Here is a 54,359-nt window from a genome sequence, read left to right on the forward strand (position 1 = left end):
GTCCTTTCTGTTGAATGTTGTCTCTACATTTCATTCTACAAAAAAGGACGATTTTTTTGTACCATTAAATAGCAAAAGGGCTAGACCGAAGGTCAATTAAAAATTGACTTTTCGGACAGCCCCATTGAATTTTAGACTGATAACCTATCCCCAACACAAAACTTTTAAGCATTTTTGTAGAATGTACAAAATAAACTTATTATTGACTCTTTAAGGAAATCAAACTATAATCAATTACATAATATTTCTAATAATTTTTGAATAAGTATGCAATGATAGGACTTTAGTAGTGTTTATCTCCCTGTTTCAGAAAGCTGATGGTTGATGCAAATCAGTACATAGATGAACACGAATTACATTCCTTGAGCTTCTTTTTCTATTATTCAATAGGAAAAGACGGTGATAAACCGTTATATATAAGAGTGGTGAAATTTTTTCACAATTAGGGTGGTACCGCGGATGATTCGTCCCTACTGATTTCAGTAGGGATTTTTTGCATATTCATTTGCATATATATTAAAAGAATTAATTTAGAAATGAGGGAGAGGGCCATGAAAGAAAGAATCTTACAATTACAACCATACAAACCGGGGAAATTACCAGAACAGATTAAAAGGGAATACAATGTTGACAATGTAATAAAACTTGCTTCAAACGAAAACTCCTTCGGTTGTTCTCCGACAATTGCTCAAGCTGTTAATAAAGCACTCAAAGAAGTATCTACTTACCCAGATGGTCATGCAGAACTCCTCCGTAAAAAAGTAGCTGAACATGTAAATGTGAAAGAAACAGAATTGTTATTTGGTGCTGGACTGGATGAAGTCATTCAAATTTTAAGTCGCGTTTTATTATGCGAAGGAAGTAATATTGTAACGGCTGATCAAACTTTTGTGCAATATAAACATCATGCCGTTATTGAAGGCGCTGAAATACGCGAAGTTCCCCTCATCAATGGTCACTTTAATTTAGACGAGATGGCCTCTACTATTGATAATGAAACTAAAATTGTATGGATTTGTAACCCAAATAATCCAACAGGAACTTATGTATCAGAAAAAGAGTTGATGAACTTTTTACAAAAAATACCCCGTCATGTGACGGTCGTATTAGACGAAGCTTATTACGAATATGTAATGGCAGAAGATTATCCGCAAACAATTCCATTCATTAAGGATTACAAAAATTTAATTGTATTAAGGACATTCTCAAAAGCCTATGGACTAGCTTCCCTACGTATCGGCTATGCAGTCGGTAATGAGAACTTAATTGAAAAACTCAATATCGGCCGCTTACCTTTCAACACATCGACGCTTGCACAAGTAGCAGCCGCTGCCGCCTTAGAAGACCAAGACTTCATCAAATACACAGTAGAAGAAACTAGAAAAGGGATTCTATTTTTTGAACAAGAATTAAATACATTAGGAATTTCCTATTATCCATCACAAACGAACTTTATTTTTATCCACGCAAAAAATCCAGAAGCTGTTTTCACAAAATTCATTGAAAAAGGGTATATAGTTCGTCCAATGGCCAATGGCATCCGCATTTCAATCGGCACAATGGAACAAAATCAAGGTGTCATTAATATTTTAAAAGACAATATAGATAAAAGTTTACTATTATAAGCATATAAGGCTAATTCCATTGAATGGAGTTAGCCCTTTTAATTGTTATATACATTATAATTTAAAGTTTTTGATGACATTATTTAATTCTTCCGATAGTGTCGCTAGTTCTTTTGCTCTTCCAGCAACTTCTTCAACAGAACTGTTAATTTGTTGTGTACTTGCAGACGATTGTTCCACAGCACTGGCTGATTGTTCTGAAATCGCAGCTATTTCTTCAATGGATTGATTCATATCTTTACTACCTGCTGTTACATTTGCTAGTCTTTCAGCAGCTTCTTTGATATTTAAAACCATCCGCTCAATAGATTCATCAATATCTTTAAAAGCTTCTGAAGTTGTTTTTATCATTTGTGAACCTTGTTCCACTTCAATATACCCATTTTGTAATGATACACGAACAGCTTGTGACTGCTCTTGAATATTTTCTACAATATTGGTTATATCCGCTATAGAGGAAGCAACTTGTTCTGATAACTTCCTCACCTCTTCAGCTACGACTGCAAAACCTTTCCCGTGTTCACCAGCTCGGGCAGCTTCAATAGCAGCGTTAAGCGCTAATAGATTCGTTTGTTCAGAGACCTTATGAATAATCGCAATTAATTTAGAGATTTCCTGAGTTTGATTTGCTAGCTCTTCAACTTTTCCTACCGCATCCTTTACAATCCCGTTTATAGATTCCATTTGTCTTTCGGAAGAATCCATTATTTTCTTTCCAGCATCTGTAAGTTTGGATACTTCAAAAGAAGATAACTTTATAGATTCACCTTTTTCATTTGTTTGCAGAATTTCATGTACAAAGTTGTCCATTCCTAATGCCAATTCTTGTGCATGGCCAGCAAGAGTCTCAGATCCAGATGTTAGCTCTTGCATTGCGGTTGCTACTTGATTTGAACTTTCACTTACTTCGTTTGAAACTTGTTTTAATTCGACACTATGTTGATGAACCGTTTTTGATACAATTGATATTTTATTTAATATGTCATGAAGAATAGCTTTCATTTCATTTGTAACGTTGATAAGGAGACCAATTTCATCCTTCCGATTCACATCTAAAGTTTTTCCAGTCAAGTCTCCTTTCGCTATTTTTTGTAGTTGTTTCGTTACCTTTTTTAGAGGAATTCCTATTGATCTGCCCATGAAAACTCCAATCGTAATTGCGCAAATGACTGCAAAAACATTTAGAATAACGATTATCAATAGTAGTCTTTCAAAAATATCTCCGTTCGTTTTATTCAATGCTTCTGCATATTCTCGATTTAATTGTTGTAACGATTGTAAACTTATACTAAGACGATTATATGACGGATGACTTCTTTGTAATAGATATTCAGCTTCAGTAAATTCCCTGTTTTCAATTGAATGCATTGCGTCTGTAATGTGGCCTTTATATACTTCCCAATCTAATTTAATAGCTTCTATAATTTCCATTTCGTCCTTTTTTAGTGAATATTGGTCCAAATGAACGATAATATCATCGATAGTTAACATGCTATTTTTTGCCGTTTCGGCAAAAGATTCCGCTTCATAAAGAACAGAAGTTAACATTTGTACATTGGTATTTTCCACAAGCTGGGTCATATTTGAAATTTCCCCTTGAGGAATAACTCGCTTATAATACATTTCGTCCCCATTTTTAGCTAAATGCCATAATCCGTAAAAAGCACTTCCTCCGAGAATTATAATAAAGAATACAATTAGTAAGTATGAAAATATTAATTTCTTTGTAACTCCCATTGAAAATCCCCCAAATCATAACCCAGATATTCCTTGTTAAATCAATTTTACCACTACATTTTTACTATATTTTACAACCTTATTTTAACAAAAATATAGTAACTAAAGTAGAAAAATTCTGTTTTATGTAACTTTAAATTTTAAATGAAGGATTATTCCCAAATATTGTTATATTGAAATAAAATATTATTATGAAGAATAGAGGTGAAAATTATGGATCCTGTTGATGTGATACTGAATCAGGATAAGATCATTCCATATTATAAGCCGATTATCTCAGCTGATACGCAGCTAGTAACTGGATATGAAGTGGTTGCATTTTTTCAAAAAGAAGATGGAAGTATGCAAAACCTAGACTGGTTTTTTAAGGATCCGTCAATTCCCGATGAATTCCTCCTTGAAGTTATGAATCACATTATAAAACAAGCACTTCATTATTATTTAAATAATGAAACAGAACATGCCTTACATTTACTATTTAGATATGATGGAAATATATTATATAAAGACCGTGGAGAAAACTTGATCAATCTACTAAATAGTTATCATGATAAAAATATAAATTTAAATAAAATTGCCATTCAATTAAAGGATGAGTTTTCTTATGATCAGTTACAATCTGTTGATAAAGTCTTTCAATATATGAAATCATACGGTTTAAAAATCGCATTTGAAGATACAGGTGAACGAAATGGCAATTTCGAACGTTTAGCATTTCTAAAGCCGAATATCATAAAAGTAGATGTCGGATTTTTAAATGATGAGGATCTCCCTCATTTATACCAAGATGTACACCATTCTCTTTCCTTACTGGCTCGAAAAATCGGTGCCACTTTAATGTTTAAAGGAATTACTTCCTATAATCAGTTGAATTACGCTTGGCGAAACGGCGGTCGTTTTTATCAAGGAGATTTTTTACATCGTTCAGAACCTGGATACGTTTCAAGAGATTGTTGCAAAGACTTGTTAGAACAACATTTTCAGCAGTTTATAAATTATGAAAGAAAAAAGGTGCATGCCCAACTGGCATTAACGAATCGAATTCATCAATTATTTAAAACAGTATTAAGTTCTATTGATTCAAAGCAAAATTTAGATGAATTAACGTTAGCCGTTGGTAAAAAATGTTCACCATTTGCTTTTCGTGTATATGTATGTAATGATCAAGGGCTTCAAGTGTCAGCCGATGCTGTCAAAAGGATGGACGGTACTTGGGAACTTAGACAGGAAGAACGCATGAGAAATTGGAGTTGGCGCCCTTTCTTTTTTGAAAACATCGCTAGAATGAATATAGAGAAAAAAGGATTATTATCTGATTTGTATACCGATATTGAAAAAAATGAACTTATCCGAACCTATTCTTTTCCTTTATCAGAAAGTTTATTTATTTTTATCGATATACCATATGACTTTTTATTTGAACAAGATGGATTACTGTAAAACGGCAAGCCTATTGTTTGCCGTTTATTTATTAAGGAGTCTACAATTGAAAATCTGGTGGAAGCGTCCATCTGTTATCTCATTTGTATAGGTCATGAATGGTGTAACGAGTCCCTTTTTTATTAAATCCACTTCAAAATCTTTTCAGCCGCAACTTTACTATTTGGACTTCAAGAGGTTTCATATATAAATATTTTCTTTTTGAGTTGGAATAAAAATAAAAGTAACTTTGATAATCTGAATTGCAAATTTGGACATGCTAAAAAATAAATGTTTATATGTGAAGTTCCTTTTTTACAAGCCAAATGTTATTGGCTATTTACAATCTAGATTTATTTCTTTAAACTCTAAGTTGGTGGAAAAATACTGATTGCACTATTAATTTGCAACAAATGGAGGTCTTCATAAATGCATAACGTTCAAGAAATTTATCAAGCAGCAGATTATATATCACGTAAAATAAACGTAAAGCCAGAAGTCGGCTTAATTCTTGGGTCTGGATTAGGTTCTTTAGCAGACGAAATCAAGAATCCAGTTAAAATACCATACAACGATATTCCCTTTTTCGCAGAATCTGGTGCAGTTGGCCATGCTAATGAATTAGTTATCGGTGAGCTAATGGGTGTAACCGTTGCAGCAATGAAAGGAAGATTTCATTATTACGAAGGATTTACTCTCGATGAAGTTACTTTTCCAGTTCGAGTGATGAAAGCCCTTGGCATCGAAAAACTAATTATCACAAATGCATGTGGTGCTGTAAATACTGACTTTCAACCTGGTGAGTTAATGCTGATTACCGACCACTTGAACTTAGCTGGAGCAAATCCGCTAATCGGACCGAATAATGATGAACTTGGCACACGCTTCCCAGATCTTTCTCAAGTATTTGATAAAAATTTACAAGATCTTGCTAAACAAGTAGCACAAGAAGGCAATATTACTTTACATGAAGGAGTATATGCTTGGTGGACAGGTCCAACATATGAAACACCAGCAGAAATTCGTATGATTCGCACCCTTGGAGCTGATGCAGTTGGCATGTCAACAGTTCCAGAAGTAATTGTCGCAGCCCATGGAAATATGAAAGTTTTAGGAATATCTTGTTTAACCAATATGGCAAGTGGCATATTAGAAACACCATTAAGTCATCAAGAGGTAATTGATGTGGCTGCACAGGCTCGTGAAAAATTTGTACAGCTCATTAAAGGTGTATTAACAAAAATGAATCAGGCATAAATCAAAAGGCTGCAATTTCCTTTGCAGCCTTTATTTTTATATTTTTCTTCTTTTACGATGTTTTATTATAAAGAAAGACTCGTCAGAAAGTCTGATTTTAGAGATCATGGAGAAGTACATTGGCGGACGCACTTCCAGTAGCACGGTCACAGCCCATTTTAAACACAAGTGCGTTTACGGGGTCTTCGCGCCTCGTGTGCCCGGCCTACCTATCGGAACAATTGCTGCTTTTTCACTGGAGTCTCTGCCAATGGTTCCCAAGGATCCGCTTATGATGACTCATTGAAAAGCCCTGTTTAAAATTTACACTCCTACCACTTTATCTAAACTATTTTTATCATTATATACATCTTCATTTAATTCACCTGTAATCTTACTTGTTAACACACCGGACATCATACTTCCGCTTACATTTAAAGCTGTACGTCCCATATCAATCAGTGGTTCGACAGAAATTAAGAGCCCAACAATCGCGATCGGTAAATTCATAACTGATAAAACAATTAAAGATGCAAAAGTTGCTCCGCCACCTACACCAGCTACACCGAAGGAACTAATCATAATAACTAAAATAAGTGAAATGATAAATCCTGGATCAAGAGGATGAATGCCCACAGTTGGAGCAACCATTACCGCTAACATAGCTGGATAAATACCTGCACACCCATTTTGACCTATGGATAATCCAAATGGTCCAACAAAGTTGGCTACTCCTTCAGAAACACCATAACCATCGGTTTGTGTTTTAATATTTAGTGGTAAAGCCCCCGCACTGGAACGAGCAGTAAAAGCAAATGTTAATACAGGTATCCCTTTTTTCACAAATATAACTGGATTTAATTTTGCAAATGCTATCAGCAGTAAATGCACAATAAACATTGCAATTAGAGCAACATAAGAAGCGATAACAAATTTTCCTAAGTTTACAATGGCAGCATAATTACTTGTTGCTGCTACTTTAACCATTAATGCTAAAACACCAATTGGTGTAAGTCTCAAAACTAATGTAACGATACGCATAACGATGGCATAAAGTGCATCAATGATTTTTTTAAAAAGTTCTCCTTGTTCAGGCTGTTTCCGTCTTACACCTAAATATGCCATTCCAACGAAACTTGCAAATATCACGACTGCAATGGTAGACGTTGGACGAGCTCCAGTTAAATCTGCAAATGGATTTGACGGAAAGAAGGATAAAATTTGTTCAGGAATTGTCATATCCTCAACCATCGCTGCACGTTCTGTCAATTCTTGATTTCGAGCATGTTCCGCTTCACCAGCTTGCAGTTCCATACCATCTAAACCAAATCCAATAGATGTTGCAATTGCAATTGCAGCGGCGATACCTGTTGTTATAATTAATATCCCTATACCATAAAAACTAATTTTACCGAGGTTTTTAGAAAGGGTTACCTTTGTAAATGCCCCGACAATTGATATAAAGACTAAAGGCATAACAACCATTTGTAACAGTTTTACATAACCAGACCCAACGATATTAAACCATTCGATCGTATGTACAGTCACGAAAGAATCTGTACCATATATTAAATTAATGATTATACCAAATAATAGCCCTAAACCAAGTCCTGTAAAAACACGCTTCGAAAATGAAACATGTTTCTTTTGCATGAAAAATAAGCCCATTATGAGTGCAATCAGGACAACAATATTAATGATGATAAATAATGTATCCAAAGAAGTACCTCCTCTTTTCATTTTTATACAATATATATTGTATAACATTTATTAATATAATATAATAATTCCAATTGGTAAAGTATGAATTGAAAGTTTAATAGCGACGAAGAAAAAACCCGTCCCTTGTAACAAAAGAGACGGGTGAATTTATATTTCTTATGCAATTTTTGTTTGCATCTTTTTGTTTGATGCTTTTTTTTGACGGATGCGTAGGAATATATTGTTCGATAATAATGAAGCAATAATTAAAATTGTTCCGATAACGTCGAAAAGCGTTACTTGTGTTCCTTGGAAAATGGAAAGTATTAATGTAGTTACTGGCACGAAATTAATAAACAGCAGTCCGTTTAAGGATGATAGAATACTAACACCGAAATTCCAACCAAGTAAAGCAATAAGACCTGGAAATATAATCATAAACAATAAGTGTGGTGATACAGTCGTAATTACTTCAAAGGACGGTACAGGTGTATATCCTGTCAAAGTTGTACCTATTGTAACGATAATTGCCGTAACGGTTCCAAGCAAACAAGTTAGTGTTGAATATCTTAAAGTTGACCAACCTTTAAATTGACTTCCTCCCATTGTGTATATAACCCATCCAATAACCGCAATAAATATGAGGAATGTCGGCATAATGTCTTCTGTCGCACTAAAAAACGTTCTAAGATCTCCTTTGGTAATGACAAGCAGCGCCCCAATAAAAGCGACACATACACATAATAACGTGAAACGATATGGACTCTGTCTAAAGATTAACCATGCAATGACAACGGAAATCATTGGCATAAGCGACTCCATAATTGAAGCAGCCATCACCCCTGGTTCTCCTAACAAATCTTCTCCCCAAAAGATGAATAAATTGTAAACCGTGAAAGCCATCGTTCCAAAGAACCACAGCTTAAAACCTTTACCTTCAAAACGAAAGGCTTGTGTTCCTTCTTTCCAAAATAACAAGATAACTAGAATTATTGTGACCGCGCCGTATCGGAAAATTGTAAAATAAAAGGGAGCAATATATTCAAAAGCAGCATGTGCCACTGGAAACATTGCCCCCCATGATACTGCAGCAATAAAGCATAAAAATGCACCTAATAAAACACTGTTTTTCAATTCCCTTCCCCCTTTACACGATGTCAACTACTTTTAATTCTAACTATTTTATACATCTTGTAAAATGAATAAAAATGATGAAATCCATCATTTTTTTTGATAATATAAATCTAACTACGATCCATTATAAGGGGTGGAAACTATGGAACTAAAAGACTTGAAGATTTTTCAAACTGTCGCTGAAAAAGGGAGCGTTACAAAAGCAGCCAAAGAATTAAACTATGTCCAATCAAACATAACTGCACGTATTAACAAACTTGAAACTGAACTAAATACTGTACTGTTCAATCGTCACCGCCGGGGGATGACTCTAACGCCTGAGGGTAAGAAACTATTAGAATATTGTAAAGAAATTTTGTTACTAACAGTGGAAATGAAAAAAGCGGTTCAAAGCAAAAACGAACCTTCTGGAAAACTAGATATTGGCACGGTTGAAACGGTCTACCATTTGCCTAAAATATTATCTTATTTTATAAAACAATATAAAAAAGTCGATTTATCTTTATATACAGGTGTAACAGAATCTTTGGAGCAAGATGTGTTAAATCATAAATTAGACGGAGCCTTTGTTTCTGAATCTGAGTTTCATCCTGATATTGTAAGCCACGAAGTATTTCAAGAAGAACTTGTTTTAATCGCGAATAAACAACTTCACTCATTAGAGGAATTAGCAGAGGAACCAATTCTTTGTTTTAGTAAAGGATGCGGCTATCGTGCAAGGCTAGAACGTTGGTACCGCGACCAACATATTACTCCACATAAGGTGATGGAATTTGGCACGTTGGAAACTATATTACGTAGTGTAGCAATGGGACTTGGCATTACCTTTGTTCCAAAATCTGCAGTAACAAACTGGGAATTAAACGGGTTCATTAAATGTCATGAAGTCCCTGACCAATACAGTAAAATAAAAACCGTTTTTATTCGAAGAGCCGATGCGTATTTAACTTCATCAATGGAGAAATTTATTGAAACCATTGAAGAAAATAAAAAAATTCTCAATCAACAAACGTTCAAATAGGTGGGAATCATAGAGAAATCTAAACAGGTCGGATTAACAAAGATATCTATGATATACATATTTCGAATAAAACAATTCCCCTGTTCAATTCATGTTTTGTTTATTCTTCTAACGAATCATTCATAAATGAAAGTATTATTTAATCTGAAATAGAAAATAAAGGAAGGTTAGCCATGAAAAAAGCTTTACTTTCTTGGAGCGGTGGTAAAGATGCTGCTATTGCACTTACAGAAATTTACAAAAATAAAGACTACGAAATTGTTGCCCTGTTAACAACTTTAACTGAAGACGACAAACGAGTCAGTATGCACGGAGTTCGAAAAGCGTTACTAGATGAACAAGCCAAAATGTTGGAACTCCCTATTGAATATGTATACATTCCACCCCATGCAAATAATCAATTATATGAACAGAGAATGAAAAAGTTGTTATCTAAATACTTAAATTATAACGTTGATACGGTTATTTTCGGGGATTTATTCATTGAAGAAATTCGTCACTACCGGGAAAATCAGCTTTCGAACATCGGAATGAAAGCTGTTTTTCCCCTTTGGCAAAAGAAACCGGAAGATTTAATAAACAAGTTTTTGTATGAGAAATACCAAGCTGTAACCGTTTGTATCGATCAAAACGTTTTACCCGTCTCGTTTTTAGGTAAACCGCTAAACGAAAAATTTTTTTCTAAGCTACCAGAAACGGTAAATATTTGTGGTGAACACGGTGAATATCATACTTTTGTATATGACTGCCCTTTATTTAAACAAGCCATTCCATTAAAAAAAGGTAACATCACGACAAAATGGAATCGATTTGCACTTTGTGATTTCCAAATCGATAAAAAATCATCATAAAAAGCTTGTTGCTTCGAAAAATCGTTTTGGATAAAGGATATGTGCTAAATGTTCAATTCCTGTAATAAGTCTCGGTGACGGCCGGCAGAACCAGGCTTCTTCTAAAATATGTACACGATCACGTTCGACAAACCGTTTCCCTTGCCATGCCGGTCGACTTATGATTCGATCAATATTTACTTGTTTTATCGGAATTCCCGTCCAAACAGCTAATACATAATCTGGTGATTCTTGAGCCACCCTTTCCCAGTCTGTTTGGATGTTCGGATGAGGATATGCGGCAAAAATATTTTTTGCTCCAACAATTTCGGACACATCGGTTAACCAATTTTTCTCACCTGGAGAAATGACAGGTTTCGGCCACCACTCCCAATATAGCTTGATCGCCCTCTCAAGTTTTGGTACCCTTTCACTAATCCACTCTATTTTAGCTTTCATTTCATCCACCACTTGTTTTGCCTTCCGTAATCGCTCTGTAGCAATCCCTACTTCAATGATATTGTCAAATATATCTTCCAAGTGGTAAGGTTCTAATACAAGGTATGGAATATTTAATTCGCGTACTTGTTCAACAACTTTTTCCATTCCAGGAACACTTTTTGAAGCAACAATTAAATCGGGCTGAAGTTGGACTACCTTCTCCATATTAATGTGAAGATCAGGACCTAAATCGGGTAAATTTTTTACCGTTTTCGGCCAATCTGAATAATGATCCACGCCAACAATTTGATTCATCAGCCCTAAACAAACGAGTATTTCTGTGTTACTCGGGCAAAGGGAAACAATTCTCATAAAATCACCGTCCATTTTTCATTCATTACATACAGTCTCTCGCATCAATCATTTCCTTATTTATCACTTATCCCCCCAATTAGCACTGATGCTTACCTGCGAATCCTTGTCCACTTCCCCAATGATCTTTCTATGTTCGAATCAACTCTTTTCTAAAATTTATTTTTGAAAGGAGCGTTTTCTATATATGTCCTAAACCTAAACGTATTCTTAATAAAGCTCCTTCTACACCTGCTAATAGATTGTTTTAAGTTCAAAAGTAGTTCAATCCAAAGCCATAATCAAAGAATTTTTTTAATAGATCAATAGAAATAGAATGACTTGAACAAATTATTCTTCAAGCTGTTAACCCGACACAGATTTCTGATTATTTAGAATGTAACATATTAAACTATGTTTTGTATAGATATGCACATTCTTTAGTTTTACATTTTTTTAACGAATGATGTGGTTTCGTTTAACTATACTAATAATAAAGCAATATACTATAGTAACCTGACAAAAAAGGAAGGGAATATATGAAAAAATTAACCGTTTACGATTATACTTTTCAAAATTTAAGCCAAAAAAAGATGACGTTTGAACAAGTATTTCAACATATTGTTAATTTTATGAAAAAAGATCCAACCGGAAGGTTTAAGCTTATGTTTGGTACAGACTCACAAGTTCACCACAGCTACACGAAGTTTATTACAGGGATAGTGATTCAGTGTGAAACAAAAGGAGCCTGGGCGTGTATTCGTAAGGTCGTGGTCCCACGCAAAATGAACAATTTACATGAACGGATATCTTATGAAACGACATTGACTGAAGAAATCGTTTCAATGTTTACTGAAAAAAGAAAAGAACAACTAATTAACATTGTACTACCTCATATATATAAAGGCGCCAGTTTTACAATTGAGGGGCATATTGATATTGGAGCAGGCCGTAGAAATAAAACTAGAATATTTGTAAATGAAATGGTTGCTAGAATGGAATCCATTGGTGTTGAACCGAAAATCAAGCCTGAGGCCTTTGTGGCTAGTTGCTATGCGAACCGTTATACAAAATAAACATTGTATCACCTGTGAAAAAGTTAAGGCCTCTTTACAAAACTAAAAAAGGCAAAATCTTAAATCCACTCCTATTTCTTCCATGCTGAGTATTTCTTTTTATTTTTTTGCTGCTAACCTTTGTGAAATATTTCCCAATATCTAGGATATGAATCTAACTGTAGAAACATAAAAAGTGTTAAATCCATTCTTCATTTTAGAAAAACGATTCAACACTTTTACAAAACATCTTTAACACAGGCTCTCCTTAGTTAAATATACTTACCTACCAATGTTTCAATTAAACTGGGTCCCCAATTTTCTTATTTATTTGGACACAGTTTTAAATTCACTAAGTATATAAGCCAATGGCATTGGTTATTTTTTTTCATATTTTCTAACATTCCCAAGATGATCGCATGACTTGGGTTTGATTTCTTTAATTCATTTTGTAAAATTTCAACGGATTCCAACTCTAAAGTATCGGTCAATGAATTAAGTAAATGCTTAATTTCTATTTCTATAAACTCCTCAACGTTTTGAGGATGAAATTTCATTTTTTCCATCATATTGGTAAACATTATTTCATTTATTAATACCTTTTGGGAATAGTTGGCCAATATATTTGTCTTTTCAACTAATACGTCCGACAAAAGTCTAACATCAATAGGCATTTGATAAGTAAAAATAATATGAGAATAATTGTCCATTAATCCTTTAATATTAAATAGTAATTCATATTTTGTATGTTGAATTTTAGAACCATAACATTCTTCTAACAATTGAAGGATGGATTGATTCATTAATTGATCATAACGGTAAATTTTTATTAATAATTCTTCATTCAATGAATGGAGTTGATCTCGGACAAACATTTTCGCCAAATCAGAATGACGTTGGAACTCGCCAAATAAATAATAGAATAAATTAAATAGTTTTTGCTTAGGATCTATCTTTTCTCTGACTACCCGGTCAACTCCTGTTGTGAATCGTTTCATAAAATAATCAATAATTTCAAGAATCAATTCATCCTTGGATTTAAAGGATAAATAAAAAGCACCTTTGGATATTCCACAATGCTCTGTTATCTGTTGAACAGAAGTCGATTCAAAACCTCTAGCAGCAAATAATTCAATTGCTTTTTCCATAATTAATTGTTTTCTATCCAATGCTTTGCTCCTCACTTCACGAAAAGTTGACATTTGACCATTTAGTCATTTATTATAGGGATTGTTATTATTTTTGTCAAGAAAGGGTAGGTGTAGCGTGAAATCACTTGTTAATTTTGTCATAAGAAATAAGTTAGCCGTATGGTTACTTACATTTATAGTCATATTTATGGGAATATACTCCGGTTCAAAAATGAAAATGGAATCGATTCCCGATGTATCTGTTCCATACTTAATCGTAAATACCGTTTATCCTGGTGCAACGCCGGAACAAGTCATGGAAGAGGTATCGATGCCGATTGAAAAAGCAGTAGAAAGCTTGGAAGGTGTAAGTGCCGTTTATTCGAACTCCTATTCAAGTATGTCTACAATTCAAATTGAGTATGACTATGAACAAGATCTGGATATAGCCAAACGAGAAATTGAAAATGCCCTCGAAACGATAACATTGCCTGAAGACACAGAAGAACCAATGATCACAAAAATTAGTATGAATATGATGCCGGTTCTCGTTTTAAGCATTAGTAGTACTGAAGAAGACATTGTTGAACTGACATCAACAGTAGAAGATATTTTAGTACCAAAAATCGAGCAAATTGAAGGTGTTGCCTCAGCTACTACAACTGGTCAACATATTGAAGAAGTCGAACTTACCTTTGATGAGGAGAAACTAGCACAATATGATTTAACTAAAGATGATGTAAAAGATATCATAAAAGCAACAGATTTAGATGTATCTCTTGGTTTATTTGAATTTGAAGATGGAGAACAAGCCGTTCGCATAGACGGAAAATTCACTACAGCGGAAGATTTAAAAGAAATGTTAATTCCTGTAACACCGACAGAAACACAACCATTACCATTTGTTAAATTAGGTGATATCGCAACAATTGAAGTAGTTGGTAAAGTAGAATCGATCTCTCGTACGAACGGTGAAGACTCTATCACTGTACAAATTGTTAAAGGCCAAGAAGCAAATACGGTTGAAGTTGTCAATGCTGTAAAGGATTTAATGAAAGATTATGAAAAAAAACTAGATGGATTAGAGGTTGATTATACATTTGACCAAGGCGAACCGATTGAAAATTCCGTCTCACAAATGGTAAGTAAAGCGTTATTCGGTGGTGGAATTGCGGTATTAATTATATTGCTGTTCTTAAGGGATGTCCGTTCAACTATTATTTCGATCATATCGATTCCAGTATCCATCCTAACAGCTTTACTCATATTAGACTATTTAGATATGACCTTAAATATTATGACACTTGGCGCAATTACGATTTCAATTGGGCGAGTTATTGACGATTCAATTGTCGTTGTAGAAAATATTTACCGCAGATTACATTTAAAAGGTGAACAATTACGCGGTCGTGCATTAATTCGAGAAGCAACTATTGAAATGTTTAAACCTATTCTTTCTTCTACATTAGTTACGGTTGCTGTATTTGCACCATTACTATTTGTTGGTGGCATGATTGGTGAATTGTTTGTACCGTTTGCATTAACAATGGCACTTGCGCTCGGTGCATCCTTACTTGTTGCGATTTCTATTGTGCCGTCTCTTTCACACTCTTTGTTTAAAAAGCAATTGTACAATGAAAATGTAAGAGAGAAAAAGGTGAAAAAACCAAGTCGCTTAGCTGAAATTTATAAAAAAGCTTTACACTGGACTTTAAAACATAAAGTGATTACATCTATCGTAGCGATCGCTGCCTTAGTTGGAAGTTTAATGTTAACACCTCTTGTTGGTTTCAGTTTCTTAGGAAATGATGAACAGAAAGTAATGTATATTACATACACACCAAAACCAGGGGATACGGAAGAACAAACGTTGAAAAACGTAACTGAAGTTGAAGAAAAAATGCTCTCCCTTGACGATGTTACAGCTGTTCAATTTTCAGTGACCGACAATACGAGTGTAGAAGCTGCTATGATGGGCGGTAGCGGATCACTGATGTTCGTTGTTTTTGATGAGGAAATGAACAACTTCCCAGAAGTGAAAAAAGAAGTAGAAGATTATCTTGAAAACTTAAATCATTCCGGCGAATGGAAAAGTCAAAACTTCATGACCGGTATTGCAAGTAATGAATTAAGTTATTACGTTTATAGTGAAGATTTAGATGACTTAGAAGCTGCTACAAAAGAAATTGAAGCTGTAATGGCAGAAAGCAAGTATCTAGAAGATGTTTCATCAAGTTTTGATGAAGCCTATGAAGAATACTCTATTCGTGTCGAACAGGAAACATTGTTGCAATATGGTTTAACGGCCGGTCAAATATTAATGATGTTAAATCCAGTTCGCTCTGAAGAAGTATTAACCACCGTAGAAAAAGATGGTGACGACTTAAATGTTATAATTAAACACGATAAACAAATGCCGCAAACATTTGATGAAATGCTCGACCAAATGATACCTACTCCAACAGGTGATACAGTCCGCCTCGGTGATATTGTTACAATTGAAAAAGGATCTGTACCAAGTCACTTAGATAGAAGTAAAGGAAGATACTACGCTACAGTATCAGGTACCATCCTCGATGAAGATGTATCAAAAGCAGCATTAGATGTGGATGATAAATTATCTGACATTGAATTACCTAAAGGGGTTGAGCTTGATAATGCCGGTGTAACAGCCGATATGGAAGAGGCCTTTACACAATTAGGTATAGCTATGATTGCCGCTGTATTAATTGTGTACTTTATTCTAGTCGTGACATTCGGAGAAGGATTAGCACCATTTACCATATTATTCTCCTTACCATTTACAGTAATCGGTGCAATAATCGGTCTATGGATAGCCGGTGAAACTATATCTGTTATGGTATTAATGGGTATGCTTATGTTAATAGGGATTGTTGTAACAAATGCCATCGTATTAGTTGACCGAATTATTCGTATGGAACGTAATGGAATGTCAATGCGCGAAGCCATTTTAGAAGCTGGAAGCACACGACTACGTCCAATTCTTATGACGGCTATTGCAACAGTTGGTGCCTTAATTCCACTATTGTTTGAAGCAACTGGCACAACAGGCACATTTATGTCGAAAAGTTTAGGTGTTACTGTCATCGGTGGTCTAGTATCGTCAACAATCTTAACCTTATTTATTGTTCCTATCGTTTATGAGACGTTATCCAAACTATTTAAGAAAAATAGAAAAGAAATTGTAGAAGATTAACTTCTTAGGGGCTCCTTTTGGAGCCCTCTTTTTTACATATTTTAAAGTCACAACCATTTATTTTTAAGAAAATTTACAATATAATAATTTTAGCTGTTCACAACACAAAATCATAAACTTTTTTGTACAGTATTTAAAAAAATCGTAAACAAAATGATGCTGTTTAAGTTCAGTTTTTCACAACAAAAGGAGACAACAACTATATTTAACCATTATCATAAGCAAACGATTCAATCACCTTATCTTCATATCGAGTATTGTAAAAATTATGTTAGGAGGAATAATGAATAATGAAAGCTTTAATTAATATTGACTATACAAATGATTTTGTTGCTGAAAACGGTGCATTAACATGTGGAGAACCTGGGCAAGCTATTGAAGAAGAGATTATCCGTTTAACAAAGAAATTTATTGATCATAACGATTATGTTGTATTTGCTATAGACATGCATAAAGAAAATGATGATCTCCATCCTGAAACGAAACTTTACCCGCCACATAATATCGAAAAAACGGCAGGTCGCTTGTTATACGGTAAATTGCAAGATGTTTGGGAAGAAAGTAAAGAAAAACCCAATGTTTATTGGATTGATAAAACAAGATATTCCGCATTTGCAGGAACGGATTTAGAAATGAAACTTCGAGAACGTGGCATTACGGAAATCCATCTTGTCGGTGTATGTACAGACATTTGCATATTACATACCGCCATCGATGCTTATAACCGTGGCTTTAAAATCGTTGTGCATAAAAATGGGGTTGCAAGCTTTAATCAAACAGGTCATGATTGGGCACTGCAACACTTTACGAATACCCTTGGAGCAGAAGTAGTGTAGATTTATGTTCGCATATTCATTTATTTCCCCTTGGAGGTGTTTACCATGATTGACTTTTACAACGATGACAGTTTATCTATTCATACCGATCTTTATCAAATTAATATGACAGAGACATATTGGCGCGATAACTTTCACAATCGTAAAGCTGTTTTTGAAGTGTATTTTCGAAAACTTCCTTTTGGTAATGGCTATGCCATTTTTGCAGGACTGGAAAAGGTCATTCAATTCCTGAAAGAATTTCATTTCACTGAAACTGATCTCTCCTATTTAAGAGAGCAAGGATATGAGGAAGACTTTTTAAAATATCTAAAAAATATGCGTTTTACCGGTACGGTTAAAGCAATGAAGGAAGGCGAAATGGTATTTCCAAATGAACCGCTCCTTCGCATAGAAGCACCGATTGCTGAAGCACAACTGATTGAAACACCGATATTGAATATTGTTAATTACCAGACACTCATTGCAACAAAAGCATCAAGAATTAGACAAATTATCGGGGACGATGTTGCCTTAGAATTCGGTACACGTAGAGCTCAAGAAATGGAGGCCGCGATTTGGGGCACACGAGCTGCATATATTGGCGGATTTGATGCAACATCTAATGTTCGTGCTGGAAAGTTATTTGGAATTCCAATCGCTGGAACTCATGCTCACTCAATGGTTCAAGCTTATCAAGATGAATATACAGCTTTTAAAAAATATGCTGAAAGTCATAAAAATTGTACCTTCCTAGTTGACACGTACGATGTTCTCCGTTCAGGTGTACCGAATGCGATAAAAGTAGCCAAAGAAATGGGCGATAAAATTAATTTTCAAAGCATTCGCATAGATAGCGGTGATTTAGCATATTTGTCTAAACAAGCACGAAAAATGTTAGATGCAGCCGGGTATACAAACACAAAGATTTCCGCATCGAGCGATTTAGATGAATACACAATCATGAACTTGAAAACGCAAGGGGCAAAAATTGATATATGGGGTATTGGAACAAAATTAATTACTGCATATGATCAGCCAGCATTAGGCGCCGTTTATAAAATTGTTGCTATTGAAAATGAAAACGGTGAAATGAAAGATACGATAAAAATAAGTGCAAATCCTGAAAAAGTGACAACTCCAGGTTTAAAAAGAGTTTATCGTATTATAAATAAAGGAAATAACAAATCCGAAGGTGATTATATCGCGTTAGACTATGAAAATCCTCAGGAAGAAGAACCGTTAAAAATGTTCCACCCGGTTCATACGTATATAAGTAAGTTTGTCACAAACTTTGAGGCAAGGGAATTACATCATACGATATTTGAAAATGGTAAGCTTGTGTATGAAATGCCTCATCTTGAAGAAATCAGAAGTTTTGCACGAGAAAATTTGGAATTATTATGGGATGAATATAAACGAACTCTTCATCCTGAACAATATCCAGTCGATCTAAGTCAAGCATGTTGGGATAATAAGATGCAAAAAATTGAGGAAGTTAAAACAAAAGTAGCAAAAATGAAAATAAATTAAATAACTTTAATGCAACAATACACTTTTTAAACCTAACTCAACAAAGTGAAAAACACCTTGGGGGATAGAAAATGGCTAAAATTGGCATATACGGTTCAGCCTTTGATCCAATCACTAATGTCCATTTATGGACGGCAAGTACTGTTGCCCATCGATGCAAATTAGACCGTGTCATTTTTTTACCAAGTTCAAGTAAGCGGAAAGATAAAAAATTATATACGGAAGATCATCACCGTTGGAATATGATTCGAATGGCCATCAAAGACAACGAAAAATTTTCTGCCGACGATTACGAAATGAAACAAGACCCTTGGAAGCTCACAACTTACGAAACATTAAACTATTTCAAAGAAAAATATCCAAATGATGATATCTATTTTATCATGGGTGCGGACCTATTAGTAGATATCGGTGAAGGAAAATGGAGCCATGCTGAAGCATTAGTCAAAGAAAATAAATTTATTGTTATGGCAAGAGACGGAATTGATATGTTAAAGGCAATATCGAAATCACCAATTTTAAGAAATAATGATGATGGTCAAACGTTTCACTTAATAGATAAAGGCTTGGCAATGGAAATTAGTTCTACCTATATACGTGAAGAATTTGCCTTAGGAGGCGAACCACGTTATTTACTTCCAGAAAGCTGTTATAATTATTGTATTCGTAATTCGCTTTATAAGGAGAGGAAATTATGAGTCTACAACAAGAAATCATTAAAGCTTTACATGTTAAACCAACGATCGACCCTAAAGAAGAAATTAGAAACCGTATCGATTTTTTAAAACGTTACTTAAAGAAAACAGGAGCCAAAGGGTTTGTGCTAGGAATTAGTGGCGGGCAAGACTCTACTTTAGCAGGAAAACTTGCTCAACTAGCTGTAGAAGAATTACGGGCTGAGGGAACAGAGGCGACATTTATAGCTGTCCGTCTCCCATATGGAACACAACAAGATGAAGATGATGCACAACATGCAATCAAATTCATCAAACCAGATCAAGTAAAAACTTTTAATATTAAGGCTGCTGTTGATGCCTTTGCGGACAGTTATCAAACGACAGATGGGCAAGCAATTTCTGATTATCAAAAAGGGAATGTAAAAGCTCGATTACGAATGGTTGTTCAATACGCACTAGGCGGGATGCATGGATTGCTTGTCATAGGTACAGATCATGCGGCCGAAGCAGTTACGGGATTCTTTACGAAATATGGTGATGGCGGTGCTGATGTCACACCATTAACAGGGCTAAATAAAAGACAAGGACGTTCCCTTTTAATTGAACTAGGCGCTGACAAACGTCTATATATGAAAGAACCGACAGCAGATCTTTTAGATGAAAAGCCGGGTCAAGCAGACGAAACAGAACTTGGTATTCGCTACGATGAAATTGACGATTATTTAGAGGGCAAAACCATATCTGAAGAAACTGCAAAACGACTTGAAAGTTTGTATATTCGCTCCGAACATAAAAGACATGTTCCTGCAAGTCCGTTTGATGACTGGTGGAAATAATTTTCTTTTTCAAATACAGGTATTGATCATTACGTTGGCGGAGGCACATCCAGTGGCACGGCCTTGTCTACCTTAAGCGTGCAAGCGTATGGACGGGGATTTCGACCCGTATTCTTGACGCTTACGTTTTCGGAACAAAAGCTTTTGCTGATTCCGTTGGGGTCGACCGCCAACTCTTCCTACCCTGTCAATAATAAAGTTCAGTCCAACTATATGAAATTTTCCTCCACTATTATGTAATGTTATCTTCTATTTGCTGATCACAAACATGAAAAAGCGGGCACTCGTAACAAATCGGTTTTCTTTTACAATGAACTTTTCCATGTTCAACAATAAGTGCATGATATTCATTATATAATTTTGGATTATCAGGTAACGAAGCCTCTACCTGAGTTCGAAAATCGTCATAATCATCTGGCATTTGTAAACCGATTCGTTTAAAAAGTCTTCGCGCATATGTGTCTACTATAAATATCGGTTTTTCAAAGGCATATACAAGCATACAATCTGCTGTTTCTTTACCTACCCCTCGAATGTTTAATAATTGTTTTCGCAAATCCACTAAACTAAGTTGTTTAATTTTATCAATATTGTAATCATATTTTTTAAACCACGCCAAAAACGCTTTGATTCTTTTAGCCTTCACATTATAATAACCGCTAGGCCGAATTAATGCTGCTAATTCATCCGTTTTTAAACTTGCTATTTTTTCAGGGTGTAAAACTGGACGTAAACGTATTAAAGCTTTCTCAACGTTATTCCAATTTGTGTTTTGTACAAGAATAGCTCCAATCAGCATTTCAAAAACGGTGTCCGCCGGCCACCAATATTGCGGTCCATAGTAAGCATACAATTTTTCAAATATTTGAAGAAAACCTTTCGACATTCCGCCCCTCCAAATTTTTATTTCTTTTCTAATGCTAGTAATTTTTGTTTCATTAATAAGCCACCACGAAAACCAGTTAATTTCCCCGATTTTCCAATCACGCGATGACAAGGAATTACGATCATAACTGGATTAGCTCCAATAGCTGAACCGACCGCTCGAAACGCAGACGGTTTATTTATTTTTTCTGCAATATCCGAATAAGTGCTTGTTTCACCAAAAGGTATTTTTTGTAGTTCAGTCCAAACAGATTTTTGGAATTTCGTTCCATATAAATCAAGGGGCAAATAAAAAGATTGCCGCTTACCAGAAAAATACTCTTTAAATTGATTGAAGTATACTGAGAGTTTATTTTTATCTTCTTTCAATTCAGCATTCGGTAACTGCTTTTTTAACCATTGCTCGATCTCCTCTTTTGGCCCACTTAGCGAACCGACAAAACAAAGTCCTTTGTTCGTTGCCGCTATGTAAAAGTTCCAGGCTTCATGATTAAATTTACTAAAGTACACCTTTTGTCTACCAGCCTTGCCCATTTTTTATCGCCACCTCATTCTAATCCGTTTATGTATCCACAATTTTACATTTATCACATATAATCATGCAATGTTTGTCTATTCAGTAAAAAACCAAGAATGCCTTATAAAAACATTCTTGGTTTTTCTAGATTAGTATCTATTTCATATATACTATTTTTTGAAGCATTGACCTATAACTTAAATCGACCAAGTATTTGTTTAAGCTCGGATACGGCAGAAACAACTTTTTCAGTATCTCTAGAAATTTGATCCATAGAACGGCTTGTTTCTTCTGCCGCTGCAGTTGTTTGTTCAATTCCCGCAGCGGATTCTTCCGTTACTGCTGTTATTTCTTCAATGGCATGATTCATTTGCCTTCCCTCAGCAACCATTTTTGTAAGATCCTTTGAAACAGTATCAATTCGTTCTCCCATTGCTGTCACGGCACTTCTAATCGTTTCGAATGTTTCTCCTGTTTTTTGGATTTGTTTTGTTCCTTCTTGAACTTCCGAAAAGCCGCTATTTAGCGATTGTGTTACCACATTCGTTTCACTTTGTATGTCTTTAACGATTTCTTGAATATCTACAACAGAAGCTCCAACTCCTTCTGCTAACTTTCGAACTTCCTCTGCTACAACCGCAAACCCTTTTCCATGTTCTCCTGCCCGAGCTGCTTCAATCGCTGCATTTAAGGCGAGTAAGTTTGTCTGATCAGCAATATCTTTTATTACAACAACAAGGTTAGAAATTTTCTTCGCACTATGCTCTAAACCTTGAACTTTTTCAACAACATCACGAACCATTTTCTCGATATTTTCCATTTGGGATTTTGAACCTTCCATTAGCTCATGTCCTTCATGAGTCATTTCAAGTACATCTAATGAATAGCGTTGAATATCTTCACTTTGTTTACCTGCATCTAACAATTTTCTTGTAAATGAATCCGCGATCGTAGATAAGTCTCCTGCTTTACTCGCTTGATTTTCCGCTCCCATTGACAACTCTTGCATTGTTGTGGCAACTTGTTGTGATCCAACCTTTACCTCATGAGCGGCATGGGATAACTCTTTACTATAATCCGTTACATCGATAATGACTTGATTTGCTTTTTCAACTAATTGCTTCAAGTTTTCGATGGACCCATTAAGGGAATTTGTCATTACACCAATCTCATCTTTTTCTTTTACTGCTAAAGGATCCTTGGACAAATCAGCGTGTTCTAAATCAATCATTCGTTGTGTCACTTTATCAATTCGCTTTGCAAAATTATTTGACAATGTATATGCCAAAATGAGGCCGATAATACCGATCATAATTGTTAAAGAAAGGTTTATAACTATCGAGTCATAGAATATATTAAAAATATTTAATAACGTAAATAAGATGATCATTGTCAATTGCATCGAAAGCATCTTTAGTTTTATACTACGATTCATTGTGATCTCCCCTTGAGTAAATTTGGTAACCATGATAACAAAATAGTGATTCTATTTAATTCTATAATCGACATAATAAAAAAAATATTTAGCATTTTTATGCACCGATTTTAAAACACTCGATTGATAAGAAAAAAGTATCCATTGCTTGCGAACAATGAATACCTTCAACACTACAAAATTATTGATAAATCTCTTTCAATCGTTTGCCTATTACCTTTAAGTCGCGTTCTTTTGCAATTCGATGCCCATTCTCTGTTAAATCAGGCAGTTTTCCTTCGACGATCTTAATGATTTTCTCATGAAATTGCTCAATACTGTCCGCTTTATAAAGAACCTCTCCGTCTTTAAAATTCGAATATATTGGTATATCTCGAATTAATACTGGAATTTGTGCAGCAAGGGCTTCTAATAGAACAATGCCTTCTGTCTCTTCATATGTTAAAAATAAAAATAGATCACTGCCACAATAAGCATCTCGAATTTCACTTCGACTGACGTATCCTGGGAAATGAAGGTTAGCAGGAGGATGTTTTATGGCTTTACGAATTTTCGGTTGGATCATATTTAAATTCGTATAACCAAACCAAAAAAATTCATATTCCGGCAGCCGTTTGGCCAGTTCAATAAAATCTAATATTCCCTTTCGCTTAATATAATGACCAACAGATATAACGACTTTTTGATCTTTTGATAGTTGATATTTTTTACGAAAACGTTCCCTCGCCTCTATCGTTTTTTTAAAAAAATTCGAATCGATCCCATTTGATAGACTAATAATTGGAGGTTTAAGACCGTAACTTTTTAATAGATCTTTTGCGTAATCAGTCGGAGTAATGATTATATCGCCACTGTTATAACAATGGGTAATCCACCGTTTAAATAATGGAGCAAAAAGATTAGAACCGATAAACGAGTTTCGAAAATCTTCCATTGTAGAATGAGCATGATAAATAACTTTTTTACCCTTCCTTTTGGCTCGTTTACTCATAAATAAAGAATCAGGAAAAATTGTGTTTAAATGAACAACATCATAATGATCGTTTTTATCCATCGTAAACGGGACGCCTACTTGTTCTAACGCTTGTTTTTGATGACGTACAGCCTGGCCGACGCCACTTTTATTCACAAGCTTCAACATTCCAGAATATATTAATACTTTTTTCCTGTTGCTTTCTTCTGATGATCCCATAAACATTCCCTTTCTTTTACACAATCCATTCAATAAACTGCCTAAAAATCAGGTCAAGTCCGAACGTATAAATTGCAATAGCTAAAGGTTTTCCTAATAAAATTATAATTGTAAACTTTAAAAATGTCATTTTCGTTGTACCCGCTAAGTAACAGAGAAAATCATCCGGTGCGATAGGTGCAAAAATCGCAATTGTAAACAATGTGTCAAACTTACGACTATTTACCCATTTCATATACTTTTCTTGCATTTTTTTACTAAAAAACAGCTGAATAACCATATTCCCAAACTTTTTAGCAATAGCAAATGCGGCAATCGATCCGAGGCATATTCCTATATAATTAAGAATAAAACCACCGACTGGACCGAAGAGCAATACTCCACCAAGTAATCCTATCCCACCTGGCAAAATAGGGAAAACAACTTGTATTGCTTGAAATACAATAAATATAACCGGTGCCCAAAATCCAAACTTCATTAAGAACTCTCGTAATGCCGTGTCCGAAGTAAAAATTTGCGTTTTCAATCCGTAGAAAATGAAAATTGCACAGCCAATAATACTTAAAATTGTCAGTACATTCATTATTATTTTTACTTTACGACGCACTTGTTCATTCACATCAAATGATTTGAGACGTTTATTTTTCATTAAAGTTTTATAATTTTTATCTGCGACACAATCAAGTTTATCCTTTAACTCATCTGTAACTATTGCACTTTTCTTTTTCACCTTTTCATTCAAAAAGGAATACACCTCTTTACCGTTCTTTCTTCCATGTGCTTAGAACTTCATTTCAATGATTCTATTATACTTCAAAATATTCAAAACTCGCGAAAAGTAAATAATACAGTAGTATTATACCGTTATTTGTTAAGTTTTGTTGTTAGTATATGAATTAATAAATAAGGTCGCTACGAACAATAGACACGGTCACGTACTTAGGATCTTAATTACTGTATCGCAAGGAAGTTAAATATTTTTAATAGTCATGTAAAAAATAAGTAAACCGAAAGTCACACTTCTTTTAACATTATAAAACATATATGATCAATAAGGGAAAAACTTTATAATCTTAACATCATCTCCGTTCTTATCTTATGTTAACAATGCTCCGTTTACACATTTATTCAAATGTAAAAATTTGTTTCTTCGTATAAAAAATGACAAAAAAAGAGCTACATCGAGCTCTTTTTTAATGTGCATGGATTGATTTTTGTAACCATTTCTTCCCTTCCACAAGTCTTGCAACCATCATCGCACACACGGTATTGCCTGTTGAATTTAATAATGTCGCTGGAGCATCAATGATGGTACTAATAACCGCAATAATCGGTAACACTTCTGGTGGAAATCCAAATACACTTAATAAGAGCATCTCACCGATCATACCACCACTTGGTATGGCACCCATAACAGCTCCAACTAAAAAGGCAACCCCAATGATCATAAGAATACTAGTGAAACTTGACATATCTTTTCCGAACAATAAAAATAAGAAAACAATTTTAAACACTCCACCAAATACAGAACCGTCCTTATGTGTATTTGCTCCTAAAGGAACAATTGTTTCAGCAATATCATTCGGTACTCCCATTTTTTTCACTGCTGTCAAATTTACTGGAATACACGCCGCACTGGAACATGTTGCAATAGCTGTAACGGATGGTGTTATTGCGTTTTTCCAAAATACTTTAATTCCATCCTTTCCTCCAGCAACGAAAGCATAAAGCGTAAAAAAGCCAAAATAATAAATGATCGTTATAACAAGATAAAGGACAAATACTTTAACATAACCGCCAAGTATTTGTGGACCAAGTTGTCCAATAATTGTAGCAAAATAAGCACCTAGACCAATCGGGGCATAATACATGATGATTTTAACAATTTTCATCATAATTTCAGTTCCCGAAGCTAAAAGATTGGCAATTGGTTTGCCCTTTTCACCCGCCATTGCTGTAGCTAGTCCAAACAGAACAGAGAAGACAATTAACTGAAGCATGTTACTTTTTGAGAACAACATTGAAAAATCGGACACAGTAAAAGTTTGAACAAGCTGTCCGAGAAAAGATAATTCTTCTACTTCTGTGTTTTGTTCAGGCTCTTCCATAATGCTCATAATTTGTGTTGTATCAATTCCTTCAAGGGGATTAAACAGACGAATCCCTATAAATCCTAATACAGCAGATATCAAAGCCGTAATAAAAAATACAACAATAATGCCACCAAGTATTTTACCTAAACGTTTCATTCCATTTGTATTAGCAATCGCCGAAGCAACACTGAAAAATACAAGTGGCACAATAATCATAAACATTAAATTTAAAAATAAATCTCCAAAGGGTTTTATAACTTCTATTTTTGGCCCAACCAAAAATCCTGCAAATCCACCAATAATAATTGCGATAAGCAGGATAAGCGTATATTTATAGTTCGATAAAATTTTTCCCAAAACATTACACCTTCCAATCCTGTTCTACTAATATATCAAGACACGAGATCAACAGAAAAAAATGCCATTAATTGTGTTTATAACAATTATAAAAAAGTCCAAATTACATTATATACTACTGTTCAAATATTGACCATTTCATTTTTAACAAATTGATTACTATTTTAAAATAACAAACTAAAAATCTTATTACTAATAAACATATTTATCCTAACATAATACGAATGAAGTGTGTAATTTTATTGACTCATCATGAGAACCAATTTCTATTATTCATATTCGATTTTTTAAATAAAAAAGGGCTGACCTAATTGATCAGCCACTTTCTAATGATCGCGATGTACAAAGTAATTTAATAACTGTTTTAAAAAAGGTGTTTTTAATGGAAGGTGTTGCAAAGCTTCATCTGCTAAGCAGTAATGTTCCCACATCATTTTTTTCGCCTCTTCCACACCTAAAATAGAAACGAACGTCGAACTTTTATTTCCTTCATCTTGTCCGATAGGTTTACCAAGTAAATGTTGATTACCTTCAACATCAAGTAAATCATCCTTAATTTGAAAGGCAATACCCGCATGTTTTGCAAATTGTTTTAATCCATCCATTTCCTTTTCGTCTACACAAGCAAGTATTGCCGGTAAAACTAAGGAGGCTTCAAAACCAATACCAGTTTTGTACAGGCACATCTTATTTAGCTCATCTAAAGTTAAATGTTTCCCTTTTGCATTTAAATCCATAGCTTGCCCTACACACATTTTTTGTATCGTTTCTGAAGAATATTGAATAAGACGCAGAACAACATCACTTGTAAAATTTTTTAAGTTAGTCTGTTCCTCTACCGCCTTTTGTGTCATAAAAAGACCGGTCAATTCCGCAATGGCCGTATTATATACCTCATGTAAGGTTGGTCTTCCACGACGAATCGTTGCATTATCTTGGGCAGGGAGGTCATCAAAAATTAAAGAGGCGGTATGCATATATTCTAATGATTTCAGTAATGGAAAAATGGCCTCCTCATGAAGTGCGTATTCTTTTACAGCCATGACCCATGTAATAATAGGACGCAACCTTTTTCCGTCACCTTCAAGACTATAATTAGCTGCATCAATGATCGTCTTATTTGGAATTTCATTTTTCTTTTCAATTAAAAGTGCAAAATTAATTTTTTTACGTACGGCTTTTACTATTTTAGAAAAATCTTCTCTAGCTAGTTCCTCGTTTTTTAAAGTCGCTATCATTTGATCGCGCAATAATTTGTCATAAAAGTCCACATCCTGTGCCTTATCGACGAATGATTGAATTAATTTATTAAATTGTAGATCAAAGTTGGAAAATATACGCATGATCTCTTTGTATTTCTTATTTCCAACGCGCACTTTCAATCGTTTTAAACTATTAATCGCACGATTCAAAATAACCTCTCTCGCAAGATCATCAGATTGATATACGTTATGAATTAGGTACGCAATTACAGTCCAATACAATGCAAAGGGATTAATTAAATCAGAACGGACCTTATGATATTTATAGTAATACGTATATGGGGTAACTGCGCCACTTTCCAAATCCTTAAACATGTCTGTTAAATCATCAGCCAATTGATTATAGACCCCATAATAAAAGATTCGTTTATCAAAACCTTTATCTTCTGGAGCACTTAAAATGGTACGTACAATGAGGCGGGATGCTGATGATTTTAAGATGACTGGAATAAAGAGGTCTTCGTTTGAATAGTTGGGATTAGCTAGAGTCTTTTTTCGATCAACTTCTTGTGAATGAAAAAAAATATAGGCTTGTTCATAAAACTTTTCCTTTGTCTCAGATCGTTGATTTTGTTGAATTAATTCAAAGGCATTGCACAGTTCAGTGTAAACTTGTTCAATAAACGATTTATTTTTACCTGACCACTCACCTAATTCTGGTGCTTTACCCGTAATTATAGTTGTTCGGATTAAATCAGAAAATCGACTTTGTTCAACTTCTGATAACACATTTGAATCTAATAAATCATCGATATATGGGTAAGTTAATCCGTATGCATAGCCTAACTTAATTGCACGATTGAGCCTTTTACTTCGTTCTTCTGGTGATAAATCAGTTGGCATATCTTCTCGTTCTTGGATAAGAACGCCAGCCACAATTTTAATTAATTTCCTTTGAGCTTCTTCCCGATCCATACCATCTGGGATGAGTTTCGCTACATGCTGCAATTTTTCAATTAACCAAATGATGGCTACTTCCATCCCATCTTTTTTCGCATCCTGATAAATCTTCGCCCAATCAAACGTTTTATGATAGATATGACTCATTTGCTTCGTTTGTTCGGTTTCTTTGATTAAATTTTTCCTTAATTCATTTACAATTGCATTGATTCGTTTCTGTGTTTCGGGTTCATTTATGTTTTTTCCTAAATCTCTCATAAAAATATATGAGACGCTTCGATGTAAATAACGCTCTAATTGACCTGCCTTGATTAACCATTTAACATATTGTTTATGATTTTTTGGTGCAGCCGCTTCCTTTTTAGAAAAAAAGGGAACAATTGGACTAAAAACATGATTCTTTTTCCAAATTTGGAAATCATGGATTAACTTTTTTACAAATGTTTTTTCTTGATATTGTTCAAATAATGTTTGAAAATATGCCTTTGCTTGGTTTTCCGCTGACTTGTATGTTTGCTCAGGATTTTTTAATATTACTTCATTCATCGTTTTACCTCATCCGTCCAAGTTTTGTTCATTATCCATACCTTACTTACTATATATGTTTATTGTACATGAAATTATATATTTTTATTGGAAATAATGATGGAAATCCATTTCATCATAAATTTGTAAACGGAATGGTTGACGGAAGTTCAACTTATTTTTTGTCTCAAAATAGGTACCTTTGTCCTCATTATCGAAGTAAAGGCTTGTTACAGTATATCGCCTATCTTTTCTAAACTAATCAAATCACATACATGGAAATGGAGAAATTTGTTCGCCAATTTTCATATTGAGCTTTTATAAGTAAATACTTCTGCTTTCAACGGTTCAGAAAAAATAATTTGATTATATCGTTTTTTATTTAATTAAAATAACCCCAGCCTTTTGAATGCTGAGGTTTTCACAACTTAGGGAACGTTCACCTTCTGGAAACCTTAAAACTGTTTAGCTAATTTTTCTAACGATTGACCATGTAAGCGATAAACGGTCCATTCATCCATTGGAATAGCACCCATTTTTTTATAGAATTGAATGGATGGTTCATTCCAATTAAGGCATGACCATTCCATGCGACCACAGTTTCTTTCCACTGCTAGATGAGCAAGGAATGAAAGGATTATTTTTCCAAACTCTTTCCCGCGCATCTCTTTTTTTATATATAAATCTTCTAAATATAATCCGGGTCGTCCAACAAAAGTAGAAAAGTTATGGAAAAACAAAGCAAATCCCACCGGTTCATTACGATATTCGGCTATAATGACTTCCGCACATTTCTTCTCAAAGAGGGATTCTCGTAATGTCTGTTCTGTTGCAACGACTTCATCTAACATTTTCTCATAGTTTGCTAATTCTTTAATAAAATGGAGAATTAGTGAGGTATCCTGTTCTTTAGCAAACCGCAAACGAAAACCTTCAATTTTTGTTTCGATGATCATATTTATACCTCCTGATAGAATGGATATGCCCCATCCCAGACAATTTTTCTATAATGGTTAGGATCTGTGTCCCCTTCCGTACTGATAATAAGAATTTGTGAATTAGCGTCAAGTTTCAAAGCTTCTTTCATGTCGCTGAATGATTGATTTTCTGATAACAACGTAAGTAAACCAATGCCAATTCCACCTCCAGACTCACCGGATATAATACGAGGGTCATTTCCGAATGGATTGGCTAACACCCGCATTCCTCTGGCAGCCACATAATCGGGGATGGAAACAAACGCATCTGCATAATCCTTTAATATAGGCCATGCTATTTTGCTTGGTACTCCACAGGCTAAACCAGCCATAATTGTTCGTAAATCTCCTGTAACAGCATGAGGATTTCCATCATTCAAATCCATCGATTTGTAAAAACAGGCAGCATGATGCGGTTCCACAATTATTGTTAACGGACGACCATCACCAAATTTTTCAACTAAATAAGCTTGAATACTTGCTGGATATGAACCGACACCCGCTTGTAAAAAGATATGAGTTGGATTGTTAAAGCCATTCTGAGCGATTTGCTCGATAGCTTCATCAATTAGAGTTGCATAACCTTGCATAATCCAGGTCGGAATTTTTTCATAACCATCCAAGGACGTATCTTGTACTAATATCCATCCATTTACTTCTGCTTTTTGTCTTGCGAACCGGACAGTATCATCATAGTTTAAATCGGTGATATAGCTTTGAGCACCCGCTTTTCTTATATTGTTTAAGCGAGTTTCAGAAGACCCTTTTGGCATATAAACAACGGATTTATGCCCTAATTTATTTGCCGCCCAAGCGATACCTCTTCCATGATTGCCGTCTGTCGCCGTTACAAAAGTAATTTCACCGATCTTTTCTTTTACTTCCCTTCTCCTTAATTTTTCCAAAGAGAGCTCTTCAATAGCAACGTTCAATTTTTCTGATAAAAACTTGCCAATAGCATAGGTACCGCCTAATGCTTTAAAAGCATTAAGACCAAAGCGATACGATTCATCTTTTACCCAGATGTTTTTAACACCTAAAAATTTTGCTAAATCTTTTAAATGATGGAGTGGTGTAACTTCATATTCGGGAAAGCTTTTATGAAAATCTCTGACCCTTTGTACAACTTCACGACGAATAAAAGTTGTCGATGCTTTCTGCAAATCTACATGTCTTGCATTTTCGTTTACTATGTATTTCATATCAAATGATTTTTTCATCTCCATCCCCCTTTTTACTATTTTAATTAGAACCCCTTATTTTGATCGTTCGTTTGTAAAAAAAAGCAATTGGAGACAAACACACCAATTGCTTTTATTTTATATTCATACTTTTCACAAAACAACTTCTTCGTATTTATTTTGCCAATTCATAAATGGCTTGCGCATATATGGCGGTAGCTTTTAATAAATCATCAAGATAAGCATATTCGTCCTTTTGATGCATCACATCTTCTCTTCCTGGGAAAAGTGCGCCAAAGGCTACTCCATGATCGAGAGCTCTAGCATATGTCCCACCACCGATAGCCAACAGTTCAGCATTTTCGCCTGTTTGTTCTTCGTAAACTTTTTGCAATGTTTGAATTAGTGGATCATTCTTTTTCACATATGTAGGTTTTGAGTCGGTGAAGTTTTCAAGATGTAAGCCAGCTTCTTTTAATTTTGCTTCAATTTTTGATTTCCCTAAATCAATATGAAACGTAACCGGATATCGCATATTGCAACCGATTCTTCCGCCTTCATCTTTCGTATAACGCATTACACCAACGTTAATCGTCAATTCACCAGAATCTTCATCTTCATAGACAATATCAAACAGTTCACCACGATCGTGATTGTAAAATTGAGCGACCGTTTTTACATATTTTTTGCCTTCTTTATCCAGTTGTAATTCTTTTAAAAATTGAGCTAAGAATATACCAGCATTTTTTCCGTTCCGCGGTTCAGCACCATGGGCACTTATGCCAACTAGTGTCAAAACAAGCTCGTCTCCTTGTCGCGTAGCACTGCCTTCAAGACCTTTATTTTCAAGATAGGCATGATATTGTTCTATTATCTCTTGCGGCTCAATATGAACAACCAAACGAGCTTCCGCAAAGTCAGGAACCATGTTATATCGACGACCAGATTGGAAGGATAATAATTGAATCGTTGCGTCTGTATCACTAGCTTCAGGTTTTTGCACGATATCATAATCGGAAATTCCTTTTTCAGCAAAAATAATTGGGAAATCTGCATCAGGAACAAACCCTAACGTTGGCATTTCTTCATGCTTAAAGTAGTGCTCGACACACCGCCAATCACTCTCCTCGTCGGTACCAATAATTAAACGAACTCGTTTTTTAAGTGGTAGTCCTAATTCTTTTACAATTTTCATTGCATAGTAGGCTGCCATTGTTGGACCTTTGTCATCACTGGCACCGCGAGCATAAATCTTTCCGTCTTTTATTACCCCGCTATATGGATCAACACTCCAACCGTCACCTTCTGGTACAACGTCGATATGTCCAAGGACACCTACAAGTTCCGAACCTGCTCCCATTTCTAAGTGACCTGCAAAGTTGTCGACATTTTTTGTTTTAAACCCGTCTTTCTCACCTAAATCTAGTAAAAATTGTAAAGCCTCTTTAATCCCGGGACCAAGTGGCGCATCTTCTGTTGCATTCTCTTCATCAAGAACACTTTTTATTTGTAATAAACTTTGTAAATCTTTGATAAAATCATCTTTACGCTTTAATACTTCGTCCATCCATTGAATTTCAGTCATTTTTGGATTTACTCCTTTCTTAAATCACCTATCCTAATTTATATTACCATTTTTTATAAACAGGAATGCAATCCCTTCTATTATAGGTTGAAAAAATTCAGTATATCCACTTTAGATTTAGTATTTTTGTATGTTTCTGCTATTTTTACAGCTTTTCATGAATAAAAGGAAACTTAAACACTGAAGTTTGTGCGAAAATTAGAACTTTGTGTGCGTACTCGTTAGTTAAGTGTGCGGAAATGAAAAAAAGTGTGCGAATGTTGTTAAAAAGTGTGCGAAAATAAGAAAAAACGTGCGAATTTCTTTCATCTTGTGCGATTACAAAAAATTACCATTAAAAAAGCTGAACCAATATAGATTCAGCTTTTAATCCCATACGTATGGTGTTTCCTGATAAACGTAATAGTTTAACCAATTTGAAAAAAGCAAGTAACCATGGGAACGCCATGTATGTAACGGACGCTTGTTAATATCATCATTTGGAAAATAATTTTTGGGGAGTGCCGTTCCTAACCCTTTTTTCTGGTCCCTTACATACTCATCTAAAAGAGTGGTTGCATCATATTCTAAATGGCCAGTGATCATAATGTTCTTTCCATTCTCAGACATAATGATAAAAGGAGCGCCTTCTTCAGAAACGGATAAAAGTTTTAATTCAGGATGATTTTCAATTGCCTCTCGTGAAACATCAGTATAACGTGAATGGGGCGCATGAAAAACTTCATCAAAACCGCGGACAAGTTTTTCCATTGGATCAAAAACATTATGTTGAAACACGCCAAAACATTTGCTTGGCAACTCAAACTTCTGAATTCCATAATGATGATACAAGGCAGCTTGTGCTCCCCAGCAAATATGCATGGTAGATGTTACATGAGTCTTCGTCCATTCCATCATTTCCTTTAGCTCTTCCCAATAGTCAACTTCTTCAAATTCCAATTTTTCAACTGGAGCCCCAGTTATAATCATTCCATCAAAACGTCGATGTTTAATCTTTGAAAATGTCGTATAAAAATGTTCCAAATGATATTTACTCGTATTTTTCGGTTCATGTGTTGCAGTCCGTAATAAAGTGATATTTACTTGTATAGGCGTATTTCCTAATAAACGAAGTAACTGTAATTCTGTCTTTTCTTTTTGTGGCATTAAATTTAAAATGACAATATTTAATGGTCTAATATCTTGCGTTCGCGCCCGCTCTTCATCCATAACAAAGACTTTTTCATTTCGTAAAATCTCGCCCGCTGGTAAATTCTTCGGTATATTAATTGGCATTGGTCTCTCTCCCATTGCTTTTATAATTTATCCTTTATTATAAAAGTTTTGATTGAATATTTACAATAATATTGATTATATAAAATTTAATACTACTTTTATATCATGACTTTAGACAATCGATAATAGCCTGACCTGCTACACGTCCAGTAAATAAACAATTGCCTAAAAACGTCCCTTCAAGGGATCGGTATCCATGAATTCCCCCGCCACCAAAACCGGCTACTTCTCCTGCAGCAAATAGACCAGATATTGGCATTCCATTTTTATTTAATACTCTACATGAAAGGTCTGTTTGTAACCCTCCTAATGTTTTTCTACTTAAAATATGTAAGCGAACACCAATTAACGGACCGTGTTTCGGATCCAATATTTTATGAGGAGGGGCAACACGAATGAGCTTATCACCCCTGTACTTTCGATGCCCGCGTATCGCCGTAATGTGCAAATCCTTCGTAAACTTATTTTCAATTTCCCGATCTCTGGCTTGGATTTGCCGTTCGATGTCTTTTACATTTAACAAATGGGCTCCTGTTAACTGATTCATCCGATTAATAAGATCCTCCAAATTATTGGCAATTATAAAATCTTCACCTTTATCCATAAAAGCCTTCACCGGACCTGGTGGACCAGGTAAAATGCGCGACAAGACCTTTTTGATACTTTTTCCTGTTAAATCTGGATTTTGTTCAGAACCAGAAAGAGCAAATTCCTTTTCAATGATTTTTTCGGTTAAAATAAACCAGGAATAATCATATCCCGTTTTTAAAATGGTCTCCATGGTACCTAAAGTGTCAAAACCGGGTAAATAAGGGACCGGAAGACGTCTGCCGAGGGCATCAAACCATAAAGAAGATGGGCCAGGTAAAATTCGAATGCCGTGATGAGACCAAATTGGATTCCAGTTTTTTATCCCTTCTGTATAGTGCCACATTCGGTCACGATTAACGGTTCTTCCCCCTATTTTTTCCGTAATAGCAAGCATCCTGCCGTCAACATGTTTCGGGACACCTGAAAGCATTTGTTTCGGCGGCCTTCCTAGTCTTTCTGGCCAATTTTTACGTATTAAATCAAAATTCGCACCGATTCCACCACTTGACACTAATATGGTGTCAGCATAATATTCAAATTCATCTATCACTTCACGATTGCTATCTTCACCACGTTCGATCATCGCCTCTTTTAATTTTGAACCACTAACACCAATCACCGCACCATTTTTCGTAATTAGCTCATCAACTCGATGCCGAGGTAAAAACGTGATAAAACCATTTTTCATATATTCTTTTACTTTTTGAATGAAGGGCGCTACAAGCCCTGGACCAGTTCCCCAGACAATGTGAAAGCGTGGAACAGAATTCCCATGTCCGTCGGCTAAATAACCACCTCGTTCTGCCCAACCAACAATTGGAAAAAACTTAATCCCAAGTGATCTTAACCATGCTCGCTTCTCACCTGCTGCAAAATCAATATAGGCTTCTGCCCATTTTCTTCCCCAATAGTCTTCATCCTCCCGATCAAAAGCAGCTGTTCCTAACCAGTCTTGCCAAGCAAGGTCCCGTGTATCTTTTATTCCCATGCGACGTTGTTCAGGAGTATCGACTAAAAATAAACCGCCAAAGGACCACCATGCTTGCCCTCCCATTGATTGCTCCGGTTCTTGATCAAGCAGCAAAACTTTTCTACCTGAAGCTGCAATTTCCGTTGTTGCTACTAGACCAGCCAACCCTGCTCCAATCACAATACAATCATAATTCATTATATGTCCCTCCCCATTAACTGATTAATGGTTATATTCTGAATTTTTATAGTCAGTATATATTTTTGTTTATATTACAGTCAATTTAAAATGTAGATATGCTTTTCATAGAAAAATGACTCGGATACAATCCGAGTCAAAGCGAATATTATACACTTCACTTCACCTATTAACCAACATTATAGTTCATCAAACCCATTTAAATCGCTCACTTTCGTATAGGAGCGAGATTTTTGTTCAAAAAAATCCGTTTTTGTACGATCGAAATTATCAACATAGGCACGAATCCACTTCATTGGATTTTCCGTATAATTATCATCGTACTCACTTAACCCAATCATTCGTAACAATTTATTTGCTCGATATTTAATAAATCCAGCCATTTCCTGCAAATCGATTCCTTCAACATCTTTTAACACATATCTTGACCATTCGATCTCTAGTTCAACTGATTTCTTAAAACTGTCATAAACCCAATTTGTAAATTTCGTTGTATTGTATTCTGGATGTTCCGCTAACGTTGCACGAATGAGTTCGGAAATAAAGCGTCCGTGTTCAAGCTCGTCACGATTAATATAACTAATCATTGTTGACGTACCGACCATTTTATTTTGCCGCGCCAAATTATAAAAGAAGGCAAAACCTGAGTAGAAAAATAGTCCCTCTAACAAGGTAGAATAAATAAGCACTTTTATGATATTTTCGATTGTTGGTCTTTCTGCAAAAGCATTATAAATTTCCATTAATTGTTTGTTTCTTTTTAGTAAAATCGGATCTTTTCTACCTATATCAAAGGCTTGATTTTGTTTATCTAATGATACAACCGAAGACAAAATATACGAGTAACTTTCATTATGAACGGCTTCTTGCTGAGCGATGACAGCTAAAATGGACTGAACTGATGGGTCTGTTGAATATAAAGATGTTAGTAAAATTGTTCTTGTTTGTGATGAATCAAGAGTTGCCAAAAGACTAATTATTTTTAGGTAAGTATCCTGTTCTTTTTCAGATAACAAAGGAAATTGTTTAACATCACTTGACATATTGACTTCATCAGATATCCAAAAGTTTCCTAATAATCGTTTATACATTTTATACCAATGAGGAAATTTAATATCATTCCAATTTAATATACCACTAGACTCTCCACCAAATATTGCTGTTGCACGATTTTGGAATACGGGTTCTAATGTTTTCACTTTATTAAGCAAAACGTTTTGCATCTTGCAACACCTCTTCTACCCATTTTTTTACATATTTCTCCTGACTGCCGCGCGGAGACTGCTCTATTTTTAAAGGCTCCCATTTACTTTTGTAAAACTTGGCTAATTTTACAGCTGCCAGACAAAATAGGTGATCTCCACCAAATTGCGTTTCACCGGTGCCAAATACCGCAATATTGTCAGGCTTATAACCAATTTCTAAGACAAAATCTTTTACCTCATCGGGAGTTGCGCCTTTATTCCATGTGAAGGTTCCAATAAAAATCAAATCATAATTTTCAGGTCTGATCGGAAAATCAATCCCTATTCGATGTTTTTCTACGAAAAAGCCTTCCTCAAGCAACTGTTCCTCGATTAGTTCAGCCACTTCTTTCGTATTTCCACTATAAGATAAATAAGCAATTAAAGCCTTCAACTTTGACACCACTCACATTCTTCTACATCATTCGAAGTAGAACGTACATAATACGTTGTTTTTAATCCTTCCTTCCATGCTTGTAAATGAAGGTCTAATAATACTTTGGCACGAATATTGTTTGGTACATAAAAGTTAAAGGATATACTTTGATCGATATGTCTTTGTCTTGCAGCATTTTGTTTCACTGACCAACGTTGATCTAAAATATAAGCTGAACGACGATAAATATGATATGTCCGATGATCCAAATCTGGAGCTGTATTCGGTATCCGATAATCGTTTTTTTCTTCGATATAATATGTTTTAAATACAGGATCAATACTTGCTGTTGAACCCGCAATAATTGAAGTTGTTGCATTTGGTGCAATAGCCATTAAATAACTGTTACGGATACCGTTCGTTTGAATATCCTTTTTTAACTGCTGCCATTTTTCATCCATGTAGCCTCTCTGCTCAAAATATTCTCCTGTTTGCCATTTACTACCGTTAAATACAGAATAACTTCCTTTTTCTTTACTTAATTCCATACTGGCTTTTATTGTTAAATAAGCGATTTTTTCATATAGTTCATCAGCAAATTGAACCGCATCTTCGGTTTCCCATTCTATATTTTTTAATGCTAATAAATGATGCCAACCAAAGGTTCCTAAACCAATGGCACGATACTTTTTATTTGTTATCTCAGCTTGTTTTACAGGCAGCGTATTAATATCAATAACATTATCAAGCATGCGTACTTGTATAGGTATTAATCGTTCTAAAACGTTATCCGGAACAGCCTTTCCTAAATTAATAGAACTTAAATTACATACAACAAAATCACCAGACTTGTATTTTTTTACAATGATATTTTCTTCGACAATATTCTCTTCAATATATTTTGTTGGGGACTGATTTTGAACAATTTCTGTACATAAATTAGAACAATAAATCATACCTTCATGGGTATTTGGATTTTGTCTGTTCACTTCATCACGGTAAAACATAAAAGGAGCACCTGTTTCAAGCTGAGAGCGCATCATTCGTTTCATGATTTCAATGGCCGGTACTTTCTTCATGGATTGTAAATTTGCATGAATACATTGCTTATATTTTTCCCTCCAAGATCCGTCACCTTTTGTTTCATCATAGTAATCCTCTAAAGAAAAACCCATCACTTGACGTACTTCATGGGGATCGAACAAATACCAGTCTCCTCTTTTTTCAACTTGCTCCATGAAAAAGTCAGGAATACATACACCCGTGTATATATCGTGGGCACGTAAACGTTCGTCACCATTATTTAATTTCAAATCTAGAAAGTCTTCGATATCCCTGTGCCAAACATCTAAATAAACAGATATCGCTCCCTTTCTCGTCCCTAACTGATCAACGCTTACAGCGGTATTATTCAATTGTTTAATCCACGGTACAACACCGCTCGACATACCTTTAAACCCTTTAATTGAACTACCTCTAGCACGGATTTTCCCTATATATACGCCTATTCCCCCGCCATTTTTTGAAAGTTGAGCTATATCGCTATTGCTATCATAAATTGCTTGTAAACTATCATGGACTGTATCTATGAAACAACTAGATAATTGACCATGAGTTTTTCCGGCATTAGCCAGAGTTGGTGTCGCAACTGTCATATATAAATGACTTAACGCCCAGTAAGCTTCTTTTACATGTTTTGTGCGTTCTGGCAACGACTCGTCCTGCATTAAATACATGGCTATTATCATCCAACGTTCCTGTGGCAATTCATACGTTTTTTTGTCAAAATCCACGGCAAGATATCGCGTTGCTAATGTGTAAATACCAGGGTATGTAAATAATAAGTCTCGTTCTGGTTTTATCAGTTTCCCGAAGTATTCAATTTCTTTTTTAGAATATTTTTCTAATAGTATTGGAGAATAGATTCCCTTTTCAATTAATAGAGAAATTAAATGATAGAAAGAACCGTATTGATTTGAAGAAGGATAGCCACGGTTTTCTGCAGCTTTTTTGTATAACATATGTAAATAGATTCTAGCTGCAAAATAAGTCCATTCTGTATTTGCTTCATCAATATTTTCTAGCGCGTATTTAATTAAAATATCGATATCAATTTCGAAGATGTTTTCCAAATGATTGAACTTTAATATTTTCTCTTTATACGTATCCGTCTTGATACTTAATCCTTTTGCCCATTCATCAATAAGCTCTAACAGTTGATTTGTTTCATAGTTCATCATCGTTTTCACTACCGCTTCCTCCTTTATAAATACAAAAAAACCGTTCATTCGGGATGAACGGCTTAAAACGACAGAAAGGCAGTATAAAATGATAGTATTATACTATAAAAAATTTCTATCGTTTCAGCTTCTTACACCCCGAAGAATCGAAACTTCAAGTTATGGCAGGTCTCCTGGCTCGTGCTTCTTCCTAATAAAGCCCTTCCCATATCGACACCAGCTACAGCAATCGATACAGTGGGTTTGCTTATTCGTCCACACTTACAGTTGCGGGGGCAGCTCCAGATTTTCACTGGATTCCCTTTTAAGACATGAAACATGTCACCATAACTCAAACACAACATAATGTATTTTATTTTACTCATTCGTACAACATATTGAAATACTATCATATTATCAATCGATTTACAACTATATTCACGCTCAATAAATAAAAATTGATTCTCTTCTATCTAATAAAATTGTTTTTCAAGACCATTGACGTTTATTTGAAAATATTTTAGGGGCTTGCGTTTTAAAGCCCCAACATAATATACATGCATTATTCAAATTAATATACATCGAAAACTTTTTTACAGTCCTTTTTGCTTCTTTCTTGACGAATTCATTTTGCGTCCTTTTTCACGATTGGTCGTCCCTTGCCCTTCTGTTTCATGGGAACTTAAACCGATAGTAGATGGATCTGCTTTTCTTTTTGGCATAGATATCACCTCCAATAATAGTATTCCTTAAATGGAGTTAAGCTATCATAGAAATGTTCATATTTTCACCTTTTAATAAATCAAAAACCGAAGTATATGAACTTCCATATACTCCGGTATATTTAAAACTAGCTTACAGTTTCTACTTCTGTATCGTTCCGATTTTGTTCTGTGCGCTCTACATAAACTGTACAAACTGCATCCCCAGTAATATTCATCGCTGTACGGCACATATCAATTAAACGGTCAACACCAAGAACTAAGGCAATTGCTTCAACAGGTAAGCCGACAGATGTTAATACCATTGACAACATTATAATTCCAACTCCAGGGACACCTGCCGTACCAATACTTGCCAATGTTGCCGTTAATATAACGGTCAATAATTGAGCAAGTGTTAATTCAACTCCTACAACTTGTGCAATAAACACCGTAGCAACACCTTGCATGATCGCTGTTCCGTCCATATTGATAGTCGCTCCTAACGGTTGTACAAAACCACTAACGACTTTGGAAACTCCGAGATTTTTTTGGGCAGTTTCCATTGATACAGGCAAAGTAGCATTGCTACTAGACGTACTAAAAGCAACAATCATTGCTGGAGAAAAACCTTTAAAAAATTGAATCGGATTCATTTTTCCTAAAACTTTAATTGCAGATCCATAAACGAGGACTAGATGAAGAAGGAACACAAATATTACAACCAAAAAGTATTTACTCATTGCCAAGATTGCATCGATTCCTTGCCCACCAATTGCCGTCGCTATTAAGGCAAATGCCCCATACGGTGCTAATTTCATGATGACATGAACTAGATACATGAGTACATCATTTGCCTGCTCGACCAACTTTACTAAACCTTGCACTTTGCTATGAAGTTTAGATAAAGCAAAGCCGATAAAAATTGCAAAGACAATCATTTGCAACATATTTTCTGTAGCCATTGCCTCTATAGGGTTAGTTGGAATAATATTGAGTAACGTATCCATAACTGGTGGCGTTTCTTTCGGTTCAAATCCTTCTCCGTCCAATGAATAATTCCCGACCCCTGGTTTCACTAATAATGATGTTACTAAGGCTAATGTAATGGCTAGCGCAGTTGTTACAAGAAAAAATGAAACCGTTTTCAAACCAATACGACCCAATTTCTTTGGATCACTAATCCCTGCTGTACCTAAAATGAGTGTCACAAGTACAATCGGAACTACCATCATTTTTATCAAACTGATAAAAATTGTTCCTAACGGATGCAAAACATACGTATTGATGGGGTCAAAAAGATGAGGAAGGGCTAGATTGAAGATGAATCCTACAATAATTCCGAAACCCATTCCTAACAAAATCTTCTTTGAAAGTGACATTCCACTCACCTCCTAAAACTACTTGTAACAAACATATTCACAAAAACTACTTTGCATTCCTGTTTTTAGCAATATATTGATTGCCGGTCAGAAACAAAAAAAGACTCGGAAACTCGTACAATAACGAGGACCAAGTCTTTTTTCTTATTGTAATTAAACTGCTTTTTTATATAGTTACTCATTGCCTCACGATTACTCAAAAGCTGGAGCAGCTGATTCTGGATAATTTTCTTCTAAGAATTGTTTCACTTCTGGACTTGTAACAGCATCCGCTAATTTTTGAACGAGATCAGAATCTGCATTATCTTCTCTTGCTACCAATGAAATAGCAAAATCATCAATTGGATCTTCCACAAGTAATGCATCTTTGCTTGGACTTAAATTTAAAGGCATTGCATATGACGGATACATTACTGATGCATCCGCATCATCATACATTCTTGCTAACATTAATAAATCAACTTCTTTGAACTGGTATTTTTTGGGATTTTCTTCAATATCTTGTAATGTTCCGTAAATGCCTGTACCTTCTTTTAATTGAATAACACCCTTCGCATCAAGAAATGCTAATGTACGACCTAAATTGGTTGGATCATTTGGCACCGCAATTGTTGCACCTTCAGGAAGCTCTTCCATGGATTTGTATTCTTTGGAATATAGTCCTAAAGCTGCATGGTAAACAGGCTCAACAACGACTAAGTTACTATTATTGTTTTCATTAAATGTTTGCATCCAAAGTGCGTGCTGGAAAAAGTTCGCATCCACTTCTTTCTCTGCTAATGCTGTATTGGGTTGAATGTTATCACTCACTACAACATTTTCTAATCGGATTCCTTGTTCTGCTAATAACTTTTCAGCTATCTCCATAATTTCTGACACGATTTCAATTGAACTAGCAGTAGCAACTTTTATGGTTTGTTCAGTATCTTTCTCTACATTCGTATTTTCTTCTGTTTCATTTTCTGCTTTACCACAACCTACTAATAATATCAGCAAGGCTGTAATCATCATCCATAGTTTTTTCATCATGTTATTCCTCCTAACTTTTAGCGCATATCAATTTTTTTAGAAATGGTTGTTCCGATAAATTGAATCAGCTGTACTAATATTATCATTATCATAATCATATAAAACATAAGTTCTGTTTCAAAGCGCTGGTATCCGTAACGGATTGCAAAATCTCCAATCCCTCCACCACCAACGACACCGACAATTGTAGAGTAGGAAATAAAACTAATCGTGGAAGTCGTCAAACCTAAAACAAGTCCTGAACGTGCTTCTACATATAAAAATTTAAATATTATTTTAGGTACAGAAGCCCCCATCGATAATGCTGCCTCCATTACTCCTTTCGGAACATCAATTAATGATTGTTCAACTAGTCTTGAATAATAAGCGACCGCCATAATCGCTAGTGGAACAGTTGCTGCCGCAGTTCCGATTGCTGTTCCAACAATCCACCGTGTAAAAGGGATAAGAAATACAACGAACAATAAAAACGGAAATGAACGAACAATATTAACAAATAGATTAAGAATAGAGAAAATGATTTGATTTTCTAACAATTGTCCTTTTCGTGTTAAATAAAGGAGAGTTCCTAAAGGTAATCCTAAAAATATCGCAAACATAATGGAAATTCCAACCATTATAAATGTTTCCCCGATTGACTGCCATATTTCAGTCTGGTATTGTACTAATATTTCTGGCATCATTAATCACGCCCCCCTCGTAACTGGGCTAAAAACCAATCCGGATTGTGACTGTGTTCACGGATACCTTTTGGTTCTATTTCAACCGTTTCATATACTTTTCCATTATCTAAGATCGTTACCCGATTACATATACTTTTTATTACGTCCATTTCGTGACTAACAATGACAATTGTAACCCCTAAATTTTTATTAATTGACTGAAGTACTTTAAGTATTTCTGCCGTCGTATTGGGATCAAGGGCCGATGTTGGTTCATCACATAATAAAATTTTCGGCTTATTAGCTAGTGCCCTTGCAATACCTACCCGTTGTTTCTGTCCCCCGCTCAATTGGCTAGGATACTTGTATACATACTCCTTCAAGCCGACAAAATTCAATACTTCCATTGCTCGATTATATCTCTCACTTTTTGGATACTTTGCTAATTCCAATGCAATTAAAACGTTGTCTAGAATTGTTTTATTCAACACTAGATTAAATTGCTGGAAAATCATTCCAATTGACTGACGAGCAATACGTAATTGCTTTCCTTTCAGTTTTGTCAAGTCTTGACCATTAACAATGACAGATCCACTTGTCGGAACCTCTAGAAGATTGATTAACCTAAGTAATGTAGATTTACCAGCACCGCTACGGCCAATAATTCCATAAATGTCTCCACGATTAATGGATAAGGAAATATGATCTAAAGCTTTGAACGTCTTATTATTTTGAATGTACGTTTTACTTACGTTATGTATTGTAATCATTTCATACTACTCCCTTGTAAAGTGGACAACAAATGTAATTATAGATTATATTTATTGAAATGTCATATTTCTTTTAAAAAGTGAAATGACAGTTTTATTTTATCCAATAAAATGGATTAGCAGATGATCATCAGTTTTAACGTTATGCTTGCATCGGTCACATATGATTTTTTCCTTAATAAAAGACCTGAAAATCAGAAGAACCGTCGTCCTTGATTTTCAGGTCTAATTTGCATTTTAATTTTATTTTTTCACGAGGCCTTGTTCAAGCATTACTTTTTCAACAGCAGCCATAACTTCTGACTCATCTTCTCCACTTGCCTCAATTTTAATGGTAGCACCTTTTGGAACGCCAAGAGACATTAGCCCCATAATCGATTTAAGATTAACTTTCTTTTCTTGATATTCAATAAAAACTTCAGATGTAAATGGTGAAACTGCTTGGACAAGTAAAGTTGAAGGGCGTGCATGTAACCCTGCTTCAGCTGTAATTGTAAATGTTTTTTCTTTCATTTGTTTCTCCTCCATTTGTATATGAATGATAAGTAATTGATTATTATATCAATGATATAAAAACTACTGAATTGGTTTTTTCATAATTCCTAGTAGCAAACCAGAAACAACAGCTCCGATAATGACTGAAAGCAAGTAAAATAATACATTTCCATCAACTAGCGGGAATACAAAAATTCCACCATGTGGAGCACGTAAACCGATGTCAAAGAACATGGACAAGCCACCTGCAATCGCTGAACCTAGCATTAAGGTTGGAATGACACGTAATGGATCTGCCGCTGCAAAAGGTATTGCACCTTCAGTAATGAAAGATAAGCCCATAATATAGTTGACCTTACCTGCATCTCGTTCCTGCGGTGAGAATTTATTTTTATAAAATGTAGTCGCAATCGCAACGGCTAAAGGAGGTACCATTCCTGCAGCCATGATGGCGGCCATCGGTGCATAAACACCACTGGCAATTAAACCCGTACCAAAAACGTATGCAGCTTTATTTACTGGACCACCCATGTCAACAGCCATCATTAATCCTAAAACAATACCAAGCAACACTGCATTTCCTGTACCAAGACCGGTTAACCATTCGGTAATCGCTTTATTAAGTAATCCAACGGGAGTATTCACAACAAAGACCATAATTAACCCGGTCAAACCAATACCTAGTAATGGATAAAGCAAAATGGTCTTTATTCCTTCGATGGATGCTGGCAACTTGCTTAGTATTTTTTTCAACCCAATCATCAGATAACCAGCTAAGAAACCTGCCACTAATCCTCCTAAAAATCCTGCTTCACCAATGGTTGCTAACATCCCCCCTACCATACCTGGTGCAAATCCTGGTCTGTCAGCAATACTCGAAGCGATGAATCCAGCTAAAACGGCTATCATTAATCCAAAGGCAGCCTGATCACCAATTGTGTTTAATGCCGCTGCAAATTCATTGTAAGAAGGATCGTTTGGGTCAGCGGAATTTACCCCAAATAAGAAACCAAGGGCTATTAGTATACCACCACCGACAACAAATGGGAGCATATTGGAAACACCGTTCATGAGATGTTTGTAAATTGTAGCACCTATGCCTCTTTGCTCTGTTTCTTCACTTTCTTTTGTTTCATTTTTATCAGCATGATAGATCGGAGCATCCTGCTTAACTGCCTTTTCAATTAGTTTTTCTGGAATACGAATTCCATCAGCGACAGCCGTTTCAATGACATGCTTTCCATTAAAGCGGTTCATTTCTACTTGTTTATCAGCAGCCACAATAACGGCTACTGCACGTTCGATATCCTCAGATGTAAGTCTATTTTTAACACCACTGGCTCCGTTCGTTTCAACTTTAATTTCAACACCAAGTTCTTCCGCTTTTGCCTTCAATGAATCGGCTGCCATATACGTATGAGCAATTCCTGTTGGACAAGCCGTAACAGCGACAATAAATTTTTTATCTTCAGCGCCTTGCTGAGGAACACTTTCTTCGTCTGATTCGTTATCGTTCTCAACATCATTTTGATTAATAATCTCAAGTACTTCATCTACTGAATCCGCAGTCAACAACTGATTACGTATTTCTTTATTCATAAGAATGGTAGATAAACGTGATAATACTTGTAAATGGGTATTGTTGGCATCTTCTTTTGCTGCAATCATAAAGAATAAGTGTGCCGGTTGCCCATCTAAAGATTCATAATTAATGCCAGCATTTGATCTGCCAAAAGCGATTGCGGACTCCTTTACCGCATTTGTTTTTGCATGAGGAATCGCTATTCCTTCACCTATTCCTGTCGTGCTTTGTGCTTCCCGTGCTAAAATAGCTTTTTTAAACTCGTCAGAATTTGTTAGTTTTCCGGCACGGTCTAATACTTCGACAAGCTCATGGATAACATTTGCTTTTGATGTACTTTCAAGCGATAAGTTTATTGTGTCTTTTGTTAATAAATCTGTAATTCTCATATTCCTCAGCTCCCTTCTATAAGCACTCAATCTTCACTTGTTGAACCAAGTTTTCTACTTTATCCTTTGTGCATAAGCCCAGTGAAAATGCAGTTGCGCTACCAGCAGCGACACTGTAACGAAATGACTCTTCAAAGGATTTTGTTTTTTGATATGCAGCAATAAATCCTGCAACCATAGAATCTCCTGAACCTACAGTACTTTTCACGTCACCATTTAATCCAGGGGAATATAAGATTATTTCACTATTTACGAAAACGGCGCCATTTGCACCAAGGGACACAATAACATTTTGCGCTCCTCTTTTTAATAACTCTTGCGCATACGGAATCGCTTCTTTCGGAGATGATATAACGGTTTTAAAAAGTTCACCAAGTTCATGTTGATTTGGTTTAATAAGAAACGGTTTGTAAGGCAGGACATTCCATAATAATTCTCCTTCCGCATCAACAATAAAACTTGTTCCATTTTGATGACAAATTTCACCTAACTCTTCATATGTCGTTTTCGGCATGCCAGATGGGATACTTCCAGCTAAAACGAGTACATCTTCATTTGTTAGCGACTTAACTTGTTCCTTTAATGCTATAAAGTTATCCTTCGTTATCTTTGGACCTTTGGCATTAATTTCCGTTTCCACTTCAGATTTAATTTTGATATTAATTCTAGTGTCATCACTTACTTTGATAAAATCAGTATTTATCGCCAAAGATTGTAAAAATTCCTCTATATATTTTCCTGTAAAACCACCAACAAACCCTAAAGCAGTACTATTGACATCTAAATTATTTAATACTTGTGATACATTTATTCCTTTTCCACCTGGAAATTTCGATTCATTCGTTGTCCGATTTAATTCACCAATGGAAACTTGATCTAATTCAACAATGTAATCGAGAGATGGATTTAACGTAACTGTATATATCATGCGCTGACCACCTTTATTGTCGTTTCACGTTCATATTGTGATTGAATCTCTTTATCAATGGCATTTGTTATTATCATCGCATCCTTCAAATCAGCTATTCTAGCAAAGGTCACTTCTGAAAACTTTGATTCATCTGCAACTACATATGCATCGCGAGTGAGCGTAATAGCTAGTTGTTTAACGGTGGCTTCCTCCGGATCTGGCGTAGTAAAACCATAATCTGGATGTATACCATTGACCCCCATGAAGCACTTATCAAAACGGAAATTTTTTAAACTTTCAATAGCACTTCGACCGACTAAAGCTTTTGTCGTAGGTTTTACATAGCCCCCGAGTAAAAATGTTTTTATGTTTCTATTTAAAAGGGCTTCGACATGCATTAATCCATTAGTCACAACAACGATATCGCTTGGTAGAAATGGAATCATTTCAAATGGTGTTGTACCAGCATCTATATAAACTGAGTCCCCTTCTTCAATTAAACTTGCTGCATATTTGGCAATCAGTCTTTTTTCTTGAACGTTTTTGGATGATTTTTCTACCATCGTTGGTTCTTGAAGCATGTTTTGTAATCTTGCAGCACCACCATGGACCCGTTTTAATAACTTTTGTTTTTCTAATTGACTCAAATCGCGCCTAATGGTCGATTCGGAACTATTTGTTAATTCAACAAGCTCCTGAAGTTTAACGGTATTTTGCTTCTTTAATAGATCAAGGATGATCTGATGACGTTCTGGTTCTAACAAATAACCACCTCTTATAAAACGTTTTCAATATTACTTTCAATTTGAATTTTACATGCGTACACATTAAAAGTCAACCAAAAACATTCAATTTCAATCACTATTAATCAATATCAACCAAAAAATTCCACTATAGCCATTCAATTTATTTCAAGTTTTACCCACAGCTTTTAAAAAATCTCTAAAACAAAAGATTTCGAAGTCAAGGGCATGTGGAACAGGCACTGGTTCAGAGTTTATTAATGAACTATCATATGTATTGATATATCCTATATTTAACTCCATGACAAATCTATCCTTATCGCTTATGACTTTCATCTATAGAGCATTAAAAAAGCTGATTTTCAAATTAGAAAATCAGCTTTCTATATTCATACTTTGTTAATGATTAGACTTCAACATCATAGCCTTGATCTTCAATTACTTCTTTCATTTTATCAACGGTAACTTTGGATTCATCAAAAGTTACATCTACTTTCCCTTCCTCTAGATTGACTTGAGCTGCAGATACTCCATCCAATTTTTTCAATGCGCCTTCAACAGTCATTTTACAATGTCCGCAACTCATCCCTTTTACATCCAATGTTTTTGTTGTCATGTTTTCACCTCCTTTAAAATAGCTATAATTGCACTCGTTTTAAACGAAGTGCATTTGTCACAACACTGACAGAACTTAATGCCATGGCAGCTCCAGCAAGCCATGGTGCAAGAAATCCGGCTGCTGCAATCGGAATTCCCGCTGTGTTGTAAGCAAAAGCCCAAAAAAGGTTTTGCTTAATATTTCGAATCGTAGCATGACTAATGTTTATTGCTTTCGGTATAAGTAGAAGCTCACCACCTAAGATGGTAACATCAGCAGCTTCTATAGCCACCTCCGTCCCTGTACCGATGGCGATACCGATATCTGCAATAACTAAAGCCGGTGCATCATTTATGCCATCACCAACCATAGCAACTTTCTTTCCAAGAGCTTGTAATTCTTTAATTTTTTCAGCTTTTTCATCTGGTAACACTTGTGCAACAACATGATGAATCCCTACTTGTTTTGCGATCGCTTGAGCTGTCCTTTCGTTATCACCTGTTAACATGACAACTTCTATACCCATTTCATTTAATTGTTCAATGGCTTCTTTTGCCGAGTCTTTAATTGTATCGGCAACCGCAATCATACCGCGATAATTTCCGTTTATTGCAATCAACATCGCTGTTTTTCCATTCATTTCAAATTCATTTAATGTTTCTTCGTATCCGTCTATCTGAACTTGATGACCTCTCATCAATTTTCGATTACCAACTAAAATGTGGTTTCCCGCAATTTTTGCCGATATCCCTTGCCCAGGGATTGCATTAAATTCATCCACATCCAGGAAATCAATTTCTCTTTCTTTTGCAAAAGCAACAATTGCTCCAGCAAGTGGGTGTTCAGATCCTTTTTCGGCACTTGCTAACAGTTGCAATGTTTCTTCGTCACCTAAATAGTCTGTTACTTCGGGTTTCCCTTTTGTGATTGTTCCAGTTTTATCAAGCACAAGAGTATCAATTTGATAGGTTCTTTCTAAATGTTCGCCACCTTTAAAAAGAATTCCCGTCTCAGCTGCGCGACCAGTTCCAACCATAATGGAGGTCGGTGTTGCTAGCCCTAATGCACAAGGACAAGCAATAACAAGAACAGCTATCGCCGCTACAAGAGCTGGTTCAAATTGGCCAGGTTGAACAAATGATATCCAACAAATAAAGGTTAAAATTGCAATACCGACGACAATCGGAACAAAGTAACCAGAAATGACATCGGCAAGTCTTTGTATTGGTGCTTTTGAACCTTGAGCTTCCTCTACAACCTTAATAATTGATGCAAGGGCAGTGTCTTTTCCTACTTTTGTTGCTTCGATTTCAATCGATCCATTTTTATTCAATGTCGCACCGATAACATTCTCACCCGGATTTTTTTCAACCGGTATTGATTCTCCTGTTAGCATGGATTCATCCACAGAAGTTCTTCCGTGTATAACAATACCATCCACAGGTATTTTTTCACCTGGTTTAATGATTAGACGGTCTCCCACAACAACATCCTCTAACGGTATCATCACTTCTTTACCGTCACGTACGACACGAGCTTCTTTTGCTTGTAAATTAAGCAATTCAGAAATGGCATTTGTCGTTTGACTTTTGGCCATAGACTCTAAATATTTCCCAAATAAAATTAAAGTGATTAATATTGCACTCGTTTCAAAATATAAATGTGGTTCGTATTCCGGAATGAATACTGTTTTAAATGTTTCGTACAAACTATAAAAATATGCGGCGCTTGTACCTAGGGAGACTAAGACATCCATGTTTGCTCCGCCATTACGGAGATTTTTATAAGCTCCTATATAAAATTGCCAACCGATAATAAATTGAACCGGTGTTGCAAGGATAAATTGAAACCATGGGTTCATCACAATCTCCGGTAAATTCATACCGAACAAATGGTCAAGCATTGTAATAAGTAAAGGAACAGATAGTAGTGCTGAAATGATTAGCTTTGTTTTCATTGTTTTTAATTGCTTTTCTTTATGTGTCTGCTTTTCTTCTGCATCCGCTTTTGGCTTCGCATCGTAGCCAAGGTTTCGAATTCGTTCAATAATCGCTTGAACATCAACCATACCCGGATTATATTCAATCGCCGCACTTTCCGTTGTTAGATTGACGGTGGCAAGTTCAATCCCTTCTTGCTTATTTAATACCTTTTCAATTCGGTTGGAGCAAGCAACACAAGTCATACCAAACACATCGAGTTCTACTTTTTCCGTTAATACACCGTAACCGATGTTTTCAATTTTTTTTGTAATATCTTCGACGGAAATTTTCTCCGGATCGTAGGCAACTGTTGCTTTTTCTGTAGTTAAATTAACTTGCGCTTCGACACCATCCATTTGATTTAAAACTTTTTCAATACGGCTAGAACAGGAGGCACAAGACATACCTGTAACACCAAGTGTAATATGTTTTTTTTCACTCAACTTACTCCCTCCTTATTTGCCAAACTGCTTCATGACACGCAATAATTCCTCTATCGTCTCTTGACCTTCTCCTTTTTGAATAGCATCACTGACACAATGTTGAATATGTCGTTCCGTTATTGAAAAACCGACAGACTTTAATGCAGATTGGACAGCACTCATTTGCACTAATATCTCCATACAGTATCGATCTTCTTCTACCATTTTTTGTATTCCACGAATTTGACCTTCAATGCGTTTCAAGCGATTGACAATTTTTTTAATCTCCTCTTCAGATCTTGGTTTACTTGGGTGATCATGTAAAAATTTTTCTCCCATGTCATTCACATCCCTTTTCTTTATATCTTTACTATACCCCCGTATAGTATTTATGTCAATTATCTTTTACTCTTCACAAGAAATCATACTTCCTTTAGCGAATAGTATATGTATTTCATTCCAACAATACTTATTAATCAAAAGAGCGAAATACGTTTAAGAAAAATTTAAGAATCTAGAAAGAAGATCTTTAGAACTTGGAAGTAGGATAAATTTATAAAAACAACGGAAGGAGAAAGAAAATGAAATCTTTAAAATGTTTTATCCTACTTTCCACTGTTACAATTATGGGGCTTACAGGGTGTAATACAGATTACACTTCTAATATCGGAAAACAGCCATTTACTAATCCATTAAATATTCCGGAAATCCTTGAACCAACAATTGATGAAAACGGTGTTAAACATTTTGCACTCACAATGCAAGAAGGAACGACGGAATTTTTTAAAGGAAAACAAACAAAAACTTGGGGAATTAACGGTTCCTATTTAGGACCTACGATACGTGTAGAACGTGGTGATCAAGTTACATTCGACGTCACAAACAATATAGGAGAACCCTCTACATTACATAGGCATGGTATTCATCTTCCTGCAGAGATGGATGGTGGACCACACCAAATGATTGAAGCCGGCAGCACTTGGGAACCGTACTGGACCAACAACATGGTACCATCCTCATCTTCATGGCAAAACAGCGTTACATGTATATCGGGGACTAGCTGGGATGTTTATCATTGATGATGAAGAGTCAAAAACTTTACCGTCGAACTATGGGGTCAACGATATTCCCCTCATCAACCAAGACAAATTATTTTCAGAAGACGGCAATTTAATCGAAAAAACGGACATCGAACCCTTTGGTTTAATGGGAAACACGATTTTAGTAAATGGCACATATGATCCATACCTTGAAGTGAAAGAAAGCCAAATACGATTTCGCTTATTGAATGGTTCCAATGCTCGAGCCTATCACTTTGGATTTGATGACGGCAGAACCTTTCAATTAGTGGCAAACGATGCTGGATTATTGGAAAGCCCGATTGAGTTGGACCAAATGATGTTAAGCCCTGGTGAACGAGGAGAAATCGTTGTCAGTTTTGAACCCGGTGATGAAACGATTTTCCGCAGTTTCAAAGGAGAAAATGGAATTGACCAAAATGAATTCGAATTATTAAAAATAGTCGCTTCGGATAATTTAAAGGAAACTAAAGAGATCCCTAAAATATTGACTAAAGAACAAAAGAGCGAGGTACCAACCAACGCAAAAGTTCGTACATTTGAGCTTACAATGGATTCCAAAATTAACGGTAAAGCAATGGATATGAATCGGATCGATGAAGTTGTCCATGCAAATACAACAGAAATTTGGGAAATTACAAATCGCGGTTGGGACCATAATTTTCACATCCATGATGCAGCTTTTCGTATCCTTGATATAAACGGCGAATTGCCACCTATTTATGAAAGAGGACGAAAAGACACTGTATTTATTCCAAGCGGTTCCACTGTTCGCATCGCTGTTCAATTTGGAGAAAACACAAACCCATCCTTCCCGCTCATGTATCATTGTCATCTTTTACTTCATGAAGATGAAGGAATGATGGGACAATTTGTTATCGTTGAACCAAGAACAGAAGACGAAGTACCAAAAAATTTGCACAATAACGAACATAATCAACACCATTAACAGGGGGCTGTCCGAAAAGTCAATTTTTAATTGACCTTCGGTCTAGCCCTTTTGCTATTTAATGGTACAAAAAAATCGTCCTTTTTTGTAGAATGAAATGTAGAGACAACATTCAACAGAAAGGAC

General features: G+C 35.4%; 45 protein-coding genes, 1 pseudogene, 1 riboswitch and 1 other annotated feature. Of the genes and pseudogenes, 13 read left to right on the forward strand and 33 right to left on the reverse strand.

The window, feature by feature from the left end; genetic code table 11:
• Positions 1–263 precede the first annotated feature (263 nt).
• Positions 264–475: a binding site (T-box leader), on the forward strand.
• A 76-nt stretch (positions 476–551) separates the two neighbouring features.
• A complete protein-coding gene (hisC, locus tag OEV82_RS06890; protein WP_263061416.1) occupies positions 552–1,625 on the forward strand; it encodes a histidinol-phosphate transaminase in 1,074 nt (357 codons plus the stop codon).
• Positions 1,626–1,679: 54 nt separating this feature from the next.
• Here the strand turns inward: hisC and OEV82_RS06895 are convergent, their stop codons facing one another.
• The gene (locus tag OEV82_RS06895; RefSeq protein WP_263061417.1) at positions 1,680–3,362 is read right to left on the reverse strand and encodes a methyl-accepting chemotaxis protein; all 1,683 of its coding nucleotides are present in this window, start codon (positions 3,360–3,362) and stop codon (positions 1,680–1,682) included.
• 213 nt (positions 3,363–3,575) lie between these two features.
• Between OEV82_RS06895 and OEV82_RS06900 the strand changes: the two genes are divergently transcribed.
• Both OEV82_RS06900 and OEV82_RS06905 read left to right on the forward strand, forming a co-directional pair.
• Positions 3,576–4,802, forward strand: coding sequence for an EAL-associated domain-containing protein (locus OEV82_RS06900; protein WP_173658536.1), 1,227 nt, complete (start codon positions 3,576–3,578; stop codon positions 4,800–4,802).
• Positions 4,803–5,210: 408 nt separating this feature from the next.
• Positions 5,211–6,038: a purine-nucleoside phosphorylase gene (locus tag OEV82_RS06905; RefSeq protein ID WP_263061418.1), complete on the forward strand. Its 828-nt coding sequence runs from the start codon at positions 5,211–5,213 to the stop codon at positions 6,036–6,038.
• A gap of 303 nt (positions 6,039–6,341) precedes the next feature.
• On the opposite strand, the gene OEV82_RS06910 is transcribed toward OEV82_RS06905, so the two are convergent.
• Positions 6,342–7,736 carry an L-cystine transporter gene (locus OEV82_RS06910; RefSeq protein WP_263061419.1) on the reverse strand — a complete coding sequence of 465 codons (1,395 nt, stop codon included), beginning with the start codon at positions 7,734–7,736 and terminating at the stop codon, positions 6,342–6,344.
• A 159-nt stretch (positions 7,737–7,895) separates the two neighbouring features.
• Complete coding sequence (locus OEV82_RS06915) at positions 7,896–8,852, reverse strand: DMT family transporter (RefSeq protein WP_263061420.1); 957 nt, start codon at positions 8,850–8,852, stop codon at positions 7,896–7,898.
• Positions 8,853–8,994: 142 nt separating this feature from the next.
• Here OEV82_RS06915 and OEV82_RS06920 point away from each other — a divergent pair, with 142 nt between their 5' ends.
• Both OEV82_RS06920 and OEV82_RS06925 read left to right on the forward strand, forming a co-directional pair.
• Positions 8,995–9,873 (forward strand): LysR family transcriptional regulator, encoded by an 879-nt coding sequence (locus tag OEV82_RS06920; RefSeq protein ID WP_263061421.1) that lies wholly within the window; start codon positions 8,995–8,997, stop codon positions 9,871–9,873.
• A 173-nt stretch (positions 9,874–10,046) separates the two neighbouring features.
• Entirely contained in the window at positions 10,047–10,724 is a 678-nt protein-coding gene (locus OEV82_RS06925) for a Dph6-related ATP pyrophosphatase (RefSeq protein WP_173658087.1), read from the forward strand.
• Here OEV82_RS06925 and OEV82_RS06930 read toward each other — a convergent pair.
• Entirely contained in the window at positions 10,719–11,516 is a 798-nt protein-coding gene (locus OEV82_RS06930) for an ABC transporter substrate-binding protein (protein WP_173658086.1), read from the reverse strand. The genes OEV82_RS06925 and OEV82_RS06930 overlap by 6 nt on opposite strands.
• Positions 11,517–12,034: 518 nt before the next feature.
• On the opposite strand from OEV82_RS06930, the gene OEV82_RS06935 reads away from it, so the two are divergent.
• On the forward strand, positions 12,035–12,571 hold the full coding sequence (locus OEV82_RS06935) for a ribonuclease H-like YkuK family protein (RefSeq protein ID WP_173658693.1): 537 nt from the start codon (positions 12,035–12,037) through the stop codon (positions 12,569–12,571).
• Between the two features lie 302 nt (positions 12,572–12,873).
• Here the strand turns inward: OEV82_RS06935 and OEV82_RS06940 are convergent, their stop codons facing one another.
• On the reverse strand, positions 12,874–13,719 hold the full coding sequence (locus OEV82_RS06940) for a TetR/AcrR family transcriptional regulator (RefSeq protein WP_173658692.1): 846 nt from the start codon (positions 13,717–13,719) through the stop codon (positions 12,874–12,876).
• A 97-nt stretch (positions 13,720–13,816) separates the two neighbouring features.
• On the opposite strand from OEV82_RS06940, the gene OEV82_RS06945 reads away from it, so the two are divergent.
• The 5 genes from OEV82_RS06945 to nadE all read left to right on the forward strand — a co-directional run bounded on the left by OEV82_RS06945 (position 13,817) and on the right by nadE (position 20,758).
• A complete protein-coding gene (locus OEV82_RS06945; protein WP_263061422.1) occupies positions 13,817–16,897 on the forward strand; it encodes an efflux RND transporter permease subunit in 3,081 nt (1,026 codons plus the stop codon).
• A gap of 287 nt (positions 16,898–17,184) precedes the next feature.
• On the forward strand, positions 17,185–17,733 hold the full coding sequence (locus OEV82_RS06950) for a cysteine hydrolase family protein (protein ID WP_173658694.1): 549 nt from the start codon (positions 17,185–17,187) through the stop codon (positions 17,731–17,733).
• 45 nt (positions 17,734–17,778) lie between these two features.
• Positions 17,779–19,245: a nicotinate phosphoribosyltransferase gene (locus tag OEV82_RS06955; RefSeq protein ID WP_263061423.1), complete on the forward strand. Its 1,467-nt coding sequence runs from the start codon at positions 17,779–17,781 to the stop codon at positions 19,243–19,245.
• 71 nt (positions 19,246–19,316) lie between these two features.
• Positions 19,317–19,943: a nicotinate (nicotinamide) nucleotide adenylyltransferase gene (gene nadD, locus OEV82_RS06960; protein WP_173658689.1), complete on the forward strand. Its 627-nt coding sequence runs from the start codon at positions 19,317–19,319 to the stop codon at positions 19,941–19,943.
• A complete protein-coding gene (nadE, locus tag OEV82_RS06965; RefSeq protein WP_263061424.1) occupies positions 19,940–20,758 on the forward strand; it encodes an ammonia-dependent NAD(+) synthetase in 819 nt (272 codons plus the stop codon). Before nadD ends, nadE begins: the two co-directional genes overlap by 4 nt.
• A 232-nt stretch (positions 20,759–20,990) precedes the next feature.
• On the opposite strand, the gene OEV82_RS06970 is transcribed toward nadE, so the two are convergent.
• The 28 genes and pseudogenes from OEV82_RS06970 to OEV82_RS07100 all read right to left on the reverse strand — a co-directional run bounded on the left by OEV82_RS06970 (position 20,991) and on the right by OEV82_RS07100 (position 52,544).
• Positions 20,991–21,644: an endonuclease III domain-containing protein gene (locus OEV82_RS06970; protein ID WP_173658687.1), complete on the reverse strand. Its 654-nt coding sequence runs from the start codon at positions 21,642–21,644 to the stop codon at positions 20,991–20,993.
• A 17-nt stretch (positions 21,645–21,661) separates the two neighbouring features.
• Positions 21,662–22,177: a methylated-DNA--[protein]-cysteine S-methyltransferase gene (locus OEV82_RS06975; RefSeq protein ID WP_263061425.1), complete on the reverse strand. Its 516-nt coding sequence runs from the start codon at positions 22,175–22,177 to the stop codon at positions 21,662–21,664.
• Positions 22,178–22,350: 173 nt separating this feature from the next.
• On the reverse strand, positions 22,351–23,595 hold the full coding sequence (locus OEV82_RS06980) for a methyl-accepting chemotaxis protein (protein ID WP_173657940.1): 1,245 nt from the start codon (positions 23,593–23,595) through the stop codon (positions 22,351–22,353).
• Positions 23,596–23,776: 181 nt separating this feature from the next.
• Positions 23,777–24,787 carry a glycosyltransferase family 4 protein gene (locus OEV82_RS06985; protein ID WP_173657939.1) on the reverse strand — a complete coding sequence of 337 codons (1,011 nt, stop codon included), beginning with the start codon at positions 24,785–24,787 and terminating at the stop codon, positions 23,777–23,779.
• A gap of 16 nt (positions 24,788–24,803) precedes the next feature.
• Positions 24,804–25,529, reverse strand: a complete 726-nt coding sequence (locus OEV82_RS06990) for a TVP38/TMEM64 family protein (RefSeq protein ID WP_263061426.1) — start codon at positions 25,527–25,529, stop codon at positions 24,804–24,806.
• A 451-nt stretch (positions 25,530–25,980) separates the two neighbouring features.
• Positions 25,981–27,237 carry a dicarboxylate/amino acid:cation symporter gene (locus OEV82_RS06995; RefSeq protein WP_173657938.1) on the reverse strand — a complete coding sequence of 419 codons (1,257 nt, stop codon included), beginning with the start codon at positions 27,235–27,237 and terminating at the stop codon, positions 25,981–25,983.
• Between the two features lie 326 nt (positions 27,238–27,563).
• Positions 27,564–29,945, reverse strand: a complete 2,382-nt coding sequence (locus tag OEV82_RS07000; protein ID WP_263061427.1) for a polyprenyl synthetase family protein — start codon at positions 29,943–29,945, stop codon at positions 27,564–27,566.
• 84 nt (positions 29,946–30,029) lie between these two features.
• Positions 30,030–30,161, reverse strand: a pseudogene (locus tag OEV82_RS16150) (VTC domain-containing protein); the annotation flags it as partial.
• A 218-nt stretch (positions 30,162–30,379) separates the two neighbouring features.
• Positions 30,380–30,880, reverse strand: coding sequence for a GNAT family N-acetyltransferase (locus tag OEV82_RS07005; RefSeq protein WP_263061428.1), 501 nt, complete (start codon positions 30,878–30,880; stop codon positions 30,380–30,382).
• Between the two features lie 2 nt (positions 30,881–30,882).
• A complete protein-coding gene (gene dpaL / locus OEV82_RS07010; RefSeq protein ID WP_263061429.1) occupies positions 30,883–32,121 on the reverse strand; it encodes a diaminopropionate ammonia-lyase in 1,239 nt (412 codons plus the stop codon).
• A gap of 136 nt (positions 32,122–32,257) precedes the next feature.
• Complete coding sequence (gene pepV, locus OEV82_RS07015) at positions 32,258–33,667, reverse strand: dipeptidase PepV (protein ID WP_263061430.1); 1,410 nt, start codon at positions 33,665–33,667, stop codon at positions 32,258–32,260.
• 366 nt (positions 33,668–34,033) lie between these two features.
• Entirely contained in the window at positions 34,034–34,942 is a 909-nt protein-coding gene (gene metA / locus OEV82_RS07020) for a homoserine O-acetyltransferase MetA (RefSeq protein ID WP_173661131.1), read from the reverse strand.
• 103 nt (positions 34,943–35,045) lie between these two features.
• On the reverse strand, positions 35,046–36,701 hold the full coding sequence (locus OEV82_RS07025) for an FAD-binding dehydrogenase (protein ID WP_263061431.1): 1,656 nt from the start codon (positions 36,699–36,701) through the stop codon (positions 35,046–35,048).
• 179 nt (positions 36,702–36,880) lie between these two features.
• Complete coding sequence (locus OEV82_RS07030; protein ID WP_173661127.1) at positions 36,881–37,924, reverse strand: ribonucleotide-diphosphate reductase subunit beta; 1,044 nt, start codon at positions 37,922–37,924, stop codon at positions 36,881–36,883.
• Positions 37,905–38,351: a flavodoxin gene (locus OEV82_RS07035; RefSeq protein WP_173661125.1), complete on the reverse strand. Its 447-nt coding sequence runs from the start codon at positions 38,349–38,351 to the stop codon at positions 37,905–37,907. Before OEV82_RS07035 ends, OEV82_RS07030 begins: the two co-directional genes overlap by 20 nt.
• A complete protein-coding gene (locus OEV82_RS07040; protein ID WP_263061441.1) occupies positions 38,336–40,561 on the reverse strand; it encodes a ribonucleoside-diphosphate reductase subunit alpha in 2,226 nt (741 codons plus the stop codon). Before OEV82_RS07040 ends, OEV82_RS07035 begins: the two co-directional genes overlap by 16 nt.
• Before the next feature lie 146 nt (positions 40,562–40,707).
• Positions 40,708–40,905: riboswitch (cobalamin riboswitch) on the reverse strand.
• A 228-nt stretch (positions 40,906–41,133) separates the two neighbouring features.
• Positions 41,134–41,262 carry a YuzL family protein gene (locus OEV82_RS07045; protein WP_173661123.1) on the reverse strand — a complete coding sequence of 43 codons (129 nt, stop codon included), beginning with the start codon at positions 41,260–41,262 and terminating at the stop codon, positions 41,134–41,136.
• 128 nt (positions 41,263–41,390) lie between these two features.
• Positions 41,391–42,623, reverse strand: a complete 1,233-nt coding sequence (locus tag OEV82_RS07050; RefSeq protein WP_173661121.1) for a dicarboxylate/amino acid:cation symporter — start codon at positions 42,621–42,623, stop codon at positions 41,391–41,393.
• Between the two features lie 192 nt (positions 42,624–42,815).
• Positions 42,816–43,649 carry a MetQ/NlpA family ABC transporter substrate-binding protein gene (locus OEV82_RS07055; protein ID WP_173661141.1) on the reverse strand — a complete coding sequence of 278 codons (834 nt, stop codon included), beginning with the start codon at positions 43,647–43,649 and terminating at the stop codon, positions 42,816–42,818.
• Positions 43,650–43,669: 20 nt separating this feature from the next.
• Entirely contained in the window at positions 43,670–44,332 is a 663-nt protein-coding gene (locus OEV82_RS07060; protein ID WP_173661139.1) for a methionine ABC transporter permease, read from the reverse strand.
• Between the two features lie 2 nt (positions 44,333–44,334).
• Positions 44,335–45,084 carry a methionine ABC transporter ATP-binding protein gene (locus OEV82_RS07065; RefSeq protein ID WP_263061432.1) on the reverse strand — a complete coding sequence of 250 codons (750 nt, stop codon included), beginning with the start codon at positions 45,082–45,084 and terminating at the stop codon, positions 44,335–44,337.
• 243 nt (positions 45,085–45,327) lie between these two features.
• Positions 45,328–45,597 carry a phosphocarrier protein HPr gene (locus OEV82_RS07070; protein ID WP_263061433.1) on the reverse strand — a complete coding sequence of 90 codons (270 nt, stop codon included), beginning with the start codon at positions 45,595–45,597 and terminating at the stop codon, positions 45,328–45,330.
• Between the two features lie 63 nt (positions 45,598–45,660).
• A complete protein-coding gene (locus OEV82_RS07075; protein WP_263061434.1) occupies positions 45,661–47,550 on the reverse strand; it encodes a PTS fructose transporter subunit IIABC in 1,890 nt (629 codons plus the stop codon).
• Between the two features lie 16 nt (positions 47,551–47,566).
• Positions 47,567–48,478: a 1-phosphofructokinase gene (pfkB, locus tag OEV82_RS07080; protein ID WP_263061435.1), complete on the reverse strand. Its 912-nt coding sequence runs from the start codon at positions 48,476–48,478 to the stop codon at positions 47,567–47,569.
• The gene (locus OEV82_RS07085) at positions 48,475–49,224 is read right to left on the reverse strand and encodes a DeoR/GlpR family DNA-binding transcription regulator (protein ID WP_263061436.1); all 750 of its coding nucleotides are present in this window, start codon (positions 49,222–49,224) and stop codon (positions 48,475–48,477) included. Before OEV82_RS07085 ends, pfkB begins: the two co-directional genes overlap by 4 nt.
• Positions 49,225–49,609: 385 nt before the next feature.
• Entirely contained in the window at positions 49,610–49,819 is a 210-nt protein-coding gene (copZ, locus tag OEV82_RS07090) for a copper chaperone CopZ (protein ID WP_263061437.1), read from the reverse strand.
• A gap of 22 nt (positions 49,820–49,841) precedes the next feature.
• A complete protein-coding gene (locus OEV82_RS07095) occupies positions 49,842–52,226 on the reverse strand; it encodes a heavy metal translocating P-type ATPase (RefSeq protein WP_263061438.1) in 2,385 nt (794 codons plus the stop codon).
• 12 nt (positions 52,227–52,238) lie between these two features.
• On the reverse strand, positions 52,239–52,544 hold the full coding sequence (locus OEV82_RS07100) for a metal-sensing transcriptional repressor (protein ID WP_173658260.1): 306 nt from the start codon (positions 52,542–52,544) through the stop codon (positions 52,239–52,241).
• A 242-nt stretch (positions 52,545–52,786) separates the two neighbouring features.
• Here OEV82_RS07100 and OEV82_RS07105 point away from each other — a divergent pair, with 242 nt between their 5' ends.
• Both OEV82_RS07105 and OEV82_RS07110 read left to right on the forward strand, forming a co-directional pair.
• Complete coding sequence (locus OEV82_RS07105) at positions 52,787–53,284, forward strand: multicopper oxidase domain-containing protein (RefSeq protein WP_263061439.1); 498 nt, start codon at positions 52,787–52,789, stop codon at positions 53,282–53,284.
• A complete protein-coding gene (locus tag OEV82_RS07110; protein ID WP_263061440.1) occupies positions 53,169–54,233 on the forward strand; it encodes a multicopper oxidase family protein in 1,065 nt (354 codons plus the stop codon). The genes OEV82_RS07105 and OEV82_RS07110 overlap by 116 nt, the downstream gene beginning before the upstream one ends.
• Positions 54,234–54,359: the final 126 nt, after the last annotated feature.

It is taken from the genome of Pallidibacillus thermolactis (assembly GCF_025660415.1).
Classification (GTDB): Bacteria; Bacillota; Bacilli; order Bacillales; family Caldibacillaceae; genus Pallidibacillus; species Pallidibacillus thermolactis.

Bases quoted from the DNA above. Each gene is read 5' to 3' on its own strand.
- OEV82_RS06905 (WP_263061418.1), top strand. From the start codon at position 5,211: ATGCATAACGTTCAAGAAATTTATCAAGCAGCAGATTATATATCACGT.
- pepV (WP_263061430.1), bottom strand. From the start codon at position 33,667: ATGACTGAAATTCAATGGATGGACGAAGTATTAAAGCGTAAAGATGAT.
- OEV82_RS07000 (WP_263061427.1), bottom strand. From the start codon at position 29,945: ATGAATGAAGTAATATTAAAAAATCCTGAGCAAACATACAAGTCAGCG.
- OEV82_RS07040 (WP_263061441.1), bottom strand. From the start codon at position 40,561: ATGATGAACTATGAAACAAATCAACTGTTAGAGCTTATTGATGAATGG.
- hisC (WP_263061416.1), top strand. From the start codon at position 552: ATGAAAGAAAGAATCTTACAATTACAACCATACAAACCGGGGAAATTA.
- nadD (WP_173658689.1), top strand. From the start codon at position 19,317: ATGGCTAAAATTGGCATATACGGTTCAGCCTTTGATCCAATCACTAAT.
- nadE (WP_263061424.1), top strand. From the start codon at position 19,940: ATGAGTCTACAACAAGAAATCATTAAAGCTTTACATGTTAAACCAACG.
- OEV82_RS06985 (WP_173657939.1), bottom strand. From the start codon at position 24,787: ATGGGATCATCAGAAGAAAGCAACAGGAAAAAAGTATTAATATATTCT.
- OEV82_RS07070 (WP_263061433.1), bottom strand. From the start codon at position 45,597: ATGAAAGAAAAAACATTTACAATTACAGCTGAAGCAGGGTTACATGCA.
- OEV82_RS06900 (WP_173658536.1), top strand. From the start codon at position 3,576: ATGGATCCTGTTGATGTGATACTGAATCAGGATAAGATCATTCCATAT.
- OEV82_RS06955 (WP_263061423.1), top strand. From the start codon at position 17,779: ATGATTGACTTTTACAACGATGACAGTTTATCTATTCATACCGATCTT.
- copZ (WP_263061437.1), bottom strand. From the start codon at position 49,819: ATGACAACAAAAACATTGGATGTAAAAGGGATGAGTTGCGGACATTGT.
- OEV82_RS06925 (WP_173658087.1), top strand. From the start codon at position 10,047: ATGAAAAAAGCTTTACTTTCTTGGAGCGGTGGTAAAGATGCTGCTATT.
- OEV82_RS07100 (WP_173658260.1), bottom strand. From the start codon at position 52,544: ATGGGAGAAAAATTTTTACATGATCACCCAAGTAAACCAAGATCTGAA.
- dpaL (WP_263061429.1), bottom strand. From the start codon at position 32,121: ATGAAAAAATCATTTGATATGAAATACATAGTAAACGAAAATGCAAGA.
- OEV82_RS06935 (WP_173658693.1), top strand. From the start codon at position 12,035: ATGAAAAAATTAACCGTTTACGATTATACTTTTCAAAATTTAAGCCAA.
- OEV82_RS06970 (WP_173658687.1), bottom strand. From the start codon at position 21,644: ATGTCGAAAGGTTTTCTTCAAATATTTGAAAAATTGTATGCTTACTAT.
- OEV82_RS07025 (WP_263061431.1), bottom strand. From the start codon at position 36,701: ATGAATTATGATTGTATTGTGATTGGAGCAGGGTTGGCTGGTCTAGTA.
- metA (WP_173661131.1), bottom strand. From the start codon at position 34,942: ATGCCAATTAATATACCGAAGAATTTACCAGCGGGCGAGATTTTACGA.
- OEV82_RS06975 (WP_263061425.1), bottom strand. From the start codon at position 22,177: ATGGGCAAGGCTGGTAGACAAAAGGTGTACTTTAGTAAATTTAATCAT.
- OEV82_RS07030 (WP_173661127.1), bottom strand. From the start codon at position 37,924: ATGCAAAACGTTTTGCTTAATAAAGTGAAAACATTAGAACCCGTATTC.
- OEV82_RS07105 (WP_263061439.1), top strand. From the start codon at position 52,787: ATGAAATCTTTAAAATGTTTTATCCTACTTTCCACTGTTACAATTATG.
- OEV82_RS07075 (WP_263061434.1), bottom strand. From the start codon at position 47,550: ATGAGAATTACAGATTTATTAACAAAAGACACAATAAACTTATCGCTT.
- OEV82_RS07060 (WP_173661139.1), bottom strand. From the start codon at position 44,332: ATGCCAGAAATATTAGTACAATACCAGACTGAAATATGGCAGTCAATC.
- OEV82_RS07005 (WP_263061428.1), bottom strand. From the start codon at position 30,880: ATGATCATCGAAACAAAAATTGAAGGTTTTCGTTTGCGGTTTGCTAAA.
- OEV82_RS07045 (WP_173661123.1), bottom strand. From the start codon at position 41,262: ATGCCAAAAAGAAAAGCAGATCCATCTACTATCGGTTTAAGTTCCCAT.
- OEV82_RS06895 (WP_263061417.1), bottom strand. From the start codon at position 3,362: ATGGGAGTTACAAAGAAATTAATATTTTCATACTTACTAATTGTATTC.
- OEV82_RS06980 (WP_173657940.1), bottom strand. From the start codon at position 23,595: ATGAATCGTAGTATAAAACTAAAGATGCTTTCGATGCAATTGACAATG.
- OEV82_RS07050 (WP_173661121.1), bottom strand. From the start codon at position 42,623: ATGTCACTTTCAAAGAAGATTTTGTTAGGAATGGGTTTCGGAATTATT.
- OEV82_RS07065 (WP_263061432.1), bottom strand. From the start codon at position 45,084: ATGATTACAATACATAACGTAAGTAAAACGTACATTCAAAATAATAAG.
- OEV82_RS07055 (WP_173661141.1), bottom strand. From the start codon at position 43,649: ATGAAAAAACTATGGATGATGATTACAGCCTTGCTGATATTATTAGTA.
- OEV82_RS06920 (WP_263061421.1), top strand. From the start codon at position 8,995: ATGGAACTAAAAGACTTGAAGATTTTTCAAACTGTCGCTGAAAAAGGG.
- OEV82_RS06930 (WP_173658086.1), bottom strand. From the start codon at position 11,516: ATGAGAATTGTTTCCCTTTGCCCGAGTAACACAGAAATACTCGTTTGT.
- pfkB (WP_263061435.1), bottom strand. From the start codon at position 48,478: ATGATATATACAGTTACGTTAAATCCATCTCTCGATTACATTGTTGAA.